We start from the raw sequence: 48,682 nt of genomic DNA, 5'->3' as shown, positions 1-48,682 counted from the left end.
AAAAATAACTTACCACCTTAGAGCTGCACTAGGGAAATGAAGTATCTAGTGCCGTGTAAACGACGTTACCGTAAATGAAGCCATTGTATATTTACAATGGGAATCTGGGTGGAACCACGGGTAAAAGCACGCTCGTCCCTATTTTAGGGATGAGTGTGCTTTTTATTATGAAATGGAGAGATGAAAAATGAAAGAACAAATGATTGAAATTAAATTTCCAGATGGTAGCGTTAAAGAATTTGTAAATGGAGTTACTTTAGAAGAAATTGCTGGATCCATTAGCAGTAGTTTGAAAAAGAAAGCAGTCGCGGGGAAAGTAAATGATGGATTATATGATTTACGCCGAAATATTGAAGAAAATGCGGAAGTGGAAATCATTACTATAGATTCAAATGAAGGGGTAGAAATTGCAAGACACTCCGCGGCACATATTTTAGCGCAAGCTGTAAAAAGATTGTATGGTGATATAAATCTTGGAGTAGGACCTGTTATTGAAAATGGATTTTATTATGATATGGATCTTCCAAGTAGTGTAAACATAGAAGATTTACGAAAAATCGAAAAAGAAATGAAAAAGATCATAAATGAAAATATAAAGATAGAACGAGTTGAGGTTTCTCGAAAAGAAGCAGCTAAACTGTTTCAAGAAATGAACGACCGCTTGAAATTAGAACTTTTAGAAGCAATTCCTAGTGGGGAAAGTGTAACACTATATAAACAAGGTGAATTTGTAGATCTATGTAGAGGACCACATTTACCATCTACAGGTTATTTGAAAGCATTTCAATTAACTCACGTTTCCGGTGCATATTGGCGAGGTGATAGTAATAACCAAGTGCTTCAGCGCATATATGGTGTTGCATTCTCTTCTCAAAAAGAATTAGAAGAGTATTTACATTTCGTTGAAGAAGCAGCAAAAAGAAATCATCGTAAGTTAGGCAGTGAGCTTGAGTTATTTATGTTTTCTGAAGAGGCTCCGGGAATGCCGTTTTATTTACCGAAAGGACAAATGATTCGTAACGAATTGGAAGCATTTTTAAGAGAAATTCAAAAAGAGTATAAGTATCAAGAAGTACGCACTCCGTTCATGATGAACCAAGAAGTATGGGAGAGATCAGGGCACTGGGGACATTATAAAGATAATATGTATTTCTCTGAAGTAGATAATAAAAGTTTTGCATTAAAACCGATGAACTGCCCAGGGCACATGCTTATGTTTAAAAATAAATTGCATTCTTATCGTGAATTACCGATTCGTATGTGTGAATTTGGTCAAGTACATCGTCATGAATTTAGTGGTGCGTTAAACGGATTATTAAGAGTACGTACTTTCTGCCAAGATGATGCACATTTATTTGTAACTCCAAAACAAATTGAAGATGAAATTAAATCAGTAATGGCGCAAATTGATTACGTATATAAAACTTTTGGATTCGAATATGAAGTAGAGCTTTCTACTCGTCCAGAAGATTCAATGGGTGATGATAAATTATGGGAGCAAGCAGAAGCGGCATTAGAAAATGTATTACAATCGCTAAATTATAAATATAGACTAAATGAAGGTGACGGTGCATTTTACGGGCCGAAAATTGATTTTCATATTAAAGATGCTTTAAATAGAAGCCACCAGTGCGGAACAATCCAGCTTGATTTCCAAATGCCAGAGAAATTTGATTTAAATTATATAGATGAAAATAATGAAAAGAAAAGACCAGTTGTTATTCACAGGGCAGTTTTAGGGTCATTAGATCGCTTCTTAGCAATATTAATTGAGCACTTTGGAGGTGCGTTCCCGGCATGGGTGGCACCAGTTCAAGTGAAAGTAATTCCAGTTTCAAATGCAGTACATGAACAATATGCCAATGAGATTGCACATAAATTAGCACAAGCTGGAGTTCGTGTTGAACAAGATGCACGAGATGAAAAATTAGGATATAAAATAAGAGAAGCACAAATGCAAAAAGTACCGTATGTTCTTGTTATTGGTGATAAGGAAATGGAAAACGGAGCTGTAAATGTACGTAAATATGGGGAAGAGAAGTCAGAAGTTATTGCGCTAGACGTATTTGTGGCAACTATTGAAGAGGAAATAAAGAATAGAAAATATTGATTGTAAAGAAAACACACTATTAGCAATTAGTGTGTTTTCTTTTTTATCTTACAAAAATGTAAGGTAAATGTAAGCGAAATCGAGGGAACGAGTTGTAGAAAAATGAGAATATGAAGTAGGAAAAAGGTTCATGTTACAGGTGTAACTCTTCTTGAATGAATAATTAAAAAATTCTTAAGAATTCACATGACAAAATAATAAGAAATATGTGAGAAATTAATTTTATACAAAAGGGATGGAGTGAAAGAGATGTCAACAAATGTAGTTACTGTAGAAAGTGTAGAAAAAACGTATGGGAAAAGAAATGAGAATCAGTCAAAAGCATTAAGGGGTGTATCGTTAAGTATTAAAGAAGGAGAATTTGTCGGGATCATGGGACCTTCTGGGTCTGGAAAAACGACTTTACTTAATGTGATAAGTACACTTGACCAAGCGACAGGTGGTAGTGTGACGATAGCTGGTACAAATATTACTTCTATGAAGGGCAATGCGTTATCTGATTTTCGCTCTCAAAAATTAGGTTTCATTTTTCAAGATTTTAATCTTCTAGAAAACTTATCAATTTATGAAAATATAGCTTTACCACTTTCTTTGCAAGGCGTACCGTCAAGTGAGATTACTGGAAAGGTAAATGACGTTGCGAAGAAATTAGGCATCACCGAAATTTTAACAAAATATCCGACGGCTGTTTCTGGAGGACAAAAGCAAAGAACAGCGGCGGCAAGAGCTTTAGTACATAATCCAGCAATTGTATTAGCAGATGAACCGACAGGTGCGCTTGATAGTAAAAACGCAAAAAGTTTATTAGAAGCGATGCAAGATTTACATGAAAATCACAATGTAAGTATTTTGATGGTTACACACGATGCATTTAGTGCAAGTTATTGTGAGCGTATTTTATTTATTCAAGATGGTCTTCTTTATAAAGAATTAAACCGTCAAGGTACTCGAGAGAATTTCTATCAAGACATTTTAGGTGTGCTCGCTCATATGGGCTCAGCTGCTGAGTCTAAGTAGGGGGTGAAACTATGTTATTTAAATTATCACGTCATAGTATGAAAAAGATGTTAAAAGATTATATGGTTTTACTTATTGGCCTCGTTATTAGTATTAGTATTTTCTACATGTTCCAAACGATGGCGATGAATAGTGAATTTACAAAAGATAATAGTCTAATTAGTAGTATAAGGCTCGTCTTTTGGGTAGGTGCAATACTATTATCTTTCATTACTGTATTTTATATTATATATGCCAACTCTTTCTTGCTCACATTAAGAAGAAAAGAACTCGGTATGTACATGATGCTTGGTGCAAAAAAGAAAAAAGTAGCACAGTTATTATTTATTGAAACATTCGGTATGGGTATTGTCAGTATTATTATCGGTATTTTAGTAGGGATGTTACTTGCAAGTGTAGCAGGAAACTTTTTAATGAATGGAATGGAAATTTCAGCAAAAGGTAGTTATGCATCTGTATACACACCAGCAATTTTAGTCACAGTTATTTTCTTCTTAATACTATTTTTCATTACTGGCTTAATGAACAGTGTCCGCTTGTTACGTAAAACTGAATTAGAGTTAATTCGTGAAGATGAAACACTAGATGAAGTGAAGAAAAGTAAAACTCGCATTATAATAATGACAGTACTTGGTGTATTACTAGTAAGTACAGGGTACTATTTTATGATCAATGTAAAAATATATGCTGAATTAGGTTTTATTATAGCAACCATCGTTACAACACTTGGAACATATTTTATCTTTAGTTCATTACTTCCATTTTTTGTGATGAAAATTAAGGGGAATAAAAAACGAAATGAAACTGGTCTAAATAGTTTTACATATGCACAGCTACGCTTTCGAGTAAATAGTTTATCGAGAGTATTAGGTACTGTAGCAATGTTAATTGCATTAGGCGCAGGTGCGATGACGGCAGGTATGGCGTTCCAAAAAAATGTAGGTATTATGACAGACTTTTCTCGTGTATATGATGTTGTAATTCATGATCCGAATGATCAAGATAAAGCTGCCTTGAAAGAAATGGAAATTGTTGAAGAAAGCAAGTACAAATATAAAGTAGATGGAGAAGCGGTTTATTATTTACGTAACGACTTAACTGCGAAACCGCCACTTGTTTCAGACCATTTTGATACAAAAACTTTAAAAGAGCCTGTTCGCAAACGTGTGACTGAACCTTTAACTGAACCTGTATATTCAGCTTTAGAGGCTCCTGAATTAGCAAAATTCCCTCATATGCCAAAGGATTGGGAAGACGCAGTTGTAAGAGAGATACAAATTACGCATAATCAATTTAGCGGAAAACCAGTAAGAATTGCAGACGAAGAGCATTATAAAGGGATTCAAGGAACAGAACATACTGTAACATTAGCAAAAGTAGATGATATGAAAAAATATAAACCGTTATTGATCGAAATAGACAAGAGACAAAAAGCACAAATTGAAAAAGCAACAGGTGAAAAGGTAGACTTATTTACGAAAATGACAATTTATCAGTTTATGAACAGCTTCATGAGCGGAACAATGTTTATGGGATTTTTCCTCGGAATTGCGTTTTTAGCAATGATGGCAAGTTCCCTTATGTTCAAAATATTAACAGGTGCTTCTCGCGACGTACGCCGTTATGAAATGTTACGAAAAATTGGTGTGAGACGCAGTATGTTAACGAAAAGTATATATAAAGAAATTTCATATTTATTTATCTTCCCAGCGATCATTGGCATTTCCCACGTATTAGTAGGGCTTAACTTATTCAGCTTTATATTAGTTGACCCGTTTGTAAAAGTATGGGTGCCAATAGGAATCTTCTTAGTCATTTATTTCATGTATTACTGGATAACTGTTCAACTTTATAAAGGTATGGTAATGCCGAAAGAAGAGGTAGCTAAATAGTTTATGAAAAGAGTCCTTGTGTTGAAAGCAAGGGCTCTTTTCTATGTGTTTTTATAAAAATGTGTATGCGAGATGTTTTCAAATCTTTCTGTAATGAATATAACTTGTTAGACGTAATTCGTTATAACGTTGGATTATCACATTCTCAAACTGTCTTATTAGAAAAGGATTAAAAAAATCCATTGCCTACTAAGGTGATTGAAATGAAGCTACCGTTTTATTGCCTTATGGGGAAATATGACTATAACACTTCATTCCATGCAGCAAAAACATATTTTGATAAGATAGAAGCAGATCAAAAACAATTTATTACTTTTGAGAAATCAGCTCATTATCCACAATTTGAAGAGAAAGAAAAATTCTATAAGTGGATGTGCGATACATTCATAAAATAAAGTATATCCGAACTTTAGAGAATTGAAATAGTTAGCGAGATGTATAAAGATTTTTAGATGCATAGTATTACATAGTATTAACTGAAGCGAAATTAAATAAAAAGACTCTTGATAAAAAATAAGAGTCTTAAGTACAACCAACTATGAATGACTTTTCTTTTTATAAAGAGATACAAAAATAAAAAAAGATAGCTGAAGACAAATTGTTTTCAGCTATCTTTTTTCGTTTAAAGTGGAGGTAAATCAATCTTACCTTCTTCAAATAATTCTTTTATCATATGCTTCGTATAACCAGCGGCTTGACCAAATGTGATTTTTGCTGGCATTGGTGCTTCGTTAGCATCTACAACTACATCAATAATACACGGTTTATTTTGTTTTACTGCATTTTCGAAAGCGGGAAGGAGTTCATCTAAATTCTCAACACGGTATCCAATACCTCCACACGCCTCTGCATATTTTGCAAAATCAGGGTTCGTTAAATCTGTTTCGAATTCGATATTACCCATGACTTCTTGCTCGAATTTAATCATCGCAATTTTATTATTGTTTAATACGACGACAACGATTGGTAATTTATATTTTACAGCTGTTACGAAGTCATTCATCGTCATTCCAAATCCGCCATCACCACAAACTGCAAATACTTGTTTATCCGGGAATGCAATTTTTCCAGCAAGAGCACCAGGTAAACCGCAACCAAGTGTTGCGAGCCAGCTAGAAATGACAAATTGCTGGTTTGTCATACGGAAGTGTCTTGCGGTCCATACTGTTACATTTCCAACATCGACTGATAGAATTGCGTCATCATGTGCTACTTGCTGCAGAGCATGCATAACGCGTTGTGGTTTAATTGGAATGGAAGAGTCTTCTTCTTGATCGTGTAATTTATCTTCCCACTTTTTCATCATTTCTTGGTGCTGTTCTAAGAAGGAATGATCTGTGTGTTCTTCAACATTTTCAATTAACCATCGTAATGTTTTATCAGCATCACCAGCTAAACCAATATCTGTCGCATAACGTTTCCCAATTTGGGCAGGATCTGTATCGATATGAATTGTTTTTGCTTTTTCAGGTAAGAAGCCGGTGAACGGATAAGAAGTACCGACCATAATTAAAGTATCTGCATGCTTCATTGCTTCATAAGAAGGTTTCGTTCCAATTAATCCCAATCCACCAATACAAAGAGGGTGTTCATCAGGAATAATTCCTTTAGCTGGTAATGTAAGTACGATTGGAGCACCAATTTGTTCTGCCAATGCAAGTAAAGATTCTCTCGCATGTTTTGTTCCTTTTCCAGCTAAAATCACAGGCTTTTTCGCTTCATTTATTGCAAGTTTCGCTGCATCTAAATCTTCTTTTTGTGGAAACAACTCAGGCAAAGTAAAAGAAGTATTTGTAACACGGGCACCATTTTTCACTTCAAATTTCGGGACATCATCTGGAATAGTAAGAACGGATACACCTTTTTTCGTATAAGCCATTCGAATTGCTTGATTCACTACGGCAGGTAGTTGCTCTGCTGACATAATACGCTGGTTATAAACCGCAACATCATCAAACATTCTTTCTAAATTTACTTCTTGGAAAAAGTCCGTTCCAAGTAAATCGGTTTCTACTTGACCTGAAATTGCTAGAACAGGGGCTTTATCGAGTTTCGCATCATATAAACCATTTAATAAATGAATAGCACCAGGTCCTGCAATTGCCATACAAACGCCAAGTTTTCCTGTTAATTTCGCATAGGCAGCCGCTGCTAATGCACCAGCTTCTTCATGGCGAACTTGAATGAATTTAATTTTATCTTGTTTTTTTCTTAAAGCTTCAATGATAGAATTAATGGAATCTCCAGGCATACCGTATATGTGCTCTACTCCCCAATCAATTAATAAATCAACTAATGCTTCACCTGCTGTTTTCCCAAACATAATTGTTCCTCCTTATAATAGGTAGATAACATTATGTTTTGAATAAAAAGGAAAAATATACAAGTAAGAAATTTATCTAGTTATTTGTAATCCAAGAATCAGTGTGGGAGGAACAAAAGCTTCACTTTAGCAACTTTAAAGATGACCAGCGAATAAAGTGAACACTGTTATTAGTAAAAAACCACTAGTTGCCCACATTAGAAATGTAAGGAAAGAGAGCTGTTTCTTAGCTTTCCAAAGCATTTCATGAATTGTGACATATCCAAGTGAACCAATAGCACTTCCCATAATGAGGCCTTGCAGGTGAAGAGCTTTTCCTTCCATCAAAATGCCAAAAACTGTGCCAGTACCGAGAATAAGAGAAAGTAATAAAGTCGTTAATAAAAAGGAAATATATTTATGTTTTGTAAAAAGAAATGGAATAATTAAAGCTAATCCTTCTGGAATATGGTGAACGACGATTGCTATTAAAAAGGGAATGGCAGAGTCATTATGATTTATAAAAGCTGTACCTAACGCAAATCCACTCGGTATATTATGAATAAATATAGCGAAAGAGAGAAAAAGAAAGGTTTGCCATGCTTGTTGATCTTTTTTATGTATCATTGGATGGTGACAATAGTTATCTAATAAGCCCATAACTAAAATACCGATAGCTATACCAAGTATAGGTCCAATCATTTCATAGCTTGAAAATGTTTCAGGAATAATTTCAAGTGACAATAACCCAAACAAAATACCGCCACATAATGCGTATAAACGATGCATCTTTTCTTCAATGAGTTGGCGTGTTGCTACTCCAACAGCACCGCCTAATAGTAATCCACCGAACGAAAAAAATGTTACAATCATTGGGATCCATAAACGTTCCATAGTATCACACTCCGATTCTATTCCCTTATTTTTAGCTTACGAAAAGAAAAGTTAGATTAGTCCAAGTAATTGTGTTTGAGTATAGAGAAAAAAGTAGTGATTCGTTATAATCTATATATTAAACTTAAGTGAGGAAATGAAAAGGGGAATTGGTTATGCAACAAATTAAAAAAATAGGAAACTCATTTTGGTATATGACACCTGTTTCTGAAACAGATAGACCTATATTAGGAATGGTTGTTGGAAAAGAAAAAACGTTAATGATCGATGCAGGGAATTCAGAAGAACATGCACAATTATTTTTAGAAATGTTAAAAGAACAAAATGTATCAAATCCTGATTTTGTAGCACTAACGCATTGGCATTGGGATCATATTTTTGGATTATCTGTATTACGGAATGCATTAACTATTTCGCACGCTGAAACGAAAAAAGAAATGCAGACAATAGTATCTTATGAATGGACAGATGAAGCGTTGGATGCACGCGTAAAAGAGGGTACTGAAATTGAATTTTGTGCGGATTGCATCAAGAAAGAGTTTGAAGAAAAAGCGAGAAATATTAACATTATTCCTCCGGCCTTAACGTTCCAGGATCAAATGGAATTAGATCTTGGTGAGGTGACATGCGTGCTAAAACATGTGGGCGGAGATCATGCACATGATTCAGTTGTTATGTACATAAAAGAAGAAAAGATATTATTTTTAGGGGACTGTATATATGCAGATATTTTTTCCTCGAAGTGGAACTATACGACGAAAAGAACGTTTGCATTAATAGATGAATTAGAAAAATTTGATGCTGAGACATATATTCTTTCTCATGGGACAGCTATAAATCGAGAAGAGTTTTTACAAGAAATTCATTTGCTAAAAACAGTAGGAACATATACAGAAGCTCATAAAGGCGATGAAGAGAAGATAAAGGCAGCGTATAAACAAGAGCTAGATAGAGAATTAAATGAAGATGAGTTAGAAACAATAACGTATTTTGTCAATGGTTATGAAATGAATAATCTGTAAGACACTACATTAATCAAATATAATTAAATTGCACAAAAAGAGTATTGAAATTTAATTCAATACTCTTTTTAATAGTTAAATATCTAGTTACAACCAATTTTTAAAATTGGGGCTCGTTATCTGAAGTTATATCACTTTATAGGGGTTCAGATAGCAGCTTTCTTTGCTAATTCAGTAATATATTCAAAGAAAACATCATGTTTTACATCATAAACGACATTTACAGGTCGTCCATCAGTAGTTTCTTCTGTACGTCCTTGGCTTGGTCCGTATGTATGAACGATACTATTAATCGTTTCAGTTTTTGCAAGGCTAGTGTTTCCGACAAAAGCGGTAGTTAGTACATCCCATAAATAGTAAGTAGAGTTCGTTGAGAAGTGAACGAGAGGAGGGACCATTGCATAGCATTGACCAAGGAAATCCATACCAATATACTTTCGTTCTTTTGCCCATTGTTCACGTATGTTTATAGTTAACGGAACTTGGTTTGTACTTTCTAGTGTCACTAAGTCGATTTTAATTTTTGCATCCCATACACGAGCCACTGCTTCAGGGTCCCAAAACGAATTCCACTCAGCTGTTCCATCATGCTCTGGTTCATGTACATTGCCAGCTTTAAGAAATGTACCACCCATCCAAACAAGGCGTTCAATTTGATCTTCGATTATGGGAGCTTCATATAATGCACGAGCAAGGTCAGTTAGGGGCCCAGTAAATAATAAAGTTGTTTTTTCTTCCGTTTGTAGAAGCGTTTCTATTAAATGATGATGCGCAGGTTTTGCCGTCACGGGTGTTACAACTTTTCCAGACTCATTTAAAATTGGTAAAGCATCTACATAAAATGCATGCATCCGCCAGTCTTTCGGAAACGGGTTTTGCCCGCGAGAGTTTGAAGCGGCTACGGCAAAATTACCTTTGCCGAAGCGATCGATAATTTTACGACTGGCAGACATTGCGGGTTCTAAATAGCAGTCTGCTGGGATAACAGATACCCCCGTAAGTTCAATGTTTTCCATTTGAAGTAATAAAAATAATGAAATTAAATCATCTACGCCGCCATCATGATTGAAGTACACTTTTTTCTTCATTGTAATCTCCATCCTATATGATTTAGTTAGAAATTAAATATGAATTGAGGAAAAGTCATCAATAATTTCCACCACTTCAATTTCTCCATTAATCAGTAGCTCAGGAAGCTCATTTCTAATATTTCCTTTCCAATACTCTCTAGCTTGTTCGATTTTTTGAGAAAAAGGAATTCCATCTTCTTTCGGTAAAAGATTCCCGTCACCTTCAAAAGAACTTCCGATCACTCGTAGTTTAACAATCTGTAAAACTTCTCGATTGTAAGAATCAAATAGCGCTCTCCATTTCAAAGCATCCTCATAGCTTTTAGCAGCATATAAGCAAGATAATCTGGAAGGGTATTCAGGGAATTCTTGTAGTCTAACCATTTCTACAATTGTTTCTCTAACTGCTCTAATTGTTTGATCCATATAACTCATAACTACTTTAGTATTTTCATTATTTATATGTAATTCGTTATTTTTATAGTGTTTATTTAAAATTTGTATGCCATCTTCACCACTAGCATTTAATTGTTCTCTTTCAAAAAAGAAGTGATATAGAGTATTGTGTTGATTTTTGTTAAAAGGAATGATTTGTCCGATATGCATTTTTTTCCTTGTTACGATGTGATATGCGTAAAATTCTGCTTCATTCATGGTTGTCCTCCTAGTAATAATGTAATGAAATGTTAAATTTAGTAATTCAACATTGCGATATATATAACCTCTATAAGTAAAAGTGAGAATTAGAGTAGAAAGGAAAAAATATGAAAGCGTTTTAAATTTGTTCACAAAATGTTCACTTACGAAGGGGTTTCCAATGTCGATATAATGACAAAGACTCAAAGAGAAAGGATGATGAAATTTGCCAACAACAAGAAAGGAAAACCTCCAATTTGGCATGATGATGTGCCTTGGGATGGTTATCGTAATGACGTTTTACAATTTACTAATGAATGAAACAGGAGGACCAATTTATATTAAAGAGATTGCATTAGAACTATTAATTGGCTTTATTATTGCACTATTAATTGAAATATGTATCGTTGGACCTTGTGCGAAAAAAATTGTATTCATATTGCCATTTGATAAATCTAAAAAAATAAATATTATCGTTGCAATGGCGACAACTATGGTAATTGGAATGGTGTTCTTTATGTCATTTTTCGGTATGGCTATGATGTATTTACATGGTGGACTACAAGGAGATTCATTTGTTTCCATTTATTTTTCGATTTTTATTAAAAATTTCATAATGGCATATCCATTACAATTAATTATTATGGGACCGCTTGTACGTTTCTTATTTGCAAAGTTTGTTATGAAAAAGAAATCTTTTAATGTAGCGTAATTTTTATTTATAAAACATTATATATAAATAATAAAAAAATAAACACATCTCGCATTTTTGAGGTGTGTTTTTTTGTTCATTCCAAGTTATTTTCATAGTGATGTGACATTTGTCCTTTTGCCATTATAGGATGATGGTTTTTAATTAAGTCAGAAATAAAGGATGAGGAGATGATTTTTTGAAAGGTATTATATTTGCTGTTTTTGCGGGGATATTTATAACACTTCAAGGAACCTTTAATGCGAAACTTAGTTCACATATCGGTATATGGTCGACGAGTATTATAACCCATTTAATTGGATTCATTATTGCAACAACTGTATTTTTGTTAAAGAAAGAAGAGAAAATAACGGATTTAAAGAGTGTGAAAAAAATATATTTAACAGCGGGTGCATTTGGTGGATTCATTATTTGTGCAGAAACTATGGCGATATATGCACTAGGAGTTACATTGACAGCTGGCACACTTATGGTTGCTCAATTGTTAACGGCAACAGTTATTGAAATGAAAGGACTGTTTCATATAAAAAAGATACAGATGGAGAGATATCATATTGTGGGAACAATAATAATGATTATAGGTATTGTTGTATTTAATATGTAAATGAAAGGAGAAATGAATATGGAGGATAGATCAGGTTTAATTACGCATTATTTGAAAACCAATAAAACGCTCGAGGTTTTTTCAGAAATAGATACAGCTTATTTTCAATTAAATCACTTTGAAAAAGACGAGCTCATTTGCAATATAGATGACGAAATGGATCGTTTATATTTTGTTGTTAAAGGTAAAGTAAAAGTTTACACGATTACATCTGAAGGGAAGAAACTAATTCTTCGCTTTATCAATCCATTGGCCATTGTTGGTGATATTGAATTAATTCAAAATAGCAAAGCGCATAATGTCGTTGAAGCTTGTTCAGATGTTGTAGCAATCTCTATTTCTAATACGGTTATTAGAAACAAGTTATTACATGATCCTATATTTATGAAGTTCTTGCTTGAAAACATTGCGAACACGTTAAAAATATCGACTCGTTTTACTGCTCTTAATTTACTTTATCCTGTAGAAGTACGTGTAGCTAGTTATTTGCTTTCAATTTCAACAGATAGTAACGGGAATATGTATAAAGGGGATTTGGATGCAACTTCAGTAACGAGTATTGCAGATTTTATAGGGGTAAGTTATAGGCACGTAATTCGGGTATTACAAAGATTTTATAATGAAAAACTAATTGAAAAGAGTAATGGAGTTATTGTAATTAAAGATTTTTCTAGAATGAAGGAAGTCGCTAAAGATAATATATATGAGCAATGAAAGGGAGAGGAAGATTTTGATTGGATTTAGTTTAGCTATATTAGCAGGAATATTAATTAGCGTACAATCTGTTTTTAATGCAAAAGTAAATGAAAATGTAGGGCAGTGGTTAACGACTACATGTGTCCTTGGGATAGGTCTCATTAGCTCTATTCTATTTTATATCATTACAGAAAACAGTATTAGCATTAAAGTGTATACTGCAAATTATTTGTTTTATGTAAGTGGACTGTTTGGTATCGGGTTAATTATTTGTATAATGGGTGCAATAAAGAGTCTAGGTCCAGCATATACGGTGCTAATTAGTCTTATTACTCAATTGGTTGTTGCGTTATGCATTGATACATTTGGATTATTTGGAATGGAGAGCATTCCATTACAAATAAATAAATTAGTTGGTATAGGTTTATTAATTGTGGGAGTAGGAATTTTTAAAAATCTATTTTTGAATAAGAAAGCTATTCATATAAATGAGGATAGTGTCTAAAGGATATAAAGGGGAAAAGTGTGAATGGTCAGAACTTATACATTTAGATAGTAATAAGTGAGCGATGAGGAGAGAGGATAAATGAATCAGTTAATGTTGCAAGATGGTGTACACTATTTGAAAAGCAATGGGGTATTGCATTGGTGTAAAGTTGCAGGGGCAGCTCATAATACAGTTCCTCTCATTATTGTACATGGTGGTCCAGGTGGCAATCATTATGTATTCGAAAGAACACTTGGGTTGAGGTTAGAAGAAAATATGACTGTTGTTTATTATGAACAAAGAGGATGTGGTAGAAGTGAGGCACCACAAGATGACGTTGAGTACTCAATCAATACTCTAGTCGAAGATTTAGAGGAATTAAGAAAGCAATTACATGTAGAGAAGATAAATTTGTTAGGATATTCTTTTGGTGGACAACTTTGTTTAGAGTATGCTTTGAAATATCCGAAAAATGTTGAACAAATGGTATTACAAGCACCATCGTTAGATGATTTAAATGATATGTATACTGTGCAGATAGAAGGTTTTCTACAAGTAACGAAAGGAGAAATGAAAGAAGAAATATTGATAATAAGTAAGTCAGAAATTCCTTTAAAAGAAAGGTATAATCAAGTTTGGAGTATAGTTGATACAAAAGCTGTAGATCGATTATTGTTTAAAAATGAAGAATTTGCAAAGCTAAATCGGAGTCTTTGGGAGGAAAGTCAGTTAAGTAATACAGGGAAGATGAGCAAAGTTATTTTTGGAACAAAATCATCTTTACCGCTTATTGAGCGTATTAAAGGTTTAGAAATTGATACGTGTGTCATAGTTGGAGCGCATGACTATAACACGGGTGTAGGAATGAGTTATAGAATAACGAGACAATTGAAAAATGGTAAACTTGTTATATTTGAAAATAGTGGACATTTCCCAGATATCGAGGAGACGGATAAAGTATGTGAAACAATTATTGAGTTTTTGGAATAAAAGGGGGATATTAAGGTCGAACCGAATTAATAGAGTTGAATTGGTTATTGGGATATTAAATCATGTAATATGCTAATTGTTTACTTGTAATTGAGGAAGAATCAATTAGTGTATTTGGAAAATAAGTAAAAAAGACCTTGTAAGGTGGAGGTCTTCTTGATTTATTATTTAATATTTTGAACTTATATGAACTGAAGTAGAAGAGTATGATAAGCAATTTCAGGGAACGAGAATATAACCGAATATAAAATATTACTAAACGTATATAACTAATGAATACAATGTCTTTTTCAGTTATTAAGTTGTAAATCATTTTATGATAAAATCTTTTACATAATTTAATAAAGGGGTAGTATTTAATGGGTTATTTCTCAAATGGTTTATTAGTTTTGTTTGTGCTTATCGTATGTAGTTGTATAATTTTTGGTTGATAATATAATGAGAGTCTTATATAAAAGCAGTTATCTCGCTTGAGATAACTTCTTTTTATTTTATATTGAGAAGGAATTCTATCTTTCTTATTGAAGTTTGTTCTAGTTATTTTTACATCGATCAGATTTGTGTAAAGGGAATTTTATGAAATATAAACAAGCCAGAGAATAGGGAGTGTTTACATGGAAAATAGTATACGCTACACAAGTGAACACCCTACAGATTTTAATGGATTATTATCCTTATACGAATCTTTAGGATGGAATTCTCTTAAATTAACGGTTAACGAGTTAGAACGAATGTGTAAGCAAAGTTGGTATGCAATTTATGTTTTTGATGATAAGAGGTTAGTAGGGATGGGGCGTGTCATATCAGATGGAGTCATAACAGGCATTATTTGTGGAGTTGGTGTATTGCCAAAATATCAGTCTAGTGGCATCGGAAAAGAAATAGTGAAACGATTAATCCAGCACTGTGAACAAAACAAGGTTATTCCACAACTTATGTGTGTAGAAAAATTGCAATCTTACTATGAATCTATAGGGTTTGAAGCATTCTCTATTGGGATGACAAAACATATTATAAGATAGAGGTGCTTTATCCTGCTATTTGTCGGGTAGTAAAACCCCACGGATTAAAGTTTCACTTTATATTTTCAGTTTACTTGTACATATTTTCAAACTTCAACATAAAGGAGAATGGCTGTATGGAGATTGCTAAAGGAGTAGAAATGTTACAACTTGAATTTCAAGAATTTGTTATTCATCCAATTCTTTTATGGAATGATGAAATGGCAGTATTAATAGATACGGGTTTCCCAGGACAAATTGAAGATATACAAGTAAAGATGGAAAAGGTTGGGGTATCATTTGATAAGTTAAAAGTCGTGATTTTGACGCATCAGGATATTGATCATATAGGTAGTCTGCCAGAATTGTTGCAGCGCTGTCGAAGTAATATTAAAGTTTATGCGCACGAACTAGATAAGCCATATATCGAGGGGGATTTACCTTTATTGAAGGACGGAAATGTAGAGAACCGCCCAAAAGGAAAAGTGAGTGATACTGTGATTGACGGGCAAGAACTTCCGTATTGTGGTGGAATACTAATTCTTCATACTCCAGGGCATACTCCGGGTCATATTAGTTTATATTTGAAACAAAGCAAAATTCTTATTGCAGGAGACTCTATGTATAGTGTGAATGGGATGTTAGGACCCAACAACTATAAATATTAAGGAAGCACAGCAGTCTTTGAAGAAGTATTTAAATTTACATATTGAATCTGTAGTTTGTTACCATGGGGGATTTAGTAAGGGGAATATAAATGTTCAACTTCAAAATTTGTAAAAGTTAAAGTGAAATTTTTTGTTAAACAGCATTGAAGTATAATCTGATTATTAGTATATAAATAAATTATAAAAGAGCATGTTTGAAAAAAATCAAACATGCTCTTTTATTAAAGCAAATCAGTTTAATATGAATGACCTAATCCGTTCCAATAAAAAGAAACGATTTCTTGTGATAATTCATCTATATTTGCAAGAATAGGATTGTGATTTTCATCTTTAAAATTCCCAATTGATAATAAAGATACGAAAGCATGAGCCGCAAATTTAGCGTTTCCTTTTGGGATTTCTCCGATGTGCATCGCATTATCGAGTGCTTTTTCTAGTACTTCATACATATTATCTTCAGCATTTTTTAATTCTTTCAATTGTTCTTCAGATAACGACAGTTTTGCATCTTTCATAAAATTTTTCATATCAATATCCATCGTTGCGTGTAAGTAAACTTTAGCGAAGTCTAATAATCTTTCTTCTAACGTTTTGTTTGTAGAGAGTATTTGAGACATATTCTCACGTATACGTACCATCATTTCGATCATAGTAGCAGTAAATAAATCGGCTTTTGTTGAATAGTAATAGTAGACAGTTGCTTTCGTAACACCACAAACTTTTGCGACCTCATCCATAGAAACGACTTGATAATTTTGTGTAAGAAATAAGCGGGTTGCTACTTCTAAAATGGTTTCTTTTGTAGATTTTGTATTTTTATTTTGACGCGGCCTACCGATAGGACGTTGTTTTTGTTCCAAATACATTCGCTCCTGACATTTATGATTGAGATAATTATAACATAATTTTCAATCATTCTTGATTAATTAACCGACCAGTATATATAATTAATAATGGAGGAAAAAAGGAAGGTGGGTTTTTATGAAAAAGCACCCGTTACATATGTTAGGGAGGCTTGTGGCAGGGAAAAATACGCAATGGATCACTTTATCGGTGTGGATTCTTATTACATTATTACTTTCATTTACGTTACCACAAGTAAACAGTACGAAAGAACCGAATCCGAAAAATTTACCTGAAACAGCTATGTCACAGCAAGCGGAAGCGCTTATAAAAAAAGAGTTTCCGAATAATGCAGGGAATCCGTTGTTAGTAGTATGGTATAGAGATGGTGGATTACAGTCACAGGATTATAAACTCATACAAGATGTTTATAAGGAGTTAAAAGCTAGTCCTTTAAAAGAACAATCAACGTTACCACCATTTGATACAATCCCAGAGCAAGTATTATCAAAAAGTGCGTCAAAAGATGGTACATCATTTGTTACACCGGTATTTTTTAATAAATCTGCTGGTACGGATATATTAAAAGGAAATCTTGAAGAGTTTAGAAAAATAGTGAATAGTAAGGTGGATGAAGATCCATTTAAACAAAAAATAAGTGAATCTGGTTTACATGTTCGATTATCAGGACCTGTAGGTATTCAAACGGATGCAGTTAGTTTATTTAGTCAAGCAGATGTGAAATTGTTAGTGGCTACTGTACTACTAGTGTTAGTTTTGTTAATTTTACTGTATCGTTCACCAATTTTAGCGATTTTACCTATACTTGTTGTTGGCTTTGCATACGGTATTATTAGTCCTACACTCGGTTTTTTAGCTGATCACGGATGGATTAAAGTAGATGCCCAAGCGATATCAATTATGACAGTATTATTGTTTGGCGCTGGAACGGACTATTGTCTATTTTTAATTTCGAGATATAGAGAGTACTTGTTAGAAGAAGAAAGTAAATATAAAGCATTGCAACTTGCGATTAAAGCATCTGGCGGTGCAATAATAATGAGTGCGTTAACTGTTGTACTTGGATTAGGAACATTACTACTTGCTCATTATGGTGCCTTTCATCGATTTGCAGTACCATTTAGTGTTGCTGTATTTATAATGGGAATCGCGGCTTTAACAATTTTACCAGCACTATTATTAATTTTCGGTAGAATTGCATTTTTCCCGTTTATACCGAGAACAACTTCAATGAATGAGGAGTTTGCAAGAAAGAAAAAGAGGGCTGTAAAAGTTAAAAAATCAAAAGGCTCCTTTAGTAAAAAACTTGGAGATATTGTAGTACGAAGACCATGGACAATAATTATGCTAACTGTATTTGTATTAGGCGGATTGGCTTCATTCGTACCACGTATTCAATACACATATGACTTATTAGAGTCGTTTCCAAAGGATATGCCTTCTCGTGAAGGGTTTACGTTAATTAGTGATCATTTCTCAGCTGGTGAACTAGCACCAATAAAAGTTGTTGTTGATACGAAAGGCAAAGAGCTTCCTATTAAACAAGAACTAGAGAAATTTTCTTTCGTAAATACAGTGAAAGAGCCAAAAGAGGGAAAAGAAAATAAGCAAATACAAATGTATGAAGTTTCTTTAGCGGAAAATCCATACTCAATTGAAGCGTTAGATCAAATTCCTAAATTGAAAAGTAGTATAGAAAAAGTATTAAAAGGTGCTGGGATTAGTAATGCTAAAGATCAATTGTGGATTGGTGGGGAAACAGCTTCATTATATGATACAAAGCAAATTACGGAACGTGATGAATCAGTAATTATTCCAGTAATGATTAGCATTATCGCTTTACTATTACTTGTCTACTTACGATCGGTTGTTGCGATGATTTATTTAATTGTAACTGTCGTTTTATCATTCTTCTCAGCGTTAGGAGCAGGATGGATATTACTTCATTACGGTATGGGTGCGCCGGCCATTCAAGGTGCGATACCGTTGTACGCATTCGTATTTTTAGTTGCTTTAGGTGAAGATTATAATATCTTTATGGTTTCAGAAATATGGAAAAACAGAAAGACACAAAATCACTTGGATGCAGTAAAGAATGGTGTAATACAAACAGGTAGTGTTATTACATCGGCTGGTTTAATTTTAGCAGGAACTTTTGCAGTGTTAGGTACACTTCCAATTCAAGTATTAGTTCAATTTGGTATTGTAACTGCAATTGGCGTATTACTAGATACGTTTATCGTAAGACCGTTACTTGTACCCGCGATTACAGTAGTTTTAGGCCGATTTGCTTTTTGGCCAGGTAAACTTTCAAGAAAGAGTGAAGAAATACAAAAGGTGGATGCATAGTTAAAAAAGCCAAGGATATTTTCCTTGGCTTTTTTCAATGTAGTTAATTAATTTTTTGAAGTCAAATCATCAGATGCAGCGTGATCAGCATCTTCAATTGTTGTTTCGGGCATTCCGTATAAGCCGTTCATTGCTTGTTCTTCGATAGTAAGATTTGCAGTATTATTATTTTGAATAGATGTAGTGTTTTCAGTAACATTTTCTTTTTTATTCATATTTTTGTTATTCATGTATGTATCCTCCAAATTTCATTTGATTTATCTATAGTATGTGGATGGATTTCCAGAAATATGTGAATTGATTCTTACATATGTTATATAATTAAATGAATAATTAGGGTGAATTGTAAACTGTTAGGAGTGAACAAGTATGGTGAGAGCAAGGGAATTAGCCTTCTAAAATAAAAAGAAAATTTTAGGAGGCTATTAGAATGAAGTTTCATGTAATTGATAGAGAAGATTGGAATAGAGAGCGGTATTTTGAGCATTATTTAAAGTTGAACTGTACATTTAGTATGACTGTGAATGTTGATATCACGATGTTATTAGAGGAAGTATATCAAAAGGGAATAAAATTTTATCCCGTTTTTATATATTTAATTTCTAGAGTAGTAAATAATCATAAAAAATTTCGAACATGTTTTAACGATGAAGGAGTTTTAGGCTATTGGGAGGAAATGATACCGAGTTATACAATCTTTCATAAAGATGATAAGTCTTTTTCAAGTATATGGACGGATTATTCAAGTGATTTCCGCACTTTCTATAAAAATTATGAAGACGATATGAGATGCTATGCTAGTGTTCATGGTCTTTTCACGAAAGAAAATATTCCTCCTAATGTATTTCCGATTTCTAGCATACCTTGGACTAGTTTTACTGGATTTAATCTTAATATTAATAATGATGAAAATTTTCTATTGCCAATTATAACTTGTGGGAAATATTTTAACGAAGGAAATAAGGTTATGCTACCAGTTTCATTGCAAGTACATCATTCGGTTTGTGATGGATATGATGCGAGTCAATTTATAGAAGATTTACAGCAGTTAAGTAACACTTGCAACGATTGGCTTAAGTAATATCTAATTTTTAATTATATAAAGTGAAACTTTAATCAGTGGGGTGTCAGCCCCGCTGATTATTAGCCCAACCCCCACCTAACTTCTTTGCTTTCGCTGAATTTTGAGATGGGGGTCTTACTGCCCGGCAAATAGCGGAATAAAATTGAAAATGAATAAAAGAAGAGACCATGTTGATATTACATGGTCTCTTCTTTTATTCATTAATACTAAGTAATTGTGGAAAATATAGGGTGATTTGTAGTTTAATAGTAAAGAGAGTGATTAGTATTAATTTTCTTTGTTTTTAAAATTTTAAGTATGTAAATGTTTAACAGGGGGGAATAAAGTGAAATTCGTAAGCATTGAAAAAGATGAAATCTTAATTGGGGATATGGCAAAATTGTATTGTAAAGTATTTGAGAAAATAAATTTCAATGAAATAATCGAGCGAATGAATAGGCATATAGAATATACAGGTTTTAAAGGTATAGTAGCAATAAATGATGAAAATGAAGTAGTTGGCTTTACTTATGGTTATCGCTCAATGGAGGGACAGTACTATAATCAATTAATGAGAGAAGCGTTACATCTAGAGCAAGTAGACGAATGGTTACAAGATTGTTTTGAATTTGTAGAGTTAGCAGTCCACCCACAATATCAAAATGAAGGTCTTGGAACGAAATTACATAATGAATTACTAGAAGGGATTCCAAATAGAACGAGTGTTTTAACAACACAAATAAACAATGAAAAAGCACGTTCGTTATATGAAAGATTAGATTGGATAAATATATTGGAGCCATTTCATCCAAGTACAAATGATGTTCCATATGTAATAATGGGAAAAGCATTAAAAATAAAAGTGAATTGATAATTATGGCATTCACAAAAATGGTTGGTTTGTAATAATGAAGGGGAAAACGAAAATGACGAGAATATCTATAGAAAAAGCTACAATTTTAGATGCTGAGAAATTAACAGAAATAATGAAAAGAACATTTGATGCAGAAGCAAAACAATGGCTATACGGCCAAGATGATGTCATTGATTATAACATTCAACCGCCAGGGTATTCTTCAGTTGAAATGATGGAATATTCCATTGAAGAATTGGATTCTTTCAAAGTTGTAATGGATAAAGAAATAATTGGAGGGATAATAGTTACGATTTCTGGTAAGTCGTACGGTCGAATTGATCGTATTTTTGTAGATCCTGTTTATCAAGGAAAAGGAATTGGATCACATGTTATGAAATTAATAGAAAAGGAATATCCAAACATAAAGATTTGGGATCTCGAAACATCTAGTAGACAAATTAATAATCATCACTTTTATAAAAAGATGGGCTACCAAATGATTTTTGAATCGGAAGATGAGTATTGTTACGTGAAAAGAATAAAAACAAGCTCAAACAAAGAGAGTGTAGTTACAAATAAAGATATGAAAAATAGTCAATACGAAAACTGTAATTTAGCGAATACAGGGTATTATCAAGTGAATTTAAAAAACAGTTCATTTGTTGGTAGCAATATAATAAATATGAATATGAGTAATTGTAATGTAAGTCAATCAAAGTTTAGAAATATAAATTTTAGATGGTCATCATATGCAGATTTAAATCTTTCTGGCAGTAAATTTAATTTGGTGACTTTAGGTGGAGTGCAATTTAAAAATACAAGTCTCGGAGATGAGAAGGAACCTATTGTATTCGATAAATGTGATTTGGAAGGCAGCACTATAAGTAATAGTAATCTGAAAAATATTGAAATAGAAAATTGTAATATAGTCGGCATGAAACTAAATGGTATTCCAATTGAAAATTTGCTTAATTTATATAACGAGGCGAAAAGTTAACCAAATCCATATAGTTGTTAATCTTTTTGGAAATTAAGTATTATATCGAAATAATTATGTAAAAATGACATAAAGAAATACGAGTGAGAAGGTCATTCATACACGTTTCTAGAATACACACAAACAAATATATTGTTATTTATATGGAGGAGAGAAAGATGGGGATCAACGTTAGAGCAGTAGAAATACAAGATGCTAGAGCAATTCATCGTATATGTATACAGGATGACGTTTTACCGTATATGGTTTTCTTACCTAGCATGCGTGTAGAAGCTATGGAAAATAGAATTCGAAATTTAGCACCAAATCAATTTGAATTTGTTGCAGAATATGATGGAGAAGTTGTTGGATTTGTAGGTTTAACACAAAGTCCGGGCCGAAGATCTCATTCAGGCGATTTATTCATTGGGGTAGACAGTGAATATCATAATAAAGGAATTGGGAAAGCACTTCTTATGAAGATGCTTGATCTGGCTGATAATTGGTTAATGTTAGAGAGAGTAGAACTAGGTGTGTTAGAAACGAATCCAAAAGCAAAAGCTTTATATGAAAAATTTGGATTTGTAGAAGAGGGAGTAAAGATAGGGAATTTGAAAGCTCACGGAAAGTTTATTAATGAAATTATGATGAGTCGTTTTAGACCGAATGGTTTAATTGTACATAATGAATAGTTAAAAGCATGACAGTATACTGTCATGCTTTTTCATTAGAATTTGGCTGTAATAAAAATAATACTAAACCAATAAAAATAACGGTAATTCCTAGTCCTTGTTGTAAAGAAATAGTCTCATGTAATATAAAGTACGCTAGCATACAAGTGCCAATTGTTTCACCTAAAATACTCATTGAAATTACAGTAGCACTCATCCATTTTAATAACCAATTAAAAATGGTTTGTCCTAAAATTGTAGCAATGAAAGCTAATCCAATAAAGCACAACCAAGTTTGTGTAGAGTAATGGATGAAAGATTCTTGTTGCATGAAAGCAAATATGCTAAGAAAGCCAGCACTACTTCCATAACTAATTACCGAATATGGTATAAGTGACAAATCTTTACGAACGTGTTGGCTAATGAAAAAATAAGCAGTAATGATACCGGCAGCGATAAATGCTAAAATATCTCCATATAAAGCTTCTCCACTAATTTTGAAATCTTGCCAGCCAATGATGATACTACCTGAAATAGCGATGAGGCAACCAATAACCGCTCCTTTCGTAAATCTCTCCTTAAATAAAAAATAACCACCAATCATTGAGAACAAAGGTTGTAACGTTACGATAACTGTAGAGCTTGCTACAGAAGTATATTGTAATGATTCAAACCATAGTACATAATGTGCAGCTAAAAATAGCCCAGATGTGAATCCGAATGTCCATTGTTTTTTCGTTAAAGTTTTTAGCTCATTTCGACTATTTTTATTAAATAGTAATAACGGTAACAGGATCAGTGTGGCAAAGAATAATCGGTAAAAAGCAATGATTGTCGCAGGAGCATCTGCCAATTTTACAAAAATTGCTGAAGTTGATAAGGCGAATACACCAAAAAATAAGATAAAATATGAAAGAATAGGTGATTTCAAAGTTTGTCCCTCCGATAGAATGTTTATTATAATAAACTTAATGCGATATAATGTACAAAAGTAAGTATATAAGTCCCGGAGATAATAGGAAAGGATTATTTGCCTTTGTTTAGTATGTCAGCACAAAGACAATGAAATATGCATTATGATGGACGAAAGGAAGTTTTACTATGATACATGATAGGCTTGGACAAACAGTATTAAGTTATCGTAAGAAAAATAATATGACAATTCGTGAATTTGCTGATTATGCAGGGATTAGTACATCACTAATTAGCCAAATTGAAAGAGGACATGCTAATCCTTCTTTAAATGTTTTGGAGTTAATTGCAAAAGCATTAAATGTACCGCTGTTTACACTTTTTATTAATGATATCGATACAGATTCGCTCATTTCTAAGAAAAAAGATCGAAAAAAAGTATATCGGGAAAACAATGATCACATTGTATATGATGTATTAACACCTGATTTTATGAAAGCACGTATTGAAATGTTAATGATGGATTTAAATAAACAAGCAAACACAACAGAAAGTCATTATTCCCATGAAGATAAGGAAGAGATTGCTGTTATTATGAAAGGGGAAGTGTACGTAGAATTGGAGGGAAAAGAATATTTTTTAGAAGAAGGCGATGTTGTACGTATTCCACCAAATGTGAAGCATCGATTTTTGAATAAAAGTGATGAATCGAATCACATTTTATTTGTACTGACACCATCTTTAGGATGAAAATATAGTGATTTTAACTAGAGGAGAAAGAAAATGGAAAACAAAAGTATTTTAAAAGGCGGCCTTTCAATTATTTTTCAATGTAAAAAAGAAACAAATGATATTTGGCATGCGCATTTTGGAGCAGCTGCAATTGCCAGTTATTTTAATCATATAAAGAGAGCTCCAAATTATAAAGATATAACATTAGAAAAATTCCGGTATGTTATTCATTCTTAATGAACGTCAATAATCTGTAAAAGGAAGCTTAATCTAGTTTCTTTTTTTGTTAGTAGTATATTATTTTTTCAAATATGTAAGATTTTACATGCGTATTTTACTTTTACTAATTATGTAAGTAGGCTATACTGAAATACATACATTTTATTTTTGGAGAGATGTAAAACGACATGGAACTAGCGAAATTGGAAAAAGTAATTGAAATAAAAAAAGAAGAACTTTTATATTTAGTATCGGATTATGGAATTCAACATGAAAAAGTATTGGCATTGAGTCAAGAACTAGACAAATTAATCAATTACTTTATGTTTTTAAAATAAAGAGAACTATGACGTGGTTTGTATATGTTATAGTTCTTTTTTATTAGGTAATTTGAAAATATATTCAAATATATTGTCTAATTTCTTACAGAATGCGCAACTTGCTAGTCGAATATAAGGACTTTTGGTTATAATAAAAAGGAATTATTAATTGTATCGGTTAGGAGCGCAGCACATATGAAAACAGTTGTTGTTATCGGTGGAGGTATAACGGGACTTTCTACTATGTTTTATTTAGAAAAATTAAAAAAGGATTATAATATCGATTTAAATTTTATTCTTATTGAGAAAGAAGAGTATTTAGGTGGTAAAATCCATAGTGTGGAAGAAAAGGATTTCATTATGGAGTCAGGAGCGGATTCAATCGTTGCTCGTAATGAATATGTTATGCCACTTGTAAAAGATTTAAATTTAGAAGATGAAATGGTATATAATGAAACGGGTATTTCTTACATATATTCTGAAAACATGTTACATCCGATTCCTTCTGATACTATATTTGGGATACCGATGAGCGCCCAGTCTTTGTTTAGCAGTACGCTAGTCTCAACGAAAGGGAAAATCGTAGCTTTAAAAGATTTCATAACGAAAAATAAAGAGTTTACGGAAGATACATCACTTGCTCTATTTTTAGAAAGTTTCTTAGGGAAAGAGTTAGTGGAAAGACAAATTGCTCCTGTACTTTCAGGCGTATATTCTGGTAAGTTGAATGAGCTTACAATGGCATCTACATTACCGTATTTACTGGATTATAAAAATAAGTATGGAAGTATTATTAAAGGTTTTGAAGAGAATAAAAAACAATTTCAATCAGCAGGAAATAAAAAATTCGTATCATTTAAAGGTGGACTATCTACGATAATTAATCGCTTAGAAGAAGTGCTCACTGAAACTGTCGTAAAAAAAGGTGCTATAACGACGGCTGTAAGTAAACAAGAAGATCGATATGAGATTTCTTTTGTAAATCATGAAACAATACAAGCTGATTATGTTGTTTTAGCAGCTCCGCATGATATAGCACAAACTTTATTACAGTCTAATGAGTTAAATGAGCAGTTTAATACATTTAAAAACTCATCTCTTATAAGTATTTACTTAGGATTTGACATACTAGATGAACAACTACCAGCTGACGGCACAGGGTTTATTGTAACGGAAAACAGTGATTTACATTGTGATGCTTGTACATGGACAAGTCGAAAGTGGAAACATACATCGGGTAAACAAAAATTATTAGTAAGAATGTTTTATAAGAGCACCAATCCGGTATATGAAACAATCAAAAATTATAGTGAAGAAGAATTAGTACGAGTAGCTTTATATGATATTGAAAAGAGTCTCGGAATTAAAGGTGAGCCAGAAGTAGTCGAAGTTACAAATTGGAAAGATTTAATGCCGAAATATCATTTAGAACATAATCAAGCGGTTCAAGCATTGCAAGAAAAAATGACGAATCTTTATCCAAATGTATATTTAGCTGGTGCCTCATATTATGGTGTCGGAATTGGTGCGTGTATTGGAAATGGAAAGAATATAGCCAATGAAATAATGGCTACATTAAATAAATAATACTGTAGAATAAATAAAAACTGTTCCTTCAGCAAAATGGAGGAACAGTTTTTATTTATTTTATTTGAATGGAAATTGTATTGTTTTTTACATTGTTTTCTTTTATTGTTAATGTTATTTCTCCAGACTCTTTAAATGAATACGGTGATAGTTGATAAATATCTTTTATATCATGTTTTTCTTGTAATTTATTTACCGGTATTGATACGATATTTGGCTTCCATGTTTCTTGTTTTCCTGAAGGATATTCTATAAGTATTACCGGATTTTTTAACTGTATTGTTTTCCAAGAGACGAAATATAGTTGTACTTCTGTATCTTTTTTTAATAATTCTTCGGAGAAATAACCGAATTCGCCTACATTACCGAAAACAGTATAGTTTTGATTTTTTAATTTAATATCTAAATAACTAGGTTTATATGTTACCGCATGATAAGTTCCATATGAAAGTGAGAGTATGGCAGCGATTAAAATACCGATTGAAAATGTCCTAAAGCTATTACCTTTAAAGCTAGTCATCATGAATGAGTTTGGGGTGAATTTTTTTGCGAATAAAAAAATAAGTAATATGAGTAAGAGGGATAAGCCGATGAATATATACATAGGAAATCTTCACCTCCACAATAAAATAATATATTAACTATATTTTACCATAAATGTATGGGGTAGGTTGGTTGTTTAGAAGGAGAAAATGAAGAAACAATTTCTTTACAGTTCTTGATAATTTAAAATTCGATTTATGGAAATTATAGCGTCATGTTTGAGGTGCAATCAGAAGGTATCTAATTCGTGTATATAGAATTAAGAGAGAATGTGCCATTAGAAATGTTTGATTTATGGAACAATAAGGACTTTACTAATTATACATATTTTTTCTGATATAATGAATGAGTAGAGAGAAAGGAGTGATCCTATGGCATTTCCTATACTAGAAACAGAACGCTTACGTTTAGTTGAAATAGAACAATCTTATTGTCAAAAAATATATGAAATCTTTTCATTGGATGAAGTGACGTGTTACTACGGTATGAATTCTTTTACGGAGTTTGGACAAGCTTCACGTATGATCGAATCTTTTTCAAAAAATTACTTTGAGAAAAAGGCAATACGATGGGGAATTGTGTTAAAAGAAACGAACGTTTTAATAGGAACAATTGGACTAAACAATTTACAATTATGGAGTAAACGATCTGAGATTGGATATGATCTGCATCCTCGCTATTGGGGAAATGGTTATGCTTCAGAAGCAGCTGGAGAAATTATTAATTATGGATTTAAAGATTTAGGTTTGTTTAGAATTGGAGCTATTACATATCCTGAAAATGTTACTTCTTGTAGAATGTTATCTAAAATTGGCTTCCAAAAGGAAGGGCTATTGCGCGGATATATTCATCAAGGAAATAAGCAACACGATGCATTATTGTATTCTATAGTGCGAACTGATGTTGAGGACATAAATTTATAATAAAAAAAACCTCTTAATTAAAAGAGGTTTTTTTTATTATAAATTAACCTAATTTAGGTAATAAACGTTCTCCGCTTTTCATGCTACTTTTACATAAAGGGCATTTAGGCTCTTCTTCAAATGAAAAGTTCTTTCTCATCCATCCTAAACAATCCTCTGATTCACATTCCCAAACAGGGGTTTGTTCTGGTGGTACTTCTGCTACATCGTTCTTTCGATTGCGATACATGTAACCACTCCTTTTATGTAAAAAATTTTAGTTATATATTAAAAAGGTTGTTAACCTTGCTGGTAACAACCTTTTTATTGTTTGAATTATAGCTTTACAACGTTTTTAGCTTGAGGTCCGCGGTTACCTTCTTCAACTTCAAAGCTAACTTCTTGACCTTCGTCAAGAGACTTGAAGCCGTCGCCAGTGATAGCTGAGAAGTGAACGAATACATCGTTACCGTCTGCAACTTCGATGAAACCGAAACCTTTTTCGCTGTTAAACCATTTTACTTTACCTGTTAATGTCATGGTAATGCCTCCTAAAAGTAGAAAAATTACAATATGATCGGCCTTATTTGAATGAAAATAAAATTTCACATATTATCAAAAACCCATAAGGAGTACAAACTGTCCCCGATTGATACTTGATAATATGCAAAGAAAATATAGTGTTAAATTGACCTTAATTACTATCTTACAACAAATGGTGGGAAATAGCAAGTGCTGGTAATACCACTGAGTAATCTGGGTGATAATAGTAAAGGCACAAAGGCACCTCTTTTATTTATATATTATTCCTAATTGGGATTTATGCAAAATCATGTAAGAAAAACTTAGAGTAAATATTAATAATATATTTTTCGTGGTAAAATATGGTTGGTTACTGTTGGTAGTTAAATATTATAAAAGGAGAAAAGAAAGTGAAAAATAATTCATTTATAATAATTGAAGCAGCAAAAGCAGGGAGAAAAAAGGTCCATCCAGTCTTTGCTGTAATATTAGCCATTATATTTTTGACTTTAGGCGAACTTTTTATGTTATTTATGTTATTTTTACCGAAAGCTGAAACGATATTCATGAAAGGTATTTATGACAATGTTAGAATGGTGTTAACGTTTGGCGGAGCTATATTTATTTTATTTATATGGGTTCGTTTTGTAGAAAAAAGACCTTTTTCATCCATTGGCTTTTGGAAAGAGAAATGGATGAGAAAGTATTTAAAAGGTGCGTTAATAGGGTTTTTATTTATTTCAACGCCAGTTATTCTACTATTATTAATGGGGAGTGTGAAATTGCAAGTACAACATATTACCTCAACAGTGATAGTAGGAATAGTAGGATCTCTAGTTGCATTTTTAATACAAGGGGCAACGGAAGAAATTATTGTACGAGGTTGGTTATTCCCGGTTCTTTCTGTTAGAAGTCGTATATGGGTTGGAATAATTGTAACTTCATTTTTATTTGGATTTCTTCATCTACTTAATCCAGGAATTACAATATTATCTATATCGAATATAATATTAGTGGGTGTTTTCGCAGCTTTATATGTATTGAAAGAAGACGGTCTGTGGGGAATATGTGCATGGCACTCAATTTGGAACTGGGCTCAATATAATGTATATGGTTTTGCAGTTAGTGGCACAACTGTATATTCTACTCCAATTTTTAAGTCTATAACAAATGGACCAGAAACATTGCATGGAGGCACGTTCGGAATTGAAGGTAGTATCATTACAACAATCATGCTCACTGTCGCTTCAATTGTTTTATGGAGAAAGTTATGGGGAAGAAAAGCGAAACAACGAAATTTTAGTTAATGAAAGAGGGAGAAACTATGGGGATAATAGCATTTGAGGGAGCAAGCGCTGTTGGTAAAAGTACCACGTGCCGTGAATTAGAAAAGAATTATGGTGCTTATATAATACCTGAAGTGAATTCTTTATTTGAAAGGCCAAAAAATGAACATAGAACATGGTATTTTGAAAAACAAGTTGAGCGCTGGAATATAGCTGTTCAGAAGTCAAAGCAATATGAATTAGTAATACTCGATGGCGATATTTATCAGCCACTTAGTTATAATTGGTGTTTTCATTTTGATATATTTAATCAGCCATTATCTTTAATAGAAAATTTTTATAAAGAAAAGATGATAAATAGGGAAATTGGCTTTCCGGATCAATATTTTTATTTATATACGAACGATGAAGAACTTAGAAAGCGGAAAGTATCTGATGAGACGAAAAGAAGAAGAAACTTTGAAAAACATTTACATATATCAAAATCGTTTCAGCGTTATTATGAAAATTTAAATACTGTTACAGATGGGTATTGTAAATTAATTGAGGCAAAAAGTGTAAGAAATAATGAATTAGAAATAGTGAGAAACTCACAAAATTTGAACGTGTGTGAAGAAAGACGTTTTGATGTTTCGAAGTTAGATGCTATTACGAAGTGGTTAAAAGAAAATCGTGCATAAAGTAAAAACAACGAGTGTTGTAGAACGCGCTCGTTGTTTTTTGTTTCTTTATAAATATAAAGGAAAAATTTGTAGAATATTTTCATTATTTAACAGAATAATCTTTCAATTTTAAAGAAAAAGAAATACAATATGAGGAAGTATATATAAATAATATGATAGGGGATGGGATGCGATATTTTGAATGAAGTAACAGTTTTTATATAAGAAATAATTAGGTAGTCAGAACGGAGATATTTGGGAGGAAACAAGCGAGATGAAAACATTTTTGAAAATAATAGGTGTTATAGCTGGTATGGCGGTAATTGGAGTAGGTTTAACATATGGTATGCTGCATTATTTAAATAATAGTAAACCAGCTGCGAAAAAGGCATCACCAGCTGCTCCAGCAGTAGAAGTATTAGCTGATAGTAACGTAAAAGCAGAAGATGCAAAGCTTTTAGAAAATGGAAATTATTCATTGCCGAATAGTGGTTTTAATAAAAATTTTAAATGGACAGATGAGAACATACAGACAGCATTACATGAAATGGCACATCAAAAAGCGAAAGCTGATCAAAAGTGGGGCTATATTTTTATTACACAAGAGCGGATTGAAAGCTTAATTGATATTGTAAAGAGTAATGATCTTGTACAGGGAAGTACATATGTAGAAATTTTAGAACGATGGAAACAAGGAAAATATGAAAAGGTTGATGGGGATCACAATAAGATTTGGAAATTACAAAGTGGGAATTTAGGAGAAGGAAAAGGAGTAATGTCGCAAGCTGAGCAAAAAGAATTAATTAATCAAGTGTTTATGAACAAAGGTACATATTCAGGTAGTAAATTAATTGCAGGTGGGGGACAGACTAATAAATAGTATACTAATTAATGAAAGAGAGTAATTGCTTATTAGGCAATTACTCTCTTTCTATGTACGTCTTAATATTTTAGTCTCGTTCAAGTAAGGAAAGGAACGATTGTAATACCGGGGAAATCCATCTGGATTTATGATAGATTACATAACTTTGAATAACTGTTGGAGTTTCGATAGGTTGAAAACATAGTTGTCCTTTTTGGCAACTTTCTTGTACAACGATATAAGGAAGAATTGAAATGCCTAACTCACACATAACGGATTGTTTAATGACTTCAACATTGGAAGTTTCAAATGTTTTAGCTGGAATATTTCCACTTTGACATAAAAAACGATCTACCATTGGCCTATAGCCGCAGCTTTGTTCTGTAAAAATGAACTGGGTGTCCTGTAATAACTGGAATGGATTTGTATGTGCAGCGGAATGATCTGGTAAAATCCATCCAAATATTTCATTACTCAAAGTACGCGTAATAAAATCATTATGTTCTATACTTTCTCCAATTATGAAGATAACGTCTGTTTCTCCTTCACGTAATTTTTGTAATGCTTGTTCATTTGTGTTTGTTTCAAGTACGATATTTACTTTCGGATTTTTCTGTTTGTAAGTACGTAATAATTGTGGTAATCGGTATACCGCTAATGATTCATTAGATGTAATACTTAATGTACCTTCTAAATAATCTGTATTTTGGGGGATTTCTTGCGCTTTTTCATATATTGAAAGTAATTCTAATGCATAAGGATGAAATTGATGACCTGCTTTTGTAAGTAGCACTTTTTTCCCTAACCGATCGAAAAGAGGAATATGTAAATCGTTCTCTAAAGCTTTCATATGTGCTGTAACAGTAGATTGCGCATAACCTAGCGCATGCGCAGCCTTAGAAAAATTACCATACTTCACAATGGCGCAAAATGTTTTAACATGTCTCATTTCCATAAGCAATCCCTCTTTTATTATCATGATTTGTGAATGATTATATCATGTATTTTAATTTTCCAAATGATTAAATTCTGTATAAAATGAAATTGTAGAAATATTCATTTAGGTGATATTGGAGGAGAAAAGATGAAAAAAAAGGGCTATCATGTAGCTGTTGTTGGGGCTACAGGTGCGGTAGGGCAAAAAATTATTGAACTGTTAGAGAATGAAATGAAGTTTAATATAGTTGAAGTTACATTGCTTTCGTCAAAACGATCCGCTGGTAAGAAAGTAAGATTCAAAGGACGAGAGATAATTATAAAAGAGGCAAAAACAACTAGCTTTGAAGGTGTAGATATTGCCTTTTTTAGCGCTGGGGGAGAAGTATCTAGACAATTTGTAACTCATGCAGTTTCTAGTGGTGCGATTGTAATTGATAACACAAGTGAGTACCGAATGGCACAAGGTGTACCGCTCGTTGTTCCGGAAGTGAATGCGCATACTTTAAAGCAGCATAAAGGTATCATTGCAGTTCCAAATTGTTCAGCATTACAGATGGTAACAGCACTTCAGCCGATTCGAAAATCATTCGGTTTAGAAAGAATTATCGTTTCAACATATCAAGCCGTATCGGGTTCTGGCATTCATGCGATTCATGAATTACAAGAGCAGGCTAAGTCTATGCTTGCTGGTGAAGAAGTGAAAAGTAATATATTACCGGCGAAAAAAGATAAAAAACATTACCCAATAGCGTTTAATGTACTGCCTCAAGTAGATATATTTACAGACAATGATTTTACTTTTGAAGAAGTAAAAATGATTCAAGAAACGAAGAAAATATTAGAAGATGAAAACCTGAAAATGGCAGCTACTTGTGTACGTGTTCCAGTTGTATCAGGGCATTCAGAATCAGTTTATATAGAACTGGAAAAAGAAGCAACCGTTACGGAAATTAAGGAAGTATTAATGGATGCACCAGGTGTTATTTTGCAGGATAACCCTAGTAAACAGCTGTATCCAATGCCATTATATGCAGAAGGGAAAATAGATACATTTGTCGGAAGAATACGTAAAGATCCTGATATGCCAAACGGATTCCACCTCTGGATTGTTTCTGATAACCTATTAAAAGGTGCGGCTTGGAATTCAGTTCAAATCGCAGAGACTTTAGTAGAAAAGGGAATACTTTAATCTAGTTTGAAAAACCGGGGAATCGATAATCATTTTCCGGTTTTTATCCCGCTATTTGCTGGGCAGTAAGACCCCCACTGATTAAAGCTTCACTTTATTTAATAATTGTTTTCTTTATTTCGCCCAACTTTAATTTAAATTAGTCGTTATTGAATTTTTATAAATATCTACTTTATGTGCAGTGAAGCGTAAGGTTTTGGATTCTGCATGAATTGTTAGGTTAATAATAATCGATAACGGCATTTCGACCGTTTTCACAATATCTTCTATAGCAATATACTCATTTTCTGCTTCGTTATAATAAACAACAGAACGAATTACTGCCTCGTTATTTTCAATGTCAATTTCACACATCATAGGGAATTTTTCACCATTATGTAAGAATAGTTCGCCTAGTACGATTGAACCGTTTAGCTCCTCTGTAAAATTAGTAGTTGCTGCTGGTTTTACCCATGTTTCGTCATGTTCTTCGTTTTCCTCTTCATCTATTGCCCATTCCCAAATGGGGTTTTGTTTTAGGTCTTCAATAGTTAATTCATCAATTGGTTTGCAATTGCTCATACATAAATTCTCCTTTTGCTTTGATAAATAAGTTTCTTAATCTCAAAAATTAGATGATTGCTTACGAGTAAGTTCAATATAGTATTTTGCTCATTTGATATTAAACTATTTTATTTTGAAGTAAAGCTTCTGTAGCAATATTAACAAAAAAATAATTATTTAGTAAATAATTATTAGTGGAGGTTTTAAAGTGGCATGGAGTTAAGGTAAGGTAGTAAAAAACATCAAGAATGAATGGGATTCATTTGGTACGATATGGATATGTTTAATAAGAGGGGGAATTTGATGTATCAAGTAAAGGGGTATTTTTCATCGCTCAAAGGAAGTCATTATGAAATTGGTAAGCAACAAGGTGAATTTGTGAAACAACATTCTTATCTTATTCCGCAATTTATAGAGCAAGAAAACTTAATATCGCATAACCATTGGACAGAATCTAGAAATATATTAAATCAATATTGTTCTGGAATTAATGAAGAAATTGAAGGTTTTTGTGAAGTGTTAAAAATTCCTTCAAAAAATATGATGTATTACTATCAAACACTATTGAAAGCAGGTTGTAGTCATTGTGCAGTATTACCTAAAAAGACAGATTCAACTCACACTTATGTATTAAGAAATTATGATTTATCACCAGTAATAGATGATATGCGTTTTTGCTCGACGCATGTTGAAGGTGCGTATGCACATAGTGGCTTTTCTACTCAATATTTTGGTCGAACAGAAGGGGGTAACGAACATGGATTATCTGTTACATTTTCAGCATGTGGTCAACCAGTAGGAAACATTGCAGGTTTAAGAAAGCCAATGGTAAATGGTTTACAGTGTTTTGCGGTAATTCGATTGTTGTTGGAGAAATGTAAAAATGTGCAGGAAGCTAAATCACTAATAGAAGAAATACCAATTGCTAGTAATATTAATTTAATAGTAGCTGATCCTTTAAACGCAGCACATATTGAAATATTTGACGGTCATAAATCCACAACAACGATTGATGGTGACAACCAAGCTTTTATTGTATCAACAAACCATGCAGTTAGTTCATCAATTCAGAAATTAAATAATAGGAAATTAGAACAATCTACAAAGAGATATCATGTTTTACATGAGCATTTAAATGGATATGAACAAGTGAGCATAGAGTCTTTAAAAAAGTTAGTAGAAGAAGAATATCCTGATGGACTGACTGTACATAACTATGAAGAATGGTTTGGAACTTTACATTCTGTATTATTCGATTTACATGATCGTACAATGAAGATTTGTTTCGGATCACCACTTTTAAACGACTGGTACTCATTGAAAGTCGGAGGAAGTATGCCGTTTTCTGAGGTGAACGTGAACTTTAAAAATAAAACTTATACTGACTTTTGGAGGGAAGATAAGAATGAATTGATGCCTAAAAGATAAATGAGATAAGATGATAATGAAGAGAGTGCATTTACACTGGAGGGATTACCAATGCTAAAAGTTATGTTACCATTTGTTCTTATCTTTTTTCTTGTTATTGCGATGTATATTGCTTATCAAAAGAGAAAAAAATCTGGGATAAAAGGATTGAAAAGTGCGTTAACTTCTATTTGCTTCTTTTCACTCGCAATTTTAAATATGTTTGCATATTGGTTTCACTTTGGCGGTGCTTTTACTTGGTTATTTTCAATTGCATTATTGCTAGTTGGTGCATATTTTACTAAATATATTCCAATATCTAAAAAGGTACATTAAAATCTATAAGAGTTTAATATAATGTTTACTTTGTTTTGAAAAGAGATTATTCTACTAGATCGTTGTGAAACGGTTTCATAGGATAATCTCTTTTGTTTAGTTTTGGAAAGAACGTACTGTACTTTTTAGTTGCTCAATAAATTCTCGAGTTGCAGCACACATATATTTATCTTTTCTATAAATTAGCCCTATTTCAATTGTTGGAGTAGGGTTTTCTATTTTAATAGCTTGAATGTTTTTATTTTGTAAAAAGTCTATATATGGTTTGGGTAACACTGTAATTCCCATTCCTTTGGAAACCATTTGGATTAAAGATTCCATCGTGCTAATTTCTAAAATTGGTCTTGGTTTAAAGTTGAATTTTTGACAATGAGATGTAATTAGTTCGGTTAAAAAGAAATTTTTAGGTAAAAGAATTAAAGGGTAGTTTTGTAATTCAGCAATAGATACATGATTACGTTCAGCTAATCGATGACCAGTTGGCACGACTAATGTAAGATCGCTTTTGTATAGAGGGATAGAGATAATCTCTTTATCTTGCACCGGGAGAAATGTAATTCCAATATCTAGTTCGTTTCGTAATAATTTTTCACGAATATCTCCTGTGCGAAGCCCTAATACAGAAAGCTCTATATTGGGATATAAATTATTGAAATTTAAAATAGTTAGTGGTAGTAAATAATTTAGGACGGTTAACAAAGCCCCTATTGTTAAGGAACCTTGCTGTAATCCGTTTAGGTCTTGAATAGCTGAACGAGCTTGTTCGACTTCATGAAAAATGGTTTTACTATGTGATAATAAAATCTTCCCTGCTTCAGTTAAAGATATTTTTTTACCAATTCGATCGAAAAGTGGCATTCCTACTTCATGCTCTAATGCACGTATTTGTTGACTTAGAGAAGGCTGTGAAATATTTAATTTCTCAGCTGCTTTTGTGAAATGTAATTCTTTTGAAACAGCTAAAAAGTATTCAAGTTGTCGTAATTCGATTGGAATCACCTCAAGTATAATAATAGGTTATACCTATCATTATTATATAAATAATTGAATTGAACAATGATTTTAAAGGTTTTATAATCATCTTTATATAGCAGAGAGGGTTGTAAAAATTAATTGAGAGAAAATACATGTAACACCTTTAAAGGAGGAAATAGAATGGCTAATGAATATCAATTATTATCTTTAAATATAGGATTACCAAAAGAGGTTACATACGGTGGAAAGGTAGTTCATACAGGCATAAATAAGAAACAAGTAAAGGAACCGGTATATTTATCCTTTGTAAAATTTAATGGGGATGGACAAGCTGACTTAGTTCATCATGGAGGAGTAGATAAAGCAGTTTGTGTTTATACTGGTGATCACTATCCATACTGGGAAAAAGAATTGAATCAAGATCTTGTATATGGGGCTTTCGGAGAAAATATAACAGTTAGTGGTATGAGCGAAGAGGATGTTTGTATTGGTGATACATTTGAGCTAGGACAGGCAATCGTACAGGTAACACAACCAAGGCAACCTTGTTTTAAATTAGCAAAAAAATATAATATTCCAAAGTTACCACTATATTTTCAAGAAACAGGATATACAGGATTTTATTTTCGTGTATTAAAAGAAGGATGGGTATCATCAGTCGACACCTTAAAAAGACTACAGTCTGATCCAAAAGGTGTTTCAGTAGCATTCGCTAACCGTATTATGCATAAGGAAAAACAAAATATTGAAGGGGTAAAAAGGATATTAGAAGTAAATGCACTTTCAAATAGTTGGAGAAAGTCTTTTGAAAAGCGTATAAGTGGAGAAGAAATTAATACGAAGGAAAGACTTGAAGGGATAAAAGAATAAAAATATTTTATTATAAATAGTGTATTTCTATTAGTAAAAGCTAATTAGAAAGCGCTATTTTTATAAAATAAACTAATTAATATCCGAAAATCTTAATATTTTTTTATTCGACTTATTTTCAAATAGTCGAAACATAAAATTAATTAGACTTTTTTTTTATGTTTTATGATAGTATATTGATTGGTAAGACCTCTATTTTTAAGAGTAGGTCATATAAGTATATCTAATTTAATGGAATTTAACATTTGGAGGTACAACATGGGGAATGTTGAAAAATTGGCAAGTCTTCTAATAGAAGAACCGAAAAGAGAGCAGTTATTTCCTTTATTTGAAGAAGTGTTTGGAATTACAACTCAAACATTGAATGATTTTTCGGATAAAGGATATTGGGATGATACATATAAAGCTTTATCATTTTTACAAGAAGATAAAGTGATTGCAAATGTTGCGGCATTTTCACTCCCATTATTAATTAATGGTGAAAAAATAAATGCGGCGGGTATTCAATCAGTAATGACACACCCTAATTTCCGTAGACAAGGGCTAATGACACAATTAATGAGTAAAATGATAGAAGAAATTGATAAGAAATGTGAATGTGCATTATTGTTTACGGAAAAACCTGAACTATATACAGCATTTGGATTTAAAGTTGTGCAGGAATATTTGATGACTATACCATATGATAAAAATATTAATAATAACCATTCACTACTTAAAAAGTTAGATTTCTATAATATAGAGAATAGACAGTTAATACATGAAACGATTGATAGTAGCCAAAGACTTTCAAATAGTTTTTCAACTTTAAACTTCCATCCTTCATTTTATTTGAATATGTATGATTCGGAATGGAATGAGAAATTGTATTATTCAGAGAAACTAGATGCTTTAATCGTTTATGAAGTAGACAATGAAAAGTTGAAATTATTTGGAGTATTTGCGCCAGTACTTCCGGTTTTAGATGAATTATGTGGAGAAATCAATGAAAGGTTTACGGAAATCGAATTTTATTTTTCACCGGATCAATTAGGGGTTGAGGATGTACAGTTTACAGAATTACAGTCTAGCAAGTATTTAATGGTTCGAAGTGATAAAGAGTTAGATTTTAAAGGTTATAAATTCCCAGTATTAGCGGAGTTTTAAATGTCTATATAAATGCTTTATTATGGAGGAGCTATGAATATATCGTATATACCAGAACGTATTGAGCAACTCACTATAATGAATGTACCTGAATACTATAAAATTAATGATAATCATGCGTTTATTGTCCGTTCGAAAGCAGAAACCGATTTTTGGCTTAAAACACATTATGGTTTTGAAGTAATGAATGGTCATGTATTTTATAATGAGATGATGACAGACTTTCAAGCTGAAGTTCAGTTACGTATGAATCCAAATTCAAAATTCGATCAAGCAGGTCTTTTTGTTATGATTTCGGAGAACTGTTGGCTAAAAACATCTTTAGAATATATCCCTGAAGGGCCATCTCACTTAGGTGCTGTCGTAACGAATAATGGATATTCTGATTGGTCAACGCAAGATTATCCAACAGAAGCAGCTAAGCAACAACTTCGTTTTCGAATTATTCGAAAACGCGGTGATTATACAATATATGTGAAAAAGAGCCATCAATGGGAACAAATAAGAATCGCTCATTTAATGGAGGATATAGGGAGTGAGCCTATTAAAATAGGTTTTTACACGTGTAGTCCTTCTAAAAATAATGGATTTGAGACTGAGTTTTTAAATTTTACAATTGAAGAATTATAGATGAAAAACCGTATTCTTTTCATTAAGAATGCGGTTTTTGTATTTACATAATATAAAGCATATGTATTGACCAGAAAGTCATTAATACTTATCATTTAATAATGTTAAATATTAATTTGCATAATATAATAAAAGTAATGAAGAAATTACAAAAAATATCGCTTAAATAAGGAGGGATATGAATTATTCAGTGGTAATTTCATGGGAAAAGGAGATTATGTATGAAATCATTTCGTAAGTTATTACAGTATTTAAAACCATACATGTTCTTCGCTATTATTGGACCGCTATTTATGGTACTTGAGGTTGCGATGGACTTAATTCAACCGACTATTATGCAACATATCATTGATGTTGGGATTGCAAATCGGGATTTAAATTATGTAATAAAAATGGGGCTTCTTATGATAGGAGCAGCAGCACTCGGTTTAGTTGGAGGGCTTGGGTGTATGATGTATTCTACAAAAGCAGCTGTTAATTTCGCTACTGACATACGAAAAGATGTGTTTGCGAAAATAGAAACATTTTCTAGTAATAATCGTGATTCATTTGGAACAGGTAAATTATTAACGATCGTGACGAATGATATCACTTCCATTCAATCAGCAATGACAATGACATTACGTGTTCTCGTTCGTGGTCCGCTGTTATTTATGGGAAGTATAATTATTGTTTTTGTAACAGCAAGAGAGTTATTTCCAATATTACTTGTAGTTGTTCCGATTTTATTACTTGCGATTATTTTAATTGCAAGTAAAGCAAGTGGTACATTTAAAAAGGTGCAAGAGGCATTGGACAAAGTGAATACAAAGTTACAAGAAAATTTATCTGGTGTACGTGTTATAAAAGCGTATGTAAGACAAAAATATGAAATCGCTCAATTCGGAAGTGTAAATACAAATTTAACGAAGATAAATATTCGAGCTGTGCAACTTATTTCTTTAATGATGCCAATCATTATGCTAGTTGTAAGTGGCGGGATTGTCGCAACATTATGGATTGGTGGAGAAAAAGTATTCAATGGAACGCTTCAAGTAGGAGCGATTTTGGCATTTATTAATTACTTGAATATCATTTTAATGTCACTTATGTCGATTAGCATGGTATTTATTCAAATTGCGCGAGCTTTTCCATCTGCGGATCGTGTACAGCAAGTGTTAAATACCGAGGTTGATATTATAAGCGCAGCTAATGCAATCGAACCTGAGAAAATCGAGGGGAATATCGAATTTAAAAATGTTAGTTATAGCTATACGAAAAATAATGAATACGTTTTAAAAGATATTTCGTTTAGCATACAAAAAGGTGAAAAAGTAGGGATTATTGGATCAACTGGAAGTGGTAAATCTACCTTAGCGAAACTGTTACCACGTCTATATGATGTGGATCAAGGTGAAATATGTATAGATGGAATAGATGTTAAAACATATGATTTGCAAAAACTCCGTGCTTCAATAGGGTTTGTACCTCAGAAGGCTTTGTTGTTCTCAGGTAGTATAGAAGAGAATTTACGTTATGGTAAAGAAAATGCAACACATGATGAGCTGGAAGTAGCAGCTGCATCAGCTTGTGCGACTGAGTTTATTAATAAGCTGGAAGAATCTTATCAATATAATTTAACACAAGGTGCGACAAATCTATCAGGTGGACAAAAACAACGTGTATCAATTGCAAGGGCACTTGTGAGAAAACCACCGATTCTCATATTAGATGATTCTACATCAGCAGTTGATGCAAAATCAGAGGCTACTATTCAAACAGCTTTAAAAACAAAATATAAAGGCACAACGACATTATTAATCGCGTCCAAAATTTCTTCCATAATGGATGCGGATAAAATACTTGTATTAGATAATGGTGAATTAGTTGGCAATGGTACACATGAACAATTGTTAGAACGAAGTGAGGTTTATCAGGAAATTTATCTTTCCCAAGGTGGTAATTTGCATAAAGAAGGTGGGGAAGAACATGCGTAATTTTCAAGGGCAATTTGCTAATAAAGGTGGACGAAACACACCGAAGATGGGAAAAGCTAAAAATGCCCAAGGAACTGTAATGCGGATATGGAACTATATGGGCTATCAAAAAGCTGCTCTAATGTTTGTTATATTTCTAGTCGTTGTTACTACTTTACTTGGATTATTAGGTCCCTATTTTATGGGAGTCATTATAGATCAATATATTGTACCGAAAGATTTAAGTGGTACAGCAAGAATGTGTATGTTACTTATCGCGATTTACGGTGTAACTGTACTTTTAACATGGTTACAAACATTTGTCATGATTAACGTTGCATTAAAAACAATTCAAAAAATACGACAAGATATTTTTGAGAAAATCCAAACGCTTTCTTTACGGTTCTTTGATGTGCGTTCTCAAGGTGATTTAATGAGCCGTGTGACAAATGATATAGATAATTTGAACCAAGCTTTGACACAAAGTGTTGTACAAATTATTTCATCAGCGCTAACTTTTATAGGTGTAACGATTGCGATGTTCGCCTTAAATTGGATTTTAGCAATTGTAACTTTAATTACAGTACCTATTATGTTTTACGTTACAAAAAAACTAGTTGCATATAGTGGTAAAAACTTTGCGAAGCGTCAAAAAGATTTAGGTGAATTAAATGGATTTATTGAGGAAGCAATTACAGGTGCGGATGTTACGACGTTGTATGGAAAAGAAAAAGAAACTGTACAAAATTTCAATAAAATTAATGAACAGCTAAGAGTTTCAGCTACGAAGGCTGATACATTTTCAGCTTTTATTTTTCCAAGTATGAACTTTATTAATAACTTAGGTATGGGGCTTGTCATTGGGACTGGATCAGTTATGGTCTTAAACGGAATGACAACAGTAGGTGTTATTGCGGCTTTTATTAATTATTCTCGTCAATTCTCAAGACCGTTAAGTCAATTTGCGACTTTAATGAATACAATTCAAGCGGCAGTTGCTGGTGGAGAACGTGTTTTTGAGATTATGGATGAGGTACCAGAAATTCAAAATAAAAAAGACGCATTTGTTGTACAAAATTTACAAGGGCATGTTGCACTTGAGAATGTTTCATTTGGCTATGCAGAGAATAAAACGATTTTAAAAGAAGTGAGTCTTAAAGCGCAGCCAGGAGAGACAATTGCTTTAGTTGGCCCGACTGGATCAGGGAAAACAACAATCATTAATTTGTTAACTCGCTTTTACGATATACAGCAAGGACAAATTCATATTGATGGAAAAGATATAAAAGATTATGATATTAATTCTTTACGAAGTAAAATAGGAGTAGTTTTACAGGATACGTATTTATTCGCTGGTTCGATTATGGATAATATCCGTTATGGACGCTTAGATGCTACTGATGAAGAAGTTATCACTGCAGCTAAGGCAGCATCTGCACATTCTTTTATTAAGCATTTGCCAAATCAATATGAAACAGAAATTGCTTCAGAAGGATCGAATTTAAGTCAAGGACAGAAACAACTTCTTGCGATTGCACGAGCAATTTTAGCAGATGCAGATATATTAATTCTCGATGAAGCGACATCTAATATTGACACAAGAACAGAATTACAAATACAAGCAGGGCTAAATAATTTAATGAGAGGTCGCACAAGTTTTGTGATCGCTCACCGACTTAAAACAATTGAAAAAGCAGATCAAATCCTTGTTATAAAGGATGGAAGAATTTTAGAAAGAGGGAATCATGAGTCTCTTATGGAAGATAGAGGGTTTTATTTTGATCTGTATACGAGTCAGTTTAAAATTTAATAAAAAAAATGAGGTTTCTCTAGAAAAGAGAAGCCTCATTTTTTTATTTGTAAACTTTATGAATTACTTTTCTAACCAAATTAATTATCCGACCTGAAAAATACTTATACTTGCAGATACATTTGTTAAAGAGCCACCATCACTATTTGAGAGAGTGATAGTACCTGCTGAAGAGGTGTTATTTATTAAAGTCAATGTTGAAGGAACAACTGTTACGGTAAAAGCAGCAGTACCTTGATTTATTGTATGTGGTGACCCCGTACCAAAACGTCCACCTGAAATTGGTGTACCATTTAGTTGGAGGGAGAATTGGTTTTCGCGAGAAGCTTGTAATTGAAACTCTGCTACATATGTTCCTAGTGTATTAATTATAATATTTCCAGTACCTGTGATGTGGCTAAGGGCAGTTCCTGTTATAGGTCCATTTGTGTTAAAAGTAACACTACTTCCTACTGCAATTGATTGGTTAGTAGTATCAAAAACATATAGATAGTTTGTTAATCCTACACTAGCCGCCCCGGTAGGCCCAGTGGAGCCAGTAGAACCAGTAGGCCCGGTGGAACCAGTGAAGCCAGTAGGCCCGATGGAACCGGTAGCTCCAGTAGTCCCAGTGGAACCAGTAGGTCCAGTAGGTCCAGTGGAACCGGTAGCCCCGGTAGCTCCAGTAGCCCCGGTAGTCCCAGTGGAGCCAGTAAGTCCAGTGGAACCGGTAGCTCCAGTAGCCCCGGTAGATCCAGTGGAACCAGTAGCCCCGGTAGTCCCAGTGGAGCCAGTAGAGCCAGTAGCCCCAGTAGAGCCAGTAAGTCCAGTGGAACCGGTAGCCCCGGTAGCCCCAGTAGGAGAATGTGGGAGAATAATACGGTTAATATCTAAAAGTGAAAAGTTAATGAACATATCTTTGTTTTGATAATCTATCGAAATCACCTCACTAGCATGTTTAAAGAAATAGTAAAGTAATAATTTTTATAGGTATTTCATTTCTATATTATTAATGCAACTTATTTTGGAAACAGTAAATAGCTATTATGACTATAGGGTATTAATTTTTAACCTAAATTTTAATAAAACCTTTATTAAAGATAAAGAGCGCTTTTAAAGGCGCTCTGAGACAAGTTTCATGTTGAAAAAGGGAATGGAGGATATTATGTGCATACTGTTTTAGAATGTTGTAAATTTTTAATTAAAAATAAAAGGATCTTATAAAAATTTAAAATTTGTATTATTAGATAGTCACCATACAATAAAATATGCTTGTTTGATATAAATGTGTGTCAAATTTACCAAAATATATTTTGGCATGCATAAGAAAATTAAAATACTTTATTAGTAAATAATAGCGGCTTCAGTGACAGATGGTAGAAAGAGTTTATGTGGTATTGTAATAATTTCAAGCGCAATTTGCGCTGAATATAGGAGTATTTGAGTTAAATCTAAAGCGAGTGTTAAAAGTATTATGAAGCTTGTAAGAATTACAAAACTACCCCAAAAGAAACTTTTTGAAGTGTTGCGGAAATCTTTTATTAAGGAAAAGAAAGAAAAAGATGCGGTAACAATAAGAATGAAAATTTTATACTTATCAGACATTATAACCCTCCCAAAGAACAGTAATTTATATTATACTGTATTTTTCAATATTATTATAAAAAGATTTTAAAGTGAATAATAAGAAAAAAATAAAGCCATAACTTAAGACATTAGTTTAGGTTCTATTGTTTGAATACTTTGTTTTAGAAGGTATATAATCTGAAATTGAAAATTTTCCAAATGAATTGCCATTTTTTATTTCTAATCCAACATCAGGTACTCAATGAAATGGTATGAAAGATTATAGGCTGGTGATACGACATTAAATAAGAGGAATTTGCGCGCAGCAAGAGTCCTAGCTCAGATTTCTACTAGAGAAAAATATTTAGTTGGAGTTGATATGTTAATAAAAAACGGATAGATGTGGAAACTAAATATTCATGACATTAAGGATAAAGGTCAGGAAATATAATTTGGTATTCTGGGAATAACCGGAGGTCCGTAGTTAAAGTTGCATAGAATTTGTATTTTGTTTCTAATTTTTCAATTGTTGTTAAGTGATGAGAACCTAGTCCACGCTGTACACTATGTTGAGAAAGAGTCGGCCCAATTTGTAATTTTCGTTTTTTCATTGCATCGTTCCATGGACTATAAAAAAATTTAAAAATAAAAGCAGGTTCCATGTAAATGCTATAAGGATAATGCGAACCATGTCTCCCGACTCTATAGTTCCCGTGCGAATTATTGTGAATTAATCTACCGTTAAGATATAGTTGGTTTGGATTAGGTTGAATTATTATGCCGTGATAACGTTGTTTAACAAGCGGAGAGCTATATCTTGGATTAGTGTAGCCATGAGTCGGTTCGTCAATCATCATAATCATTCTTATTGAAAACATATTGCCACCCATAGTGCTAAGTGATTTGAAAAATTGTTCTTTATTATAACAGCACAGGAATTCTGTCGTATTCAATACCATTTTCCATCCTGTAATTTCTCTTTCAATTTCCATAACTTCTTGATCAACTAAATAAGCATCAAATTCGAGTGATTTTGAGTTTCGTATTTCCCAATTAGGAGCGAATGTTTTACAGATTTCAACTGAACGATCAGTGGATCCACGATTAATAAGAATGCCATGATCAAATAGCTTTGTATGGTGCATTAACCACCATGGAAGTAAATATTCTTCATTGTAAAAATGAGAAATTAAAGTAGTCTTAATCAAAATCACCTCCGTATTTAACCTGCTTCTTATTTAATATGATATGGAAGGAAACCTATTGTTAGAAGGTTTCCTCTTAAAAGTTTTAAACCACATAGGGTATGTGGATGGATTAGTATATAAAGTAGTCTAATTGATAAAGAGTGGTATTAAAAAGTACAAAATCTAAAATGAGCATCGAATTAGTGTATAACGATTGAAACGGCACTGAAAACTAATAAAACAGCCATAATGATGTTGAATAATTGGTTATGTTTTACTAATATTTTTTGGAATATTGAACCAAATAAACTCCAACTAAATGTACTTAGTAAACCGACTATACCTAGAAATAATGAGAAAAGCAGAAAACTTGAATATGAATTGTAGTAGGGGAGTATGAAAGTCGATACTACAGTCAGTCCGAATAATATCCCTTTAGGATTAACGAATTGAAGAGAAATCCCCACAGTGAATAAGTTTTTATTATCTTTTTCAACGGGATTCGTACTGCTTTTACTGGTAAGTATTTTAATAGCTAAATATAACATATACGCTACACCTAAAATTTTTAAAGGGAATTCGATTATGGGTAAGATATTAAGTAGTACAACATTAAAGAAACTACATAAAGAAGTGAGGATGAAAAAACCAAAAGCTACTCCGAAGCAAAAGTTTATGCTTCTCTTTAATCCATGTTGATTTGCGTATGTCATAGCTAAGAAATTGTTAGGACCAGGTGTGAAGCTACTTATAAATACAAATAACAAAAAAGAAAATATAGGCATTTGAACCCCCCTAATTATTTTTGTATGTTATAATGACCGAAAAGAACAATATAACGTGTGCTTTTTATTATACATAACGGTCGTTATATTGTATATAGTGTGGGAGTGTTTTTTATGGAAGAAATTCAACTTATACTAGCGAAAAATTTAAAAACTATAAGAGAAAAAGAAAAATTAAGTTTGGAAAAAGTTTCCCAATTAACAGGTGTGAGTAAAACGATGATTGGACAAATTGAAAGAGGAGAATCAAGCCCGACACTAACAACAATATGGAAAATTGCAAATGGCTTGAAAGTTTCTTTTACCTCTTTAATCAACAATCCTCAGCCTGATACGAAAGTGATCTTAAGAAAAGATATTCAAGCATTGTCTGAAGACAATGGAAAATATAAAGTGTATCCTTCTTTTCCTTTTCAAGATGATAGACATTTTGAAATGTATACAGTAGAAATAGAAACAGAAGGGAAATTAAGTTCAGAAGGGCATAAAGAAGGCGCAGAAGAATTTATTACGGTATTTGAAGGTGAATTGACAGTAGAAGTGAATAACTGTCAATATACATTAAATAGTGGAGATTCAATTCGTTTTAAGGCCGATAGATCACACTCTTATTATAATTTAGGGGAATCTTTGACTCGATTAAGCATGACAATTTATTATCCAACTGCATAAGTTTACATTTATAGTAACAAAAGATAAAACCATCTTTAAGAGATGGTTTTTATTTTTTATTACTCACAAAAAAAGACACTCATCTGAGTGTCAACATAGTATTGCTCTCGCGTATAGGATTGGAGTACGTTTCTCAAATACGTATTGAGATGGTTCGTAAAAAAGAAACTGTCTTCATATTTAATGTAACATCGGTGGAAGTCAGTGTAAATTGATAATATATATACGGAAAATTTAGTATAGATAGTTTCTACTATGAATATAGTGCAATTTGTTCTTTAATGCGCCACCACTTTTATGAAATAATTGGGAGGTTCTTATCATGACAGACTTAGTATTTAATAATGTTTATTAGAAAAAGAATGAATCATTTTTAAATCGATTCGTATAATTGTTAGAGAGGCACCTGTTGAACCACCTCCAACCAAATTAACGATGTATAATACGCCGAATAATTGAAGTGAAATTGTAGTATCGGCAATTAAATTATTGTTATAATTTGAAGTTGATATAGCGGGAGAAAAAATAGAACCAGGAAGTGGAGTAGAAGCGTTTAATAGTAGTTTTGTTCCAGCGAGTAGAGCAGTTGTCGTATTAACTTGATAGGTTAAATGATATCTTCTGGTTACAGGAATTGTAAATATATCGTTTGAGGCGTTAACTGTAAAATTACCGAGGCTTTGGTTATTAGAAAGAGGAATATTAGTTCCGCCTAATATCACAGTGATGGGATCACCTAATGTATTATTAGCGAACATAGAGTTTGTTGTAACTATTGACCCAGTATTTCTGGTAGGTTCAGTAAGTCTGTATGGAAGAATAATTTCAAGAGTCGTTGATACTAGTTTTTCTATTCTTTTTTCATTTTTATCTTGAGTATAAATTACCTCATTTTTAAATTAGAATGCAATAAGTTTCGTGTTTTTGGAATGGGACTATCATTTTATTATATTAATAGGAGTTATAGCAACGGTAAAATGTTTAATAACTGTATGAATCATTTGGAAAGAAAAAAGAATAGTTATGAAAGCATTTCTTAATAATAGACTCATACTTATGTAAGTTAATTAAAAATATGTGGAATGAGGAATTAAATTGAAGCGGAATGATAAATTATCAATAAATAAAGGTAAGATAGAACCTGAGAATATTGGACCTACATTTTCAGCTCTTCCACCAATATATATTCCAACAGGAGCAACAGGAGCAACAGGAGCAACAGGAGCAACAGGAGCAACAGGAGCAACAGGAGCAACAGGAGCAACA

The 48,682-nt window shown here is 32.7% G+C and carries 51 protein-coding genes and 2 pseudogenes; 35 read left to right on the top strand and 18 right to left on the bottom strand.

Going from position 1 to position 48,682, the window contains the following annotated elements:
- The first annotated feature begins 187 nt into the window (after positions 1-187).
- The 4 genes and pseudogenes from thrS to HFD78_RS29740 all read left to right on the top strand — a co-directional run.
- Positions 188-2,110 carry a threonine--tRNA ligase gene (gene thrS, locus HFD78_RS27410; RefSeq protein ID WP_000663096.1) on the top strand — a complete coding sequence of 641 codons (1,923 nt, stop codon included), beginning with the start codon at positions 188-190 and terminating at the stop codon, positions 2,108-2,110.
- A gap of 249 nt (positions 2,111-2,359) precedes the next feature.
- Positions 2,360-3,127 carry an ABC transporter ATP-binding protein gene (locus HFD78_RS27405; protein WP_000106426.1) on the top strand — a complete coding sequence of 256 codons (768 nt, stop codon included), beginning with the start codon at positions 2,360-2,362 and terminating at the stop codon, positions 3,125-3,127.
- A gap of 11 nt (positions 3,128-3,138) precedes the next feature.
- Entirely contained in the window at positions 3,139-5,019 is a 1,881-nt protein-coding gene (locus HFD78_RS27400; protein WP_000897869.1) for an FtsX-like permease family protein, read from the top strand.
- A gap of 92 nt (positions 5,020-5,111) precedes the next feature.
- Positions 5,112-5,414: pseudogene (locus tag HFD78_RS29740) on the top strand (hypothetical protein); the annotation flags it as partial.
- Between the two features lie 227 nt (positions 5,415-5,641).
- Here HFD78_RS29740 and HFD78_RS27390 read toward each other — a convergent pair.
- Complete coding sequence (locus HFD78_RS27390; RefSeq protein WP_000467239.1) at positions 5,642-7,342, bottom strand: pyruvate oxidase; 1,701 nt, start codon at positions 7,340-7,342, stop codon at positions 5,642-5,644.
- A gap of 135 nt (positions 7,343-7,477) precedes the next feature.
- Complete coding sequence (locus HFD78_RS27385; RefSeq protein WP_000440616.1) at positions 7,478-8,215, bottom strand: ZIP family metal transporter; 738 nt, start codon at positions 8,213-8,215, stop codon at positions 7,478-7,480.
- A gap of 155 nt (positions 8,216-8,370) precedes the next feature.
- Here HFD78_RS27385 and HFD78_RS27380 point away from each other — a divergent pair, with 155 nt between their 5' ends.
- Positions 8,371-9,237 (top strand): MBL fold metallo-hydrolase, encoded by an 867-nt coding sequence (locus HFD78_RS27380; protein WP_001184099.1) that lies wholly within the window; start codon positions 8,371-8,373, stop codon positions 9,235-9,237.
- 146 nt (positions 9,238-9,383) lie between these two features.
- Here HFD78_RS27380 and HFD78_RS27375 read toward each other — a convergent pair whose 3' ends face one another.
- Together HFD78_RS27375 and HFD78_RS27370 are read right to left on the bottom strand one after the other, a co-directional pair.
- Entirely contained in the window at positions 9,384-10,337 is a 954-nt protein-coding gene (locus HFD78_RS27375) for a nucleoside hydrolase (RefSeq protein WP_002196477.1), read from the bottom strand.
- A gap of 21 nt (positions 10,338-10,358) precedes the next feature.
- On the bottom strand, positions 10,359-10,961 hold the full coding sequence (locus HFD78_RS27370) for a DUF2441 domain-containing protein (protein WP_001001048.1): 603 nt from the start codon (positions 10,959-10,961) through the stop codon (positions 10,359-10,361).
- 208 nt (positions 10,962-11,169) lie between these two features.
- Between HFD78_RS27370 and HFD78_RS27365 the strand changes: the two genes are divergently transcribed.
- The 7 genes and pseudogenes from HFD78_RS27365 (at position 11,170) to HFD78_RS27335 (ending at position 16,213) form a co-directional block, all read left to right on the top strand.
- Positions 11,170-11,655: a DUF2798 domain-containing protein gene (locus HFD78_RS27365; protein WP_002103059.1), complete on the top strand. Its 486-nt coding sequence runs from the start codon at positions 11,170-11,172 to the stop codon at positions 11,653-11,655.
- A gap of 178 nt (positions 11,656-11,833) precedes the next feature.
- On the top strand, positions 11,834-12,259 hold the full coding sequence (locus tag HFD78_RS27360; protein WP_000676014.1) for a DMT family transporter: 426 nt from the start codon (positions 11,834-11,836) through the stop codon (positions 12,257-12,259).
- Positions 12,260-12,277: 18 nt separating this feature from the next.
- On the top strand, positions 12,278-12,973 hold the full coding sequence (locus tag HFD78_RS27355; protein ID WP_000390197.1) for a Crp/Fnr family transcriptional regulator: 696 nt from the start codon (positions 12,278-12,280) through the stop codon (positions 12,971-12,973).
- A gap of 16 nt (positions 12,974-12,989) precedes the next feature.
- Positions 12,990-13,460, top strand: a complete 471-nt coding sequence (locus HFD78_RS27350) for a DMT family transporter (protein WP_000579027.1) — start codon at positions 12,990-12,992, stop codon at positions 13,458-13,460.
- Positions 13,461-13,541: 81 nt separating this feature from the next.
- Positions 13,542-14,432, top strand: coding sequence for an alpha/beta fold hydrolase (locus tag HFD78_RS27345; RefSeq protein WP_001072691.1), 891 nt, complete (start codon positions 13,542-13,544; stop codon positions 14,430-14,432).
- A gap of 614 nt (positions 14,433-15,046) precedes the next feature.
- On the top strand, positions 15,047-15,454 hold the full coding sequence (locus tag HFD78_RS27340; RefSeq protein ID WP_000431735.1) for a GNAT family N-acetyltransferase: 408 nt from the start codon (positions 15,047-15,049) through the stop codon (positions 15,452-15,454).
- A gap of 116 nt (positions 15,455-15,570) precedes the next feature.
- A pseudogene (locus HFD78_RS27335) lies at positions 15,571-16,213 on the top strand (MBL fold metallo-hydrolase).
- 124 nt (positions 16,214-16,337) lie between these two features.
- Here the strand turns inward: HFD78_RS27335 and HFD78_RS27330 are convergent.
- Positions 16,338-16,961, bottom strand: coding sequence for a TetR/AcrR family transcriptional regulator (locus HFD78_RS27330; protein WP_000435996.1), 624 nt, complete (start codon positions 16,959-16,961; stop codon positions 16,338-16,340).
- A 121-nt stretch (positions 16,962-17,082) separates the two neighbouring features.
- On the opposite strand from HFD78_RS27330, the gene HFD78_RS27325 reads away from it, so the two are divergent.
- On the top strand, positions 17,083-19,314 hold the full coding sequence (locus HFD78_RS27325) for an MMPL family transporter (RefSeq protein WP_000716543.1): 2,232 nt from the start codon (positions 17,083-17,085) through the stop codon (positions 19,312-19,314).
- Positions 19,315-19,361: 47 nt separating this feature from the next.
- Here the strand turns inward: HFD78_RS27325 and HFD78_RS27320 are convergent, their stop codons facing one another.
- Complete coding sequence (locus tag HFD78_RS27320) at positions 19,362-19,544, bottom strand: DUF4021 domain-containing protein (RefSeq protein WP_001060660.1); 183 nt, start codon at positions 19,542-19,544, stop codon at positions 19,362-19,364.
- 200 nt (positions 19,545-19,744) lie between these two features.
- On the opposite strand from HFD78_RS27320, the gene catA reads away from it, so the two are divergent.
- The 4 genes from catA (at position 19,745) to HFD78_RS27300 (ending at position 22,901) form a co-directional block, all read left to right on the top strand.
- A complete protein-coding gene (catA, locus tag HFD78_RS27315; RefSeq protein WP_000668544.1) occupies positions 19,745-20,395 on the top strand; it encodes a type A chloramphenicol O-acetyltransferase in 651 nt (216 codons plus the stop codon).
- A 328-nt stretch (positions 20,396-20,723) separates the two neighbouring features.
- Positions 20,724-21,248: a GNAT family N-acetyltransferase gene (locus tag HFD78_RS27310; RefSeq protein WP_000673963.1), complete on the top strand. Its 525-nt coding sequence runs from the start codon at positions 20,724-20,726 to the stop codon at positions 21,246-21,248.
- A gap of 37 nt (positions 21,249-21,285) precedes the next feature.
- Positions 21,286-22,230 carry a GNAT family N-acetyltransferase gene (locus HFD78_RS27305; protein ID WP_002061342.1) on the top strand — a complete coding sequence of 315 codons (945 nt, stop codon included), beginning with the start codon at positions 21,286-21,288 and terminating at the stop codon, positions 22,228-22,230.
- A gap of 158 nt (positions 22,231-22,388) precedes the next feature.
- On the top strand, positions 22,389-22,901 hold the full coding sequence (locus HFD78_RS27300) for a GNAT family N-acetyltransferase (protein WP_000512617.1): 513 nt from the start codon (positions 22,389-22,391) through the stop codon (positions 22,899-22,901).
- Positions 22,902-22,923: 22 nt separating this feature from the next.
- Here HFD78_RS27300 and HFD78_RS27295 read toward each other — a convergent pair whose 3' ends face one another.
- Positions 22,924-23,811: a DMT family transporter gene (locus HFD78_RS27295; protein WP_000841812.1), complete on the bottom strand. Its 888-nt coding sequence runs from the start codon at positions 23,809-23,811 to the stop codon at positions 22,924-22,926.
- A 170-nt stretch (positions 23,812-23,981) separates the two neighbouring features.
- Here HFD78_RS27295 and HFD78_RS27290 point away from each other — a divergent pair, with 170 nt between their 5' ends.
- The 4 genes from HFD78_RS27290 to HFD78_RS27275 all read left to right on the top strand — a co-directional run bounded on the left by HFD78_RS27290 (position 23,982) and on the right by HFD78_RS27275 (position 26,650).
- Positions 23,982-24,542, top strand: a complete 561-nt coding sequence (locus tag HFD78_RS27290) for a helix-turn-helix domain-containing protein (RefSeq protein WP_000581029.1) — start codon at positions 23,982-23,984, stop codon at positions 24,540-24,542.
- 33 nt (positions 24,543-24,575) lie between these two features.
- The gene (locus tag HFD78_RS27285; protein ID WP_000428897.1) at positions 24,576-24,761 is read left to right on the top strand and encodes a hypothetical protein; all 186 of its coding nucleotides are present in this window, start codon (positions 24,576-24,578) and stop codon (positions 24,759-24,761) included.
- A 170-nt stretch (positions 24,762-24,931) separates the two neighbouring features.
- Positions 24,932-25,081: an aspartyl-phosphate phosphatase Spo0E family protein gene (locus tag HFD78_RS27280; protein ID WP_000417698.1), complete on the top strand. Its 150-nt coding sequence runs from the start codon at positions 24,932-24,934 to the stop codon at positions 25,079-25,081.
- 177 nt (positions 25,082-25,258) lie between these two features.
- Positions 25,259-26,650, top strand: a complete 1,392-nt coding sequence (locus HFD78_RS27275; RefSeq protein WP_000860344.1) for a protoporphyrinogen oxidase — start codon at positions 25,259-25,261, stop codon at positions 26,648-26,650.
- Positions 26,651-26,705: 55 nt separating this feature from the next.
- On the opposite strand, the gene HFD78_RS27270 is transcribed toward HFD78_RS27275, so the two are convergent.
- Positions 26,706-27,254: a hypothetical protein gene (locus HFD78_RS27270; RefSeq protein ID WP_000275247.1), complete on the bottom strand. Its 549-nt coding sequence runs from the start codon at positions 27,252-27,254 to the stop codon at positions 26,706-26,708.
- Between the two features lie 310 nt (positions 27,255-27,564).
- On the opposite strand from HFD78_RS27270, the gene HFD78_RS27265 reads away from it, so the two are divergent.
- The gene (locus HFD78_RS27265) at positions 27,565-28,116 is read left to right on the top strand and encodes a GNAT family N-acetyltransferase (protein ID WP_000885392.1); all 552 of its coding nucleotides are present in this window, start codon (positions 27,565-27,567) and stop codon (positions 28,114-28,116) included.
- A 43-nt stretch (positions 28,117-28,159) separates the two neighbouring features.
- Here the strand turns inward: HFD78_RS27265 and HFD78_RS27260 are convergent, their stop codons facing one another.
- A complete protein-coding gene (locus HFD78_RS27260) occupies positions 28,160-28,345 on the bottom strand; it encodes a cold-shock protein (RefSeq protein WP_000286203.1) in 186 nt (61 codons plus the stop codon).
- Between the two features lie 86 nt (positions 28,346-28,431).
- Complete coding sequence (cspD, locus tag HFD78_RS27255) at positions 28,432-28,635, bottom strand: cold-shock protein CspD (RefSeq protein WP_000176366.1); 204 nt, start codon at positions 28,633-28,635, stop codon at positions 28,432-28,434.
- A gap of 392 nt (positions 28,636-29,027) precedes the next feature.
- Here cspD and HFD78_RS27250 point away from each other — a divergent pair, with 392 nt between their 5' ends.
- The 3 genes from HFD78_RS27250 (at position 29,028) to HFD78_RS27240 (ending at position 31,445) form a co-directional block, all read left to right on the top strand.
- Positions 29,028-29,924: a CPBP family intramembrane glutamic endopeptidase gene (locus tag HFD78_RS27250; protein ID WP_000794817.1), complete on the top strand. Its 897-nt coding sequence runs from the start codon at positions 29,028-29,030 to the stop codon at positions 29,922-29,924.
- A complete protein-coding gene (locus HFD78_RS27245; RefSeq protein ID WP_002005064.1) occupies positions 29,924-30,583 on the top strand; it encodes a nucleoside/nucleotide kinase family protein in 660 nt (219 codons plus the stop codon). Before HFD78_RS27250 ends, HFD78_RS27245 begins: the two co-directional genes overlap by 1 nt.
- A gap of 256 nt (positions 30,584-30,839) precedes the next feature.
- Positions 30,840-31,445: a PRK06770 family protein gene (locus HFD78_RS27240; protein WP_000846984.1), complete on the top strand. Its 606-nt coding sequence runs from the start codon at positions 30,840-30,842 to the stop codon at positions 31,443-31,445.
- A 70-nt stretch (positions 31,446-31,515) separates the two neighbouring features.
- On the opposite strand, the gene HFD78_RS27235 is transcribed toward HFD78_RS27240, so the two are convergent.
- The gene (locus HFD78_RS27235; protein WP_000425894.1) at positions 31,516-32,382 is read right to left on the bottom strand and encodes a LysR family transcriptional regulator; all 867 of its coding nucleotides are present in this window, start codon (positions 32,380-32,382) and stop codon (positions 31,516-31,518) included.
- A gap of 129 nt (positions 32,383-32,511) precedes the next feature.
- Here HFD78_RS27235 and HFD78_RS27230 point away from each other — a divergent pair, with 129 nt between their 5' ends.
- Positions 32,512-33,555 carry an aspartate-semialdehyde dehydrogenase gene (locus tag HFD78_RS27230; RefSeq protein ID WP_000726549.1) on the top strand — a complete coding sequence of 348 codons (1,044 nt, stop codon included), beginning with the start codon at positions 32,512-32,514 and terminating at the stop codon, positions 33,553-33,555.
- A gap of 129 nt (positions 33,556-33,684) precedes the next feature.
- On the opposite strand, the gene HFD78_RS27225 is transcribed toward HFD78_RS27230, so the two are convergent.
- Positions 33,685-34,116 carry a hypothetical protein gene (locus HFD78_RS27225; RefSeq protein WP_000063764.1) on the bottom strand — a complete coding sequence of 144 codons (432 nt, stop codon included), beginning with the start codon at positions 34,114-34,116 and terminating at the stop codon, positions 33,685-33,687.
- 285 nt (positions 34,117-34,401) lie between these two features.
- Between HFD78_RS27225 and HFD78_RS27220 the strand changes: the two genes are divergently transcribed.
- Together HFD78_RS27220 and HFD78_RS27215 are read left to right on the top strand one after the other, a co-directional pair.
- Positions 34,402-35,526, top strand: a complete 1,125-nt coding sequence (locus HFD78_RS27220) for a C45 family autoproteolytic acyltransferase/hydrolase (protein ID WP_000285220.1) — start codon at positions 34,402-34,404, stop codon at positions 35,524-35,526.
- 51 nt (positions 35,527-35,577) lie between these two features.
- Positions 35,578-35,841, top strand: coding sequence for a hypothetical protein (locus HFD78_RS27215; protein ID WP_000921857.1), 264 nt, complete (start codon positions 35,578-35,580; stop codon positions 35,839-35,841).
- A gap of 96 nt (positions 35,842-35,937) precedes the next feature.
- Here HFD78_RS27215 and HFD78_RS27210 read toward each other — a convergent pair whose 3' ends face one another.
- A complete protein-coding gene (locus tag HFD78_RS27210; protein WP_000612234.1) occupies positions 35,938-36,840 on the bottom strand; it encodes a LysR family transcriptional regulator in 903 nt (300 codons plus the stop codon).
- A 156-nt stretch (positions 36,841-36,996) separates the two neighbouring features.
- Between HFD78_RS27210 and HFD78_RS27205 the strand changes: the two genes are divergently transcribed.
- The 5 genes from HFD78_RS27205 (at position 36,997) to HFD78_RS27185 (ending at position 43,227) form a co-directional block, all read left to right on the top strand.
- On the top strand, positions 36,997-37,686 hold the full coding sequence (locus tag HFD78_RS27205; RefSeq protein ID WP_001263003.1) for an MOSC domain-containing protein: 690 nt from the start codon (positions 36,997-36,999) through the stop codon (positions 37,684-37,686).
- 258 nt (positions 37,687-37,944) lie between these two features.
- Complete coding sequence (locus HFD78_RS27200; protein WP_000528676.1) at positions 37,945-38,832, top strand: GNAT family N-acetyltransferase; 888 nt, start codon at positions 37,945-37,947, stop codon at positions 38,830-38,832.
- A gap of 33 nt (positions 38,833-38,865) precedes the next feature.
- Positions 38,866-39,462: a DUF1349 domain-containing protein gene (locus HFD78_RS27195; protein WP_001027681.1), complete on the top strand. Its 597-nt coding sequence runs from the start codon at positions 38,866-38,868 to the stop codon at positions 39,460-39,462.
- 221 nt (positions 39,463-39,683) lie between these two features.
- Positions 39,684-41,438, top strand: coding sequence for an ABC transporter ATP-binding protein (locus tag HFD78_RS27190; protein ID WP_000834789.1), 1,755 nt, complete (start codon positions 39,684-39,686; stop codon positions 41,436-41,438).
- Positions 41,431-43,227: an ABC transporter ATP-binding protein gene (locus tag HFD78_RS27185; protein ID WP_001243556.1), complete on the top strand. Its 1,797-nt coding sequence runs from the start codon at positions 41,431-41,433 to the stop codon at positions 43,225-43,227. Before HFD78_RS27190 ends, HFD78_RS27185 begins: the two co-directional genes overlap by 8 nt.
- A gap of 84 nt (positions 43,228-43,311) precedes the next feature.
- On the opposite strand, the gene HFD78_RS30185 is transcribed toward HFD78_RS27185, so the two are convergent.
- The 4 genes from HFD78_RS30185 to HFD78_RS27165 form a co-directional block, all read right to left on the bottom strand.
- Complete coding sequence (locus HFD78_RS30185; protein ID WP_191968133.1) at positions 43,312-44,121, bottom strand: collagen-like protein; 810 nt, start codon at positions 44,119-44,121, stop codon at positions 43,312-43,314.
- A gap of 429 nt (positions 44,122-44,550) precedes the next feature.
- On the bottom strand, positions 44,551-44,811 hold the full coding sequence (locus tag HFD78_RS27175; RefSeq protein WP_001281135.1) for a hypothetical protein: 261 nt from the start codon (positions 44,809-44,811) through the stop codon (positions 44,551-44,553).
- A gap of 386 nt (positions 44,812-45,197) precedes the next feature.
- On the bottom strand, positions 45,198-45,980 hold the full coding sequence (locus HFD78_RS27170) for a glycosyltransferase family 2 protein (RefSeq protein WP_000598285.1): 783 nt from the start codon (positions 45,978-45,980) through the stop codon (positions 45,198-45,200).
- A 179-nt stretch (positions 45,981-46,159) separates the two neighbouring features.
- Positions 46,160-46,744, bottom strand: coding sequence for a LysE family translocator (locus HFD78_RS27165; RefSeq protein ID WP_001121281.1), 585 nt, complete (start codon positions 46,742-46,744; stop codon positions 46,160-46,162).
- A gap of 57 nt (positions 46,745-46,801) precedes the next feature.
- Between HFD78_RS27165 and HFD78_RS27160 the strand changes: the two genes are divergently transcribed.
- A complete protein-coding gene (locus HFD78_RS27160) occupies positions 46,802-47,416 on the top strand; it encodes a helix-turn-helix domain-containing protein (protein ID WP_116291545.1) in 615 nt (204 codons plus the stop codon).
- A 338-nt stretch (positions 47,417-47,754) separates the two neighbouring features.
- Here HFD78_RS27160 and HFD78_RS27155 read toward each other — a convergent pair whose 3' ends face one another.
- Positions 47,755-48,300 carry a BclA C-terminal domain-containing protein gene (locus HFD78_RS27155; RefSeq protein WP_033667963.1) on the bottom strand — a complete coding sequence of 182 codons (546 nt, stop codon included), beginning with the start codon at positions 48,298-48,300 and terminating at the stop codon, positions 47,755-47,757.
- A gap of 211 nt (positions 48,301-48,511) precedes the next feature.
- Here HFD78_RS27155 and HFD78_RS27150 point away from each other — a divergent pair.
- Positions 48,512-48,682, top strand: a 171-nt coding sequence (locus HFD78_RS27150) for an exosporium leader peptide-containing protein (protein WP_153589333.1), incomplete at its 3' end; no start/stop codon positions are given.

The organism is Bacillus sp. EKM501B (assembly GCF_011800505.1).
In the GTDB taxonomy this organism is placed as follows: Bacteria; Bacillota; Bacilli; order Bacillales; family Bacillaceae_G; genus Bacillus_A; species Bacillus_A cereus.
The sequence above is the reverse complement of the archived record's forward strand: the minus strand, read 5'-3'. Positions and strand labels throughout refer to the sequence as shown.

Excerpts from the sequence above, each read along its gene's own strand:
- HFD78_RS27375 (WP_002196477.1), bottom strand. The coding sequence starts at position 10,337 with ATGGAGATTACAATGAAGAAAAAAGTGTACTTCAATCATGATGGCGGC.
- HFD78_RS27280 (WP_000417698.1), top strand. The coding sequence starts at position 24,932 with ATGGAACTAGCGAAATTGGAAAAAGTAATTGAAATAAAAAAAGAAGAA.
- HFD78_RS27285 (WP_000428897.1), top strand. The coding sequence starts at position 24,576 with ATGGAAAACAAAAGTATTTTAAAAGGCGGCCTTTCAATTATTTTTCAA.
- HFD78_RS27320 (WP_001060660.1), bottom strand. The coding sequence starts at position 19,544 with ATGAATAACAAAAATATGAATAAAAAAGAAAATGTTACTGAAAACACT.
- HFD78_RS27235 (WP_000425894.1), bottom strand. The coding sequence starts at position 32,382 with ATGGAAATGAGACATGTTAAAACATTTTGCGCCATTGTGAAGTATGGT.
- HFD78_RS27220 (WP_000285220.1), top strand. The coding sequence starts at position 34,402 with ATGTATCAAGTAAAGGGGTATTTTTCATCGCTCAAAGGAAGTCATTAT.
- catA (WP_000668544.1), top strand. The coding sequence starts at position 19,745 with ATGAAGTTTCATGTAATTGATAGAGAAGATTGGAATAGAGAGCGGTAT.
- HFD78_RS27230 (WP_000726549.1), top strand. The coding sequence starts at position 32,512 with ATGAAAAAAAAGGGCTATCATGTAGCTGTTGTTGGGGCTACAGGTGCG.
- HFD78_RS27325 (WP_000716543.1), top strand. The coding sequence starts at position 17,083 with ATGAAAAAGCACCCGTTACATATGTTAGGGAGGCTTGTGGCAGGGAAA.
- HFD78_RS27400 (WP_000897869.1), top strand. The coding sequence starts at position 3,139 with ATGTTATTTAAATTATCACGTCATAGTATGAAAAAGATGTTAAAAGAT.
- HFD78_RS27300 (WP_000512617.1), top strand. The coding sequence starts at position 22,389 with ATGGGGATCAACGTTAGAGCAGTAGAAATACAAGATGCTAGAGCAATT.
- HFD78_RS27385 (WP_000440616.1), bottom strand. The coding sequence starts at position 8,215 with ATGGAACGTTTATGGATCCCAATGATTGTAACATTTTTTTCGTTCGGT.
- HFD78_RS27260 (WP_000286203.1), bottom strand. The coding sequence starts at position 28,345 with ATGTATCGCAATCGAAAGAACGATGTAGCAGAAGTACCACCAGAACAA.
- HFD78_RS27380 (WP_001184099.1), top strand. The coding sequence starts at position 8,371 with ATGCAACAAATTAAAAAAATAGGAAACTCATTTTGGTATATGACACCT.
- HFD78_RS27370 (WP_001001048.1), bottom strand. The coding sequence starts at position 10,961 with ATGAATGAAGCAGAATTTTACGCATATCACATCGTAACAAGGAAAAAA.
- HFD78_RS27205 (WP_001263003.1), top strand. The coding sequence starts at position 36,997 with ATGGCTAATGAATATCAATTATTATCTTTAAATATAGGATTACCAAAA.
- HFD78_RS27240 (WP_000846984.1), top strand. The coding sequence starts at position 30,840 with ATGAAAACATTTTTGAAAATAATAGGTGTTATAGCTGGTATGGCGGTA.
- HFD78_RS27390 (WP_000467239.1), bottom strand. The coding sequence starts at position 7,342 with ATGTTTGGGAAAACAGCAGGTGAAGCATTAGTTGATTTATTAATTGAT.
- HFD78_RS27195 (WP_001027681.1), top strand. The coding sequence starts at position 38,866 with ATGAATATATCGTATATACCAGAACGTATTGAGCAACTCACTATAATG.
- HFD78_RS27215 (WP_000921857.1), top strand. The coding sequence starts at position 35,578 with ATGCTAAAAGTTATGTTACCATTTGTTCTTATCTTTTTTCTTGTTATT.
- HFD78_RS27290 (WP_000581029.1), top strand. The coding sequence starts at position 23,982 with ATGATACATGATAGGCTTGGACAAACAGTATTAAGTTATCGTAAGAAA.
- HFD78_RS27245 (WP_002005064.1), top strand. The coding sequence starts at position 29,924 with ATGAAAGAGGGAGAAACTATGGGGATAATAGCATTTGAGGGAGCAAGC.
- thrS (WP_000663096.1), top strand. The coding sequence starts at position 188 with ATGAAAGAACAAATGATTGAAATTAAATTTCCAGATGGTAGCGTTAAA.
- HFD78_RS27405 (WP_000106426.1), top strand. The coding sequence starts at position 2,360 with ATGTCAACAAATGTAGTTACTGTAGAAAGTGTAGAAAAAACGTATGGG.
- HFD78_RS27270 (WP_000275247.1), bottom strand. The coding sequence starts at position 27,254 with ATGTATATATTCATCGGCTTATCCCTCTTACTCATATTACTTATTTTT.
- HFD78_RS27355 (WP_000390197.1), top strand. The coding sequence starts at position 12,278 with ATGGAGGATAGATCAGGTTTAATTACGCATTATTTGAAAACCAATAAA.
- HFD78_RS30185 (WP_191968133.1), bottom strand. The coding sequence starts at position 44,121 with ATGTTCATTAACTTTTCACTTTTAGATATTAACCGTATTATTCTCCCA.
- HFD78_RS27185 (WP_001243556.1), top strand. The coding sequence starts at position 41,431 with ATGCGTAATTTTCAAGGGCAATTTGCTAATAAAGGTGGACGAAACACA.
- HFD78_RS27275 (WP_000860344.1), top strand. The coding sequence starts at position 25,259 with ATGAAAACAGTTGTTGTTATCGGTGGAGGTATAACGGGACTTTCTACT.
- HFD78_RS27345 (WP_001072691.1), top strand. The coding sequence starts at position 13,542 with ATGAATCAGTTAATGTTGCAAGATGGTGTACACTATTTGAAAAGCAAT.
- HFD78_RS27225 (WP_000063764.1), bottom strand. The coding sequence starts at position 34,116 with ATGAGCAATTGCAAACCAATTGATGAATTAACTATTGAAGACCTAAAA.
- HFD78_RS27340 (WP_000431735.1), top strand. The coding sequence starts at position 15,047 with ATGGAAAATAGTATACGCTACACAAGTGAACACCCTACAGATTTTAAT.
- HFD78_RS27190 (WP_000834789.1), top strand. The coding sequence starts at position 39,684 with ATGAAATCATTTCGTAAGTTATTACAGTATTTAAAACCATACATGTTC.
- HFD78_RS27305 (WP_002061342.1), top strand. The coding sequence starts at position 21,286 with ATGAAGGGGAAAACGAAAATGACGAGAATATCTATAGAAAAAGCTACA.
- HFD78_RS27200 (WP_000528676.1), top strand. The coding sequence starts at position 37,945 with ATGGGGAATGTTGAAAAATTGGCAAGTCTTCTAATAGAAGAACCGAAA.
- HFD78_RS27265 (WP_000885392.1), top strand. The coding sequence starts at position 27,565 with ATGGCATTTCCTATACTAGAAACAGAACGCTTACGTTTAGTTGAAATA.
- cspD (WP_000176366.1), bottom strand. The coding sequence starts at position 28,635 with ATGACATTAACAGGTAAAGTAAAATGGTTTAACAGCGAAAAAGGTTTC.
- HFD78_RS27165 (WP_001121281.1), bottom strand. The coding sequence starts at position 46,744 with ATGCCTATATTTTCTTTTTTGTTATTTGTATTTATAAGTAGCTTCACA.
- HFD78_RS27175 (WP_001281135.1), bottom strand. The coding sequence starts at position 44,811 with ATGTCTGATAAGTATAAAATTTTCATTCTTATTGTTACCGCATCTTTT.